Genomic DNA, 57,671 nt, shown 5'->3' with positions numbered 1-57,671 from the left:
GCAGAACCTATTTCAGGAATTACTGCAACCGGAACTAATCCAAGATCTGCATTACCTTTTATCAGCTCCTCGGCAATACGCGAAGGATGGTCAATAATAAGTTCCACCTCTTTTACCAATGGTGAATGCCGGATGCCGAAGAGAAAGGGTTTAGTATTTAAGTAGGAAACAGCAGCAACCTTAATTTTCGCCATTTAATGAAGATGATCTGTATTATTAAAAAGATCGATGGTAAAACGTCCCTCATCATAGTTTAGTTTATACAAAGAAAGATTCTGATGCGGAAACTCATCCATGCGATTCAAGCTCTCACCTAGTAAAGTAGAAAGGAACATGCGCATTGCTCTACCGTGAATACAAACAAGGGCTTTTTCAGGGGGTTGATTCACCATATAATTGATAAAATTCAATTGCCGGATTTGAACTTGTATTGGACTTTCTCCATTTTCGGCATGCTCATAAAATTTTCCTTCCTTCCATTTTAAAAGCAGGCTGTTATATAAATTTTTAAATTCCGAAGTCATTTTTTGACCTTCAAAAACACCCCAGCTTATTTCATCAAGATCCGAGTGTTTCTCAAAAGGAATTCCCAGTTGTATAAAAGGATTTACTGTTTCTATCGAGCGCTTTAATGAAGACACATAAATGATATCAAAGTTTTCATTTCTGTAACGATCAAAAAAGAGAGATGCCTGCTTTCGCCCGATTTCATTAAGCGGTGGATCTACGCCGCGACCCTGCACCACTCCAAGTTTATTTAAGTCTGTTTCTCCATGGCGGATAATAAAAAGCTGTTTTTTCAAATCAATTATATATACGTAATTATAGAGTGAATTGGAAGCAATTAATTTTGCATAAGAGGAAATTCATAAAGACCAGCTTTTTGCTCTTCAAATTTCACATCACTGTAATCCTGAATCACATTGTATAAAGTATCACGCTCTACCGGTTGACGGTTAACCTGTTTTATCAATTCCACAATATCTTTAGTTGTCATCACCGGATGTGCATCTTCTGCTCCTGCCATGGAATAAATTTTAGTGGAATCATCAATGGTTCCATCTACATCATCCACTCCGAAATTCAAAAGCAACTGTGTGGTGGACTTTCCGATCATGGGCCAATAGGCTTTGATGTGCGGAAAATTATCCAGGAAGATTCTTGACATAGCATAGCACCTCATATCCTCAACTACGGTTGATTCTGTTATACCGGCCATCTCATTATTTTTATTCCTGAATTTTAACGGTATAAATGTGTTAAACCCATGTGTTTTATCCTGTAATTCCCGCAGGCGATCCATATGGTCAATCCGATGAAGGTAATTTTCAACATGCCCGTATAGCATGGTTGCATTCGAATGCATGCCGAGCAAATGGGCTGCTTCGTGAATCCCGAGCCATTCCCCGGCGGTAGCTTTGTCTTTACAAATCAGGTTTCTTATTTCTTCATCAAAAATTTCTGCTCCACCTCCGGGAATAGAGTCCATTCCGCTGTCTTTTAAAATCTTTAACCCTTCCGAATAACTTACTCTTGCTTTGCGAAACATATATTCAAGCTCCACGGCGGTAAAGGCTTTTATATGAATATCAGGCCGTATCGCTTTGATTTTTTTTATCAGGGAGGCAAAGAAATTTAAACTCATTTTTGGATGCACGCCACCAACAATATGCACTTCGGTAACCGGAATGCCATGGTAACTTTTTACCCTGTCAAGTATCTGCTGCTCGGTAAGTTCCCACGCATCTTCTGCAGGCTGGAATGATCTGGAGTAGGAACAAAATTTACAATCAAAGACACATTTATTAGTGGGCTCAATATGAAAATTACGATTGAAGTAGGTTTTATCTCCGTGCTTTTTTTCACGGATAAAATTTGCAAGAGAACCTAACAGTCCCAGATCTGCTTTATACAATATAGCAGCTTCAGAGGTAGAGATTCTTCGCGAGCTTACTATTTTATCGATAATGGTTTTTAAATCATCTGATTGCAAAGAATCGCGCAACATTTGAATAACCTCTATATTATTCATTATTTAAATTTCTACTATAAACACAAAAAAAGAATTGTGGTTTATTATTGAACGGCGTGAATCATTACTTTTCCAATAGCATTATCAAAAACTTCCTTCCACTCTCTTATTTCTCCCCATTCCTGTTCATCAACCACCAGTAATGAGTCGAGTACTTCCCCCAGGGCACAAAATTCTACTTCCTCATTTATCATCTGGTTAATAAATAAATCTTCTTTCTCCGGAGAAACGGATACTACAATCCGGCTTTGGCTTTCACCGAACAGAAATGCATCTTTACGAATGAGCTGGTTGGTGGTAATGTCAAAGCCCAATTCATTTACCATGGCGGACTCCAGCAAGGTTACAAACAATCCGCCGTCTGAGACATCGTGAGCCGATTCAATTAACCGTTTCTCAATTAATTTTTTTACCGCCGACTGAACTTTATATTCTTCTTCAAGATGAAAATGAGGAACGGTGGAAAAGGAAATATTACAGATGTTCGTCAAATATTCGGAACACCCTATATCGTTGCGTGATTCACCCACCAGGTAAATTAAATCACCTGCTTTTTTAAAGTTAAGTGTCATCCGGTTAGAAATCTGTTCGAGAACCCCCAGCATTCCTATTACCGGGGTAGGAAATACCGGGCCATCATAAGACTGGTTGTAGAAGCTTACATTACCACCGGTTACGGGAGTTTGAAAAATATTACAGGCTTCACTTATTCCCTTGATGGAATTTATAAATTGCCAATAGACTTCAGGATTATATGGATTTCCGAAGTTCAGACAATTGGTAATGGCTACCGGAATTCCACCCGAACAAATAATGTTTCTGGCTGCTTCACTCACGGCAATTGCTGCTCCTGTAAATGGGTCAGCAAAAACGTATCGTGAATTACAATCTACCTTAACTGCAATTGCCTTATTGGTTTCTTTCACTCTTATTATAGCAGCATCGGACGGTGCATTGGTTGACATTGTATTGATTCCCACAGTTGAATCGTACTGTTGTGTAACCCATTTTTTAGAAGCCAAATTCGGTAAAGCAATTAGTTTCAAGGCAGTACTCCGTAAATCATCCGGTACCTCAATTTCATTTGGATTGAAGCTGTATATCTGTTTCAGATATTCGGGTTCCGTGTAATCTCTGTCATAAATTGGTGCCCCTCCACCGAGTACAAGTGATTCTGCAGGTACTTCCGCAACTAACTCGTCGTACATATAATATTCTAAACTGTTTCCGTTTGTTACTTCTCCAATTTGTATACAGTTTAAATCCCATTTTTCAAACACCTTTAAAATCTGGCTCTCCTTTCCTTTTTGAACTACCAGCAGCATTCTTTCCTGCGATTCTGATAATAAAATTTCAAACGGTTTCATATTCAATTGGCGGGCAGGAACTTTTTCCAGCCATACTTTCATTCCATGCTTTCCCTTGGCCGACATTTCAGAGGTAGAACAAATTATGCCAGCAGCGCCCATATCCTGCATACCGATAATCGCTCCGGTTTCAATTGCTTCAAGTGAAGCTTCCAGTAACAATTTTTCTTGGAACGGATCGCCAACCTGAACGCTTGGTAGATCTTCATGGGAACTGTCAGTGATATTTTGTGATGCAAAGCTGGCGCCATGAATACCATCTTTACCGGTGGCTGATCCCACAATAAATACAGGGTTTCCGGTGCCATAGGAAATCGCTGAAACAGTACTTCCAATTTTCACAATCCCAACGCTCATAGCATTCACAAGGGGATTGGTATTATAGCACTCATCAAAAAAAACTTCTCCGGCAACGGTTGGCACACCAAACGCATTTCCATAATCCCCAATTCCTTTTACAATACCGCGAAGAAGATGCTGTGTTTTCCCTTCGTGCAAAGTCCCGAAGCGTAATGAATTCAAGGCAGCTACAGGCCTGGCCCCCATAGTAAATATATCACGGTGAATTCCACCTACCCCTGTTGCTGCGCCCTGATAAGGCTCTATGGCGGAAGGATGATTGTGTGATTCTATTTTAAATGCACAAGCTAGGCCATCGCCTATATCAACCAGACCAGCATTTTCTTCTCCTGCTTTTGCCAATATCCGCAGTCCTTCACGCGGCAATGTTTTCAGCCACTTTATAGAATTTTTATAAGAACAATGTTCACTCCACATTACAGAAAAAATACTTAGCTCTGTAAAATTTGGGTCGCGACCCAGAATAGTTTTAATTTGTTCGTATTCTTCAGGAATCAAGCCCAGCTCTATTGCTGTTTCAGCTGTGATATCCGGTGCATTAACCATACTATAAGTCAGGATTTTATTACAAAGTTAGGCAGAGAACATTAAATCGAATTTGCAAGATGTAAACAACGGTTTCCGCTAAATGAAACTTTTTACTTTAGCGGCTTTATGTCGCCCTTATTCAATTAACTCACAGTTTTTTTATGTTACACAATCTATCCTATACCTCAACAGAGCGCTATTCTATTCCTTTAGAAAATTTTTTTCGGAATCCTGAAAAAACGCGCTTTCAAATTTCGCCAGATGGTGCTTATCTATCGTTTATGGCGCCGTGGAAAAACAGGTTAAACCTCTTTACACGCAAGGTGGAAAGTGGCGAAGAGTGGCAGGTAACCCATGAAACAGAGAGAAGTATAGCGGGATATTTTTGGGGCAATAACAACCGGCTTGTTTTTTTAAAAGATAATGGCGGCGACGAAAATTATCATTTGTATTCTGTATCTGTTTTGGGCAAAGAGGAACGTGAGCTTACGCCTTTTGAGGGCATCAGGGTAGAGATTATAGATGACCTGGAAGAGAATGAAGAAGAAGTAATTATTGGGATGAATAAAAGAAATCCAGAAATTTTTGATGCTTTTCGCTTAAACATACATACCGGAGAATACCATCTTGAAGCTGAAAATCCTGGTAATGTTACAGGTTGGATGACCGATCATAATGGTGAGATAAGAATAGCCCTTGCAACGGATGGTGTGAATCAGAGTATTCTTTACAGGGAAACCAATACCACTCCTTTCCGGATATTAATTACCACTCACTTCCGGGAAACACTGGAGCCGCTTTTTTTCACTTTCGATAATAAGGGTTTGTATGCGTTGTCAAACTTAGGTCGTGATAAAGCAGCAATTGTATTATTTGATCTTGATGAAGGAGTTGAAAAGAAAGTTTTATTCAGGCACGATGAAGTCGATCTGAGCGGGCTTACATATTCCAGGAAAAGAATGGTACTCACAAGCTATTCTTTTGTGGACTGGAAGCATTCTGAAATATTTCTTGATCACGCCATTGAAGCCATACATAAGCGAATTGAGAAAGACATTCCGGACGATGAAATAATGCTCACTTCTCAAAATAAGGAAGAGACACGTTTCCTTGTTCGTACCCACAGTGATCGGACTTTAGGAGCTTACTACCTGTATGATGTGCCTACTGATAAATTAGAATTGCTGGCTGAAGTAAGTCCGTGGCTGAGAAAGGATGAACTTTCAGTAATGCAGCCTGTTTCATTTACCTCAGGGGACCGCTTGACCATACATGGCTATCTGACTTTGCCTCTGGAATCCGAAGAAAATATTGATGCTGGCTATCATAAAAATTTGCCGGTAATTATTAATCCCCACGGTGGCCCGTGGGTAAGAGACCGGTGGGGGTTTAATCCTGAAGTGCAGTTTCTTGCTAATCGCGGTTATGCTGTTTTGCAGATAAACTATCGCGGGTCCACCGGATACGGAAGAAAATTTTGGGAAGCATCCTTTAAAGAATGGGGAAAGAAAATGCAGGATGATCTAACAGATGGTGTAAAGTGGATTATTGAACAGGGGATAGCCGATGCAAAACGTATAGCTATATATGGAGGAAGCTATGGTGGTTATGCAACGCTGGCCGGCTTAGCTTTTACACCGGATTTATATGCGTGTGGAATTGATTATGTAGGTGTATCCAATCTGTTTACGTTTATGAATACCATTCCTCCCTATTGGAAGCCGTATCTTGAAATGATGTATGAAATGGTAGGAAATCCTGTAACAGAGCAAGAGCTTCTTCATTCCTCATCTCCCGTTTTTCACGTAGAAAAAATTAAAGCGCCTTTGCTGGTAGCACAGGGTAAAAACGACCCACGGGTAAACATTAATGAATCTAATCAAATTGTAGAAGCTTTGCGGAAAAAAGGTGTGGAGGTAGAATATCTGGTGAAGGAAAATGAGGGTCACGGTTTTCATAATGAGGAAAACCGTTTTGACTTTTACAGAGCAATGGAGCAATTTCTATCCGAGCACCTTAAATAATCTTTGCTAAGAAAGTAATTGCAAATAGAATTACTGGAAACTTATCAGTAATAAGAAAAGAAAAACATCATTGCAGGCAGTTGCAAAACATTTTTTATGCTTCCTGGTTGCATATATTTAACTGGCTTCACTTTACTGCAATGACGCTTTTGAAACAGTTCTTCTGATACACCTATTAGCTGAGGTGCTTATTGATGAGCTTGGTCATCTCAAACATATTCACTGTTTTCTTTCCACCAAAAACTTTTTGTAATGCAGGATCCGCGTTGATATTCCTTCTTTCTTTAGGATCCTGCAGATTATTCTTTTTAATGTAAGCCCACACCCGCTTGGTAACTTCGGTACGAGGAAGAGGAGCGCTGCCTACAATAGGCTGAAGTCCCTCACTAATGTTCATAGCTTTCATAAAAGCTGCATTAGGCTGGCGTTTAGTTTGGGCATTCGGAGCTGCTTTTTTAGCTGCTTTTGGTGCAGCTTTCTTTGGCGCTGCTTTTGGCGCAGCTTTCTTTTTTGTTGCCACTGTTAGGATTTTTAGTTAATAAAAAATTTTTCAGAGTGAAAAGTTACTGTTCTCCCTCTGATTTTGTAATTCCTGAGAGTAAAAGTTATCAACAGTAGAACGCACACTTTCATAGGAGAAAATTAAAATAGAAACCAAATGGTAGTTCCCCAGTTTATATCCGGCTTCCAATGGCTGAAATTTCATTGCTCTATTTCACATTTACAGGCGAAATCCTGAATTCATCTACCATCTTATTAAACTCAGGAATCTTTTCTTCTAAAATCTTTTTCAACTTATTAAGCTGCACATCTACGCGTGATGAAATATCATTAAATGCTTCGTAAGATGATTTGGTTGGTCGTGTATCAGCGGAGCTTACTACACTCCCCACACCTGCAAGCTTATCGTTTAAGCGTATCGGAAAATTAAGTACATCCTGCGGTGAGGTAGCCCTGTAATCATATAATTCTCCTTTTATAGCATCCAGTGAATCTGTTAAAGGCTTTGTAACCTTTTTAAATTTTGATGCAATGGATGTATCTGAAATAACAGCCACGTAATCATTTATTTGTTTTTCTGCTTTGTTGATTCTATTGATACCTTCATGTGTCTCTGTTAATTTTGTATTTATTTTTTTCAGCAAATCGAATTGAGCCATATAATCAGAATCAGAAGTGGAGATTCGGGGATCTTTTAAAATAGCAAACGTTTGTTCAGCTATCACCGAATCGCCAATCAGCATCTTTGCTCTGTAATTCCCGGGAATGGCCTGGGGTCCTGTTACGCTTCCTGCCCACATAATATTTGTTCCCTCTACCTGCTTCGCATCCGGCCAACGCATATCCCATACAAAAGTATTCATGCCAGAATCCACAGGTAAAATTCCTGGCCTCTTCATTTTTTTATCTTCATAAAATTCTTTAGAAATTTTAATAGATTCTCCTTTTTTGTCTTTGGTATTCGAATAAGTAATCACCGTATCATTCTTATTGGTGAAGATCATTAACCTTAATTCTTTTTTTGGTTTATTTTTCAAATAATAATGCATAAGTATTCCGTTGGGCGCATTTTCTCCGGTCTGCATTTTTTGATCATAAAAATTTCCCCCCTGCATACGGTACGCGTCGCGCGGTTTAAAAAAATAGTGCGAAGAATTTTTAATTAATGTATTGCTTTTTCCTGCTTCATCAGCCATTTCATACAAAGGTGTTAAATCGTCAAGAATCCAGAATGCCCGTCCGTGGGTTGCAATTACCAGGTCCTTATCCCTTTTTTGTACCTGTATGTCGTGGATAGGAGACAGCGGCAAATTTAGTTGCAGGGATTGCCAATGGCTTCCGTCATCAAAAGAGACGTAGATGCCGGCCTCTGTTCCTGCATATAATAATCCTTTGTGGTTAGGGTCTTCCCGTATGCATCTTGTGTACGCCTGTGGAGGAATTCCATTTATAATAGGTTTCCATGTTTTTCCCAAATCATTGGTTTTAAAAAGATAAGGTTTGGTGTCATCGCTTTTATAGCGTGTAGCTGCTACATAACACGAAGCTGCGTCAAAATGAGAGGGTTCAATGATGGAGATTAATGCCCAATCAGGGAGATAAGAAATTGAGACATTATTCCAATTTTTTCCATCATCCTTTGAAACATATATTAATCCATCGTCACTTCCGGTCCAGAAAACTCCAGGCTGAACGTATGATTCTGCAAAAGCGAAAATATCTGCATATACCTCGGCTCCGGTGTTGTCTTTAGTAATAGGTCCTCCGCTGGCATGTATTGTCTTCGGATCGTGGCGTGTAAGATCAGGTGAAATAGTTTGCCATGTGAAACCTGCGTCGAAAGTCCGGTGCACATATTGAGAAGTGACAAACAATTCCTTTGGATTATGGGGTGAAAAAATAATCGGGTAAGTCCAGTTAAAGCGGTATTGCTTACTTTCTGCGCCACTGCCTATCCAGGCCTCCGGCCAGGGATTTATGGATTGATACTGATTTGTTTTTTTATTGTAAGTGCTTAATTGTCCATCATATTCACCGCCATACGTTATTTCTGAATTCAATGGGTCTGAAACAATGTAACCTGCTTCGCCCCCTGCAACAGGATACCATGAATTTGCATCGATTGTAAAATTATCTGTACGGCTGGCTATGCGGATGGAAGTATTATCCTGTTGAGCGCCATAAACATTATATGGAAAATCATTATCCAGTGTAACATGGTAAAATTGTGCAGTAGGGAAATCAAGGTCTGTAAATGTTTCTCCGCCATCGTAAGTTATTTCTCCGCCCCCATCATCACCCTGTATCCAGTTGTTACTGTTAAACGGATTCCACCACAGCTCATGGTTATCTCCATGGTTGTTGTGAACAGGCAAAAATGTTTTACCGCCATCTTTTGACTGCCAGGCCTGAACATTTAAAACAATTACTCTATCCTGGTTTTGAGGGTCTGCATAGATCTGGGAAAAATACCATGGACGCTGCCGTAAATTCTTATCGGTATTAATTTGAGACCAATGCTCTCCACCATCTTCACTCCGGTACAGACCTCCATTTTCATTCTCTATCATTGCATAGATACGGTTTGGATTAGAGGTGGAAATTGCCGTAGTAATTTTCCCGACGATGCCAACCGGCAAGCCCGGATTTTGTGAAATCATTTTCCAGTGGTCTCCACCATCATAAGATTTATATAATGCACTTCCTTTTCCACCACTACTGAGCGAATAGGGTGTGCGAAGCGCCTGCCACATCGAGGCATACATAATCATTGGATTGGCAGGATCAAATTTTACATCGTAGCAACCGGTGCTGTCATCTGCAAAAAGAATCTGTTGCCATGTTTTACCACCGTTCTGCGACCGGTATACACCCCGTTCGCTGTTTGAGCCGAAAATTTTACCCATGCACGAGGCATATAATACATCAGGATTTTGGGGATGAATGGCTATATTTTGTATGGCATATGATTTTTGCAATCCCACATGTTTCCATGTTTTGCCTGCATCCATTGACTTATAAATACCGTCACCGAAAGAAATGTTCCCCCTCATCTCAGCTTCGCCCATTCCTGCGTAAATGATATTTGGATCAGAAGGAGCCACAGCAATTGCACCGACGGAGGATGAGTGAAATGCAGAATCCGAAATACAAAGCCATGATTTTCCACCATCCGTGGTTTTCCAAACACCGCCACCGACTGCCCCGAAATAATAGACATTGGGTTGATTAATAACTCCGCAAACAGCTAATGATCTGCCTCCGCGCCACGGACCAATATTTCTCCACCGTAATCCCTGGAAAAAAAGTGAACTATAACTGCCTGAAGAATTATCATTTTTTATTTTCTGTTCCGAGGATGAAGCCTGATTAGAATGCTTAATTGATTTTTGCGCCAAAACGGGAGCGATATACATGCAAAATATAAAGACCATCAAGTAGCTACCTCTCATGTAGAATTGTTTTACGTAGTTAAAAAGCAAAAAGATTACCAATCACAATCATGTTATTCTGAATTAAGAATTATTGCAAATATGGATACGATATTCCTTCAGATCATTAATTTATACTTCTCATCAAAGATTATTAATTATTCTTCATAGCTCAGTTTACCATTTACAATTTTTGAAGGCGATGTAAACGGATGCACTTCTGCTTTTCCAAAAGCCATAATGTGTTTTACATCCCATCCTTCGACTTTTAAAAAATCAGAGATGAGAGAACGGTGGCATCGCCACCACACTGCTTCCGAGCACATAAATGCAGTTCTTTCCGAACTGGAAAGCTTTTCCAGTATATTAATGCCTGTTGTAAATTCTTCAGTCTGCATATGATCCGCATAACCTCTGAAAGCAGTGTTACGCCAGGCTGTATTTTTAGAATACTCAATGGCTTTTTTTCTGCCACCAAGTTGTTTTAAATGAAGGTACTTAATCTCATTATTGGCAAGAGATGTCTTCAAAATTTCCTTATTAAAATGGGGGTATCGCTTCGATCCGGGAAAATTCCGCACATCCGCCAATGCTTTAATCTGAAACGATTTTAAAATGTTCAGAAACTCTTCCAGCGTCCGTGTAGAGTGACCTATAGTATAAATTGTTTTTTCGTAAATAACTGGCGCCATTTTAGACAAATTATACCAGATATAAAGGTATTGGAGGAAAAGAGTAAATATTGCTTTTTTATCAGGCTGATACTTTAAAATTTATATATCACTTGCATTTGGCTTTTTATATAATTCTCTTACCTTTGTTGCCCGTTTAAAAACCACGGGTAATCTCACTTAAAAGGAGGACATAAATCTTGGCAGAAAACAAAACAGAAAATCAGGAAGCAGAATCCCATATCCAAATTAATGATGGCGTAGAAACCCAAACTGTTGATATGCCCTCAACAGAATCGCCGCAAACAGAAACACCTCAGTCAGAATCGCCTTCAATGAGTCAATCTTCTCACGATGATTTTGACTGGGATGTATCGAAACGCAATGTTAAAAAATACAGCAAAGAAGAACGTACTGAGCTGGAAAATATTTACGGCGGTACTTTTGTTACCATTAATAATAATGAAATTCTTAGCGGAAACGTGGTATCCATGACGCCAACCGATGTGGTTTTAAACATCGGTTTTAAATCTGATGGTCTGGTACCATTGTCCGAATTCAGAGATACGCCCGATCTCAGGGTTGGCGATAGGGTAGAAGTGATGGTTGTTGAGAAAGAAAATCTTAAAGGTCAACTTATATTATCCCGTAAAAGCGCAAAAATGGAACGCGCATGGGAACATATTGTATCGGCTTATAAAACAGGAGAAGTAGTGACCGGGCTGGTTACCAGTAAAACGAAAGGAGGGTTAATTGTAGATCTGTTTGGTTTGGAAACGTTTTTACCGGGTTCTCAAATAGATGTAAAACCCATTACGGATTATGATCAGTACGTAGGAAAGATGATGGAGTTTAAGGTGGTGAAGATCAATGAAGCAATTAAGAATGCAGTAGTTTCTCATAAAGCATTAATTGAAGGCGACCTCGAAAATCAAAGGCAGGAAATTATTTCGAAACTGGAGAAAGGTCAAATCCTTGAGGGCGCTATTAAAAACATCACAGATTTCGGTGCGTTCATTGATTTAGGCGGCCTTGATGGATTATTATATATCACGGATATTTCATGGGGACGTATCAATCACCCGAGTGAAGTACTGAAATTAAATCAGAAGCTAAATGTAGTGGTGCTCGATTATGATGATGAGAAGAAACGAATTTCACTTGGTTTAAAACAATTAACACCACAGCCATGGGAAGTCCTTGATCAGTCAATAACCGTAGGATCGAAAGTGAAGGGAAAGATCGTGAACATAGAAGATTATGGCGCTTTCCTCGAAATTCAACCCGGCGTAGAGGGATTGATTCACGTGTCTGAAATATCCTGGAGCAATACACCCATTAACTCCAAGGAATACTTTAAAGTAGGTGATGAATATGAAGCTATCGTAGTAACCATGGACCGTGCTGAACGTAAAATGTCACTTAGTTTAAAACAGCTGGGTAAAGATCCGTGGAGTGATATCGAACAGAAATACCCAATCGGAACCAGAACAAAAGGCATTGTAAAGAATGTAAGTAACTATGGTGTTTTTGTAGAAGTGGAAGATGGCATAACCGGATTTGTTCACATTAGTGATCTTTCGTGGGTTAAGAGAATCCATCACCCAAGTGAGGTAACAAAGATTGGAAATGAGATGGAAGTGGTAGTACAGGATATCAATAAGGATGACCGTAAACTATCTCTTAACCATAAGCAGGTAGAAGAGGATCCATGGGATACTTTTGAAACCGTGTTTCCTGCAGGTTCTGAGCATCAGGCAACCATCATTAAAAAGGACGACAAAGGTGCAATTGTTTTGATGCCTTATGGCCTTGAGGCCTTTGCTCCTATAAAGCACCTGCGAAAGGAAAACGGCAAAACGGCTGAATTGGATGAGAGCCTTCTCTTTAAAGTAATCGAATTTGATCGGGGCAATAAAAAAATAATCGTCTCGCATTCAAAAATTTGGGAAGACAGGCTGGAAAGAGAAAAAGAAGCACTTAAAGAAAAGAAACAAGTCGAGCGTAAAGATCAGCGGACCGAAGTAAAAAATATTAATCGAAAGGTTGAAAAAACTACTCTCGGAGATCTTGGAGTGCTGTCAGAACTGAAAAACAAAATTGAAAAAGGTAATGCCGATGCTAAAGCTGAAGCTGAGACAGACACAGAAAATGAGAGCTCAAATGCGGCTGAAGATGGCACTTCTGAGGAAGAAAAAACCGAAGAATAAATATCATTTTAATAGGAAAGCGTCTCTCAATTTTTGAGAGACGCTTCTTTTTTTAAACAAACTGAATGTACAGCTTCTTACTTTCTGCGCTCAGTGGTGTAGAGAACAAGATCTTCAAGAGATTTTTTAGAGGGGCTTTCGGGAAATGATGATAAAATTTGTAACGCATCGTTTTTGTATTCCTCCATTTTTCGGTTAGCATAGTCAATGCCACCGGATTGAGAAACAATTTTCATAACCTCCATCACTTTTTTGGAGTTATCATGATGGTTTTTTATAACGTTTATTACTTTCCTCTTTTCGGAGTAAGACGTATTATTTAACAGATATATAACCGGAAGCGTCATTTTCTTTTCCTTTAAGTCTATGCCTTTCGGTTTTCCTGTATCATCCGTACTAAAATCAAGCAGATCATCTTTTATCTGAAACGCAATGCCAATTTTTTCGCCAAACAATTTCATTTTAGCTACTTCTTCCGCAGGTGCTTTTGCAGACGCTGCTCCACAAGCACACGCAGATGAAATCAGGCTGGCCGTTTTCTGACGAATGATTTCGTAATAAATTTCTTCACTAATATTAAGACGCCTGGTCTTTTCAATCTGTAACAATTCTCCTTCACTCATTTCACGCACCGCGTCGGAAACTATTCCGAGCATATCAAAATCTTTATTTGAAACAGAAAGCAGTAACCCGCGGGATAAGAGGTAATCTCCAACAAGTACAGCAATCTTATTTTTCCATAAAGCATTAATTGAAAAGAATCCCCGTCGCTCATAGGAGTTGTCTACTACATCATCATGCACAAGGGTTGCAGTGTGAAGCAATTCTATTAGGGCAGCAGCACGAAATGTTACATCGGTAACTTCGCCCACTACTTTCGCTGAAAAAAAAACGAACATTGGCCTTACCTGCTTACCCTTGCTTTTTACAATATAGCGTGTAATCGCATCGAGCAACGGAGTATTACTTCTCATTGATTCCTGGAACCGTTGCTCGAAAAGGGCGAGCTCCGTCGCGATAGGCGCTTTTATTTCCTCTAAACGGCGACTCATATTAACGCGGTGAAAATAGCTTTAATTTTTTTGTGGCTTTTCCCTGTTTCATCCCTTACAATAAGCATTTTCTCTGCTTTTGAAAACTTTAGTATTTATTTAAACGGAGTGTATTAACAAACATTTACACTTGGTACACAGTAGAGTCAATCTCCGTAATTAGATTCGTTCTGTAAAGCATAATTGTTTTAAGAATGTTTGTTCAATTTAACAAGAAACGGGTTGCCTTTGAAAACGCCTTTTTTGCTTTGTTAAAAAGAATCAGCCTACCGTTAGCCAAAACGTCATTTTTTATTGTGTTTTTCTGGTTTGGATTGCTGAAAATTTTACAATTAAGTCCTGCCGAAAATGTGATGCACACTTTGTATGAGCATACGTTTTGGTTTATCCCCTGGAATGTTTTTGTTCTGTTATTTGGTGCATATGAAATGCTGATTGGAGTTATTTTTTTATTTCCCCAAAAGGAAAAATATGCACTCTATATGCTCGTCCCGCACATGATAACTACCTTTGGCCCACTGGTAATTCTTCCTGCTTTGGTATGGAAAGGATTTATGGTTCCTAACCTGATCGGGCAATACATCATTAAAAATTTGGTAATCATTGCCCTTGCTATTTTTATCGCTGCATATGTTGCAGAAAGTAAAGAAAAAAAGAACAGTACCCTGATATGATCGAAAAGCAGATTATCATTTAGCAAAACATCCATTGTAAAGTCTCTGATCAATTTTTCCTGCAATATGAATATTGTTGCAGGAAAGACTACGTATTATCAGGATTGTATTTTAATTAATTATTAATTTTTATATATTTTGGTAAGATATTACACTTAAATATTTTATTGTTATCCACAAGAAATTCCAAAAGCAATAATTTCAAATGTATTATTTATAAGATAGGCTTCACGAATTAATCTGATTCCTGCGCATGAGCATATGCGACTAATCAGACAACTTGTTAAGTTAATATATGAAGTATTTTTTAATACCTTTTTTTACATTTTTATCTCTGGCAGTATTTTCACAAACCATGGAAATAAAGGGAATTGTTCAGGACTCCTCAAATCGTCCGTTACCTTATGCTGTAGTTATGGCTATCAGACTGAGCGATTCCTTACTTATGTCTTTTACCAGAACTGATAATAATGGCTTTTTTAACCTTAATGACATTGCAATAGATACCTGCGAAATTACCGTTTCGCATCAGGGATTTGGAGATAAGACATTTTACGTTTTTGGAAGCAAAGAAAACAGTGTGTTTGATTTTGGAAAATTCAGCCTTCCCCCTAAAAGTATCACTCTGAAGGAAGTAGTAATCTATGCTTTTAAGGATCCGGTTTATTATAAAGGAGATACGCTGGTTTATACAGCAGACTCTTTTAAAGTGAAACCGAACGCAACTGTTGAGGATCTATTAAAGAAACTTCCGGGAATAAAAGTAGATGCAGCGGGCAAGATAACTTCGAATGGGACACAGATAGACCAGGTACTTGTTGATGGCGATGAATTTTTTGGTTCAGATCAAACAATAGCCACACGGAATTTGAATGCCGAGAATGTACAGTCCGTTCAGCTGTATGATAAAAAAAATGAGAATGCAGGCGCAGGTGAAAACAGTGAACCTTTAAAAATTATGGATCTTAAACTGAAGGAAGATTCGAAAAAAGGATACTTTGGAAAAGCGTCTGCAGCAAGTGATTTAACTAAATTTTACGAAGGCGAATTGCTTGCAAATAAATTTAAAGGCAGGCAAAAAGTATCTGCCTTTGCGCTGTTCAGCAATACACCAAATTCTAGTATCGGCTGGGGTGATGCTTTTAAATATGGATTAACAGGAGATATGAATACTTGGACCGGAGATAATGGCGAGACCTATTATTGGCAGAATAACGGCAGCTCGGGTATTCCGAAAGCTTTAAAGACAGGTCTTTTTTATTCCGGAAAGCTTGGAAAAAAAACAAAGCTGACAGCCAATTACACTTATAAGTCATTACAGGTTCAAAATGAAACTGCAACTACTTCTCAATATTTTCTAACAGATACCACCTATAAAACAAATAATTTAACGCAATCTTTCCAGAAGAGTGAACCTCAATCGTTGAATTTAACCATCATAGAATCCCTTGATTCTGTTACCGACCTTGAGTTGCAGACAAAATTATCTTACTCCCCGGTAAGTGCGAAAAACAAATCATTCACTGAATTTTTTACTGAATCAGATATGCTTACCAGAAGCACCTCTGTGGAGAGCAGCAATAAAACGGATGCAGTAAACCTTTCTGAGAATCTGAAATTTACACGCAGGTTTAAAAAACAAGATCGCCTGCTGGTATTGAATTATAGCTACACTTTAAGCAATAATAAATCAGAGGGCTTTTTGAAATCTTTTAATAATTATTACTATACAGCAGCTTCAGACAGCATAAATCAGAAGAGAACAAATTCCGGCAAGACTCAGGTTCATTATTTTTCGACTGTGTATACAGAGTCACTCAAAAAAAAAATCAAGCTTGAATTTTCTTATGACTTTAATTATAGTTTCAGTAGTCAGGATATCCATACGCTTGACTTTATAAATGGTGAATACAACGCCGAAAATTTTTTATTAACCAACAATTTTACTAATAAAAGATATATTAACCGGGCTGGAATAAAGTTTATTTATGAATCAAAAAAACAAAGGCTGAATCTTGGTGCAAGACTAAGAAATGTAGAATTGATCAGTGATGATTTAGTGAGGCAAAACCAAATAAAGCAATCAGTTAACAATATCTTACCGTACGGCTCTTATACCTATAATTTCAGCAATAACCGAAGATTAAATTTCCAGTACAATACTAATTCTGTTCAGCCAGCCATTAATCAGCTACAGCCTGTTCCTGACAATAGCGACCCTGATTATATAAATATCGGTAACCCTGATTTATTGCCAACTTACAGTCAGCAGATTAAAGCGTCATATACATCATATAAACCTATTAGCGGAAGCTATACACAGGGTAATCTGGAGTTTAAAACTATCCATAACGATATTAGTAATTCGGTACATTATGATTCAATAGGCAGAACTATTACACAGCCCATCAATGTTAACGGCAATTATTACATAAACGGCTGGATAAATATGGATATTCCATTATTTAGTGATGTTGTAAAAATCGGGCCGGATGTCAACTTCGATTTAAGTAAGGAAACAAATTTTATCAACGGCAAAAAAAATATTACAAAGAATACATCCGCCAGTGCAGGGTTAGATTTATCGTTTCACAAAGAAAAGGTTGACATTTCCATGGATGCAAATTTTGATTACACCGTTCCTTCGTCATCCTTAAATAGAGAAAGTAATCTGCCTTATTCTTCACAGAATTTATCCGCGTCACTTTATTTCGAACTTCCATATAAGCTGAAAATAGAAAGTAATGCGGATTACACTATTAATAATCGGAGAACCCAGGGGTATAACATTAATTATTTTATATGGAATGTTTCCTTAAGCGAAACATTTTTTAAAAAAGAAAATTTAATTGTTTCGATGTCTGTCAATGATCTATTAAATCAAAACATTGATACAAGAAGAACTATTCAGGATAATGTAATTATTGATACTAAATCGAATGTTGTAGGCAGGTATTATCTGCTTAAGGTATTATATAAGTTTACCAGTAACAAGACAAAGGAAGATGACGAAGATAACTAGCCATTTGGTGGTGCTTGTAATTTTCTGCTCATTTGGTATTAATACGCATGCACAGTTTTCAGCAGGCAAAATTGTATATGAAAGGAAAACAAATCTTTATAAAAAATTTAAGGATCAGGAAAATATAAAGGATTGGATTAAAGAACAGGATAAAAATAAAGTGGATGTATTTGAGCTATATTTTAATGACACTCTTTCAGTGTTCAAGCCTCAGGAGAATGGACTGAGAGAAAAGATGAGCTGGACCACAAGTAAAAATATTGTATACCAAAATTTTAAACGTAACGACAGACTGACTGTAAGAGACATTTGGGGCGAACAGATGTATGTAGAAGATTCACTCTATACCCGTAAATGGAAAATTACGGACAGTAAGAGAATTATTGCAGGCTTTTCATGCAGAAAAGCGATTTGGCAGGCAAATGATTCAACCCGCATTTATGCCTGGTACTCAGATGAAATAATAACCAGTACCGGACCTGAAAGTTTTTATGGCTTGCCTGGTGCTATACTTGGATTGGCTACGGAGGATGGAGGTGTTATTTATTTTGCAAAAACGATAGAATTTTCTGTGCCAGATATGTCTTCAATAGTTCCCAAAAAAGGGAAGAATAAAATTTATACAACAGCAGAATTACAAAACAAGCTGGAAAAGCAATTTGGCAAAGAAGATTGGGGAAAGGCCATGATTAATAATATGTTTGGGATTTGGTAAATGGGTTGTTCCAATAAATTTTATTCTTTTAATAAATGTCAGGACTGAGACTGCGCGATATAATTTATATTTCCTGTAACCTGTGAAGTGTATAGGAATAATTTCAGATACACATGGTTTTCTTGACTCTGCAGTTCTGGAAAATTTTTCTTTATGTGATGAGATCTGGCACGCCGGTGATTTCGGGAAAGGAGTATCAGAAGCTTTAGAGGCAAAAAAGATATTGAAAGGTGTCTCTGGAAATATTGACGGACACGATATCAGGTGGAAGTTTGCTCAAAGCTTACATTTCTTTTGTGAGGAAGTAAACGTTTTTATTACTCACATTGGAGGTTATCCTGGTCGTTATGAACCTAAGGTGAAACATCAGCTTGAATTGATACGGCCTGATCTGTTTATTTCAGGTCATTCCCATATATTAAAAATCATCCGTGATCCGAAAATTAATAACCTCCTTCATATAAATCCGGGAGCCGCCGGAAAGCTTGGATTTCATCAAATGAGAACCATTATAAGATTGAAGATTGATTATAAACGGATTTTCGATGTGGAAATAATTGAATTGGGAAAGAGAGTGGAATTATTAAATAAAAAGAATTAAAACCTGAATCGCAGTTCAACCGTAAAGTCACTTTTAGTAGGCTTATCAATTTCATCTAATCCGCTTCCAATAGGATTTAGGTTGGAATAAAAAGTCTGTGCTGCGCGTATCCATAAATCAATATCATGCGGGAAAGAATAGCGTACCATAAAATACATTCTGGTTCCACGGTAAAAGAATGCTGGTACGGAATAGGAGTAAAGCACATCACTTTCGTAAGTATAAATCCGTGCATCGTAATTGTCGACATCAAATATGCAAAAGCGCCCTGTTAGTTGAACAGGTGATCCAAGCCTTCGGTAGATTACATCCTGAAAGGCAAGGAAACCATGTGCGGTTGCCAACCCTTCCTGAGGGACAACTGACCATTCTGCCCTGCTTTTCAATGTAAGTGCAGCAGATGCTTTATAGGACAGATTTAACCGGAAATTCTGCTTGTGCACATCAATAAGATAATGAGTAGACTGGTCATCTAACGGGGAATTTTTTTGTCTCGTCACATCTTTCCAGCGGGCATATATTTCCAAGACCTTATTTGGGGCATACGTAAGCTGCGCAAAATAGGAGCTTCCGTGCGAAGGGGCATCTATCTGGTAATCAAGCCAGGATTTTGTATAGATGTCTGCGAAGGCATCCACTTTCCAACCTCGGAAAGGGCGAACTGAGATTCCGGTAAAAATTCCTTTTTCATTCGCCGGAGTGGACCCTTCTGCAAATGCATTTGCATACAGAGATTGAAAATTCTTTTGATAATTTCTGTAAAGTATCGAAACATCAACCCGCGGATCTACGCTTACTAATAATCCTGACAGAAAAGCTTTTCCGCCATTATCGCTCATGGCCGCTTCTCCAAACAGATTAAAATTGTGGTAAACCCAATCATAATGAACAGCACCATCTGCCAGCCGGTCGCCGTTAAAATCAAATTGGTTATATGGCTGATAAGTACGTTGGAGAGGAGTACTTAAAAATGTCTGAATTCCGGATGCACCAATGGTAAGTGAATGCATGTGTAAATCTACATTGCCCCCAAAAACGGTTTGATGCTCTGTATTCTTATCTGCAATTTCTGAAGCCGTTCTGTGAAAGCCATCCCCTCCAACTGATGTTACAAACACGTCTTCAGCAAGAGTATCCACCGTCCCTACATTTCCATCAATATATTTGAATGAGAAAAATGGAGTAAAGGTGATGTGCTGTGTGCCGATAACGGCTGCAACCCCTCTGAAAAAATTAAACTCATTTACAGAAGTATAGGCACGCAGTGTTCTGCCGCCGAGCTTTATATTAAGCACTTGTCCGCTCAGGCCAGCACCAAAACCAGAGGCTGTAATAAGCCCTTGCCCGAATTTTAAAGAGTAATCGCCAACCGCAACTGATTTTACTAATTTATAACCTGTATAAAAAACGTGATAAGAATAAAAATCAAATCCATACGGGTTGCTTGCTTTGAAAAACTGTTCTCCTGCATCTTTTTGTGCAGTGATGCCATAAGATAGCTTTCCGGCATAGCTATATCGGTACCTCAAATAGAGATCCCACGGACTTCCCAGGTATCTTGTTATTGATGATGAATCAGGCGGAGTATAACCTTTTGATTCTTCTAAAATCCTGTTTCCACGAACCAGGAGCGTGTAATCCCCATCGAATAGTAATTTACGAAGCGTAATTTTATTTTCAGAATTTGCTGCATTTACAGAAACCAGTGGCAGAATGCTTTTGATATCCTGGTTACTCAGGTAAGGAACTGCCTGCAATTCATAAATGGTCATAAAAGGGCCAAGGTGATCACGATAATTTATAAGTGCATTAATCTGGATATCGGTAAGCAGCCGGAGATCGGCGAGCTGCTGCAGCTCATCGCGTGATGCAGTATTTAAATCAATGGGATGTGCAATAAGACGCGTTTCAAGATCTACTAAATTCTCATAATCAAACTTGCGACTTTCATCCCGCTCTGTTGTTTGCTCTAAGAGGTCCTCCTTTTTTTGCTCGGATTCAGGTTGAGTAACCTGCGAATACAAATGGCCGGGTTGGAAAAATATAAGAAAATATAAAAGGAATTGAACAAGATAAATTGTTTTCAAAAAGGTATTTCTAAGTGCTTTGCCGGATCGGTTGATATTTAATACGGGTTTGGTTCCACCAGGGAAAAATAAATTTGTAAGCTGCTTCTTCATACTATTCTTCCTGATAACCTTATTTTAATGTTTTCCAAAAGTATAGCTTAAAGAAATCTGCGGAGTTACTCCAAGCACAGGGTGATAAGAGGATGCAAAATCAATCTTCAGTTGATCCAGATTAATTCCGAAACCGAAGGTATACTGAGAAGGCTTCGTTTCAATTCCTGCTCTTAAATACAAAACTTCTATTACCTGGTATTCAATACCTGCGCGGAAATGGACAGGAAAATCTATGTCCTTTGCAATCTCCGAAGCGATCAGCACTTTTGAATTAGGCGCATAGGATACACCGAGATTGAACGTGGTCGGAATTTTTTCATTGGCAAATCCTGAATTTATCCGTACCGGATTAAACACATGCGCTCCGGTAGTAAAATGATCTGAAACCTTTACTATTAGCCCTGCCTCAAAGGTAAAAGCTGAAGCATTCCCATATTCTGAAATGGAAGTGCCTAAATAATCAATCTGAATTCCACCTGAAATTTTACTGCCGAACAATCTTGAATAAGCAAGCCCTGCTTTCTTTTCATTATATCCGCTAAAGCCAAAATAACCTGCACTCAATCCGAATACTCCGGACTTAGTAGGCAAGGTTACCCCACCCGCGCTGAAGCTTAATTCACTTATTCCAAAGTTCCTTTGAGTAAAAAGCCCTGCAGAAAATCCTTGCAAAAAAGCCATTCCTGCCTGGTTGTTAAAAACGGAAAAAGCATCTGAAAGTGTCACAGAAGCATTGCCCATGGCCGCATTTCTCCCGCCAACGCTTAGCGGTTCACCAGACGCAAAAAGCTGAAAATTAAAATAACAAACGGAAATTATCAGAAGAAGGAGTTTCTTCATTCATAAGTATTGGATTTCAAATATAATAAAGCGGGAACAAATGGATATACTAAAGACGTCAAAAGCTTACGTTTCAAATGGCATCTATAATCACCATTGTTGATTCCCATGCAGGAATACTCGTTGCAAAAAAAAACCCACACAATAAACTGTCGTGTGGGTTTTTTGATATGGCTTAAATTCTTAGAAACCTGCTAATCCTGTAGTAAAATCTGGAATGCCTGAAATTTTGGCTATTAGGTTAAGCCTTCCACCTGCAGCAACTTTATATTCACCAATGGTATGACCTATTTGATTCACGACATACAAATAATGATTATTAGAGCTGAGACATATGTCAATAGGCGCGTCATCAGTTGTAGCAGCACGTGGCGCCTGTCTGCGTATAGTGCCATCGGGCATAACTTCATAAACAGAAATAGTATTATTGTTAGTATTTGATGTAAAGGCATATTGCCCGTTTCTCGTAATTACCACCCAGCAAGGAGCAGTTTGTCCATTTTTCAAAGGACCATTTATTGTTGATACAGTTCCTGAATTATCAATGGCGTAAGATGTGGCGGCCCCCTGATTATCTGCACCACCGAATGCGTCCGATACAATCATGTAGTTTTCACCTGAAAAATCAAAGCCAAAAGGAGTATCGCCCGTTGAAGGAGTAAATTTAGGATGACCCGCAACCCCATGGTCATCTATAATATATGAGGTTATCGTATTAGTTGCTTTTTCAGTAACATAAACCACTTTGCCATCAGGGCTAAATTTAATTTCTCCGGGCTCTGCATTAGGAGCGCTTAATGATAGATTGGAGCCATGGATATATGTTAATGAGCCATCTGTTCCAATCATAAACCCTGCGATGGTTGAAGTGCCACCGTTAACTGCATATAACCAGTTACCGTGCACTGTTAGGCTAACTGGCAGAAACCCCTCTGAATTTACAGTTTTAGCTGAAGAAAGACTGCCATCGGCATGTACCTGGAGTGAAGAAATGGTATTATCGCCTGCGTTAACTGCATAAAGCCATTGATGATTATCATCTAGTATCACAGCACCCTGAGTACCTAATCCTGTACCGCTTCCCATTCCTCCGGTTACCATTGATCCCATCGAACTTAATGTTCCATCAGAAAGCTGCTTATAAATTAAAATTTTGTTGGTGGGTTCATTACTCATAGTGTACATGTACCCTTCCTGTTGAGCTGTTACATCAGCTGACCGATCAGCATATGATGAATTGGTAGTTAAATCTTCATTTTTTGTACATGAAGATAATGCTAATGTTACAGCAACAATAACTGCGAAAGTTGAAAATTTGTTTTGTTTGTTCATGCGTAAGATTTTTTGAGAATATTAATTAATGCAGAATTTGGTAAAAATAATTTTAATAGATTATTAAATAATCACGGAACTGTAAATTTTTGAAAAATTTAACTTATTTCAAATGATTGTATGGTAATATCCTGATAACTGTTCCATTAAATGATAGGGGCTAAGATCCTCAGGTTTTTAAAACCATTCTGCGGGTATTAGTAAAAGATTCATCTAAGCTTACCGCCTCCTTCAATAGTTTTATTATAGCGTATTCATCAATTTCTTCAGCAGATTTATATATCTTATAAAATATGTGCTTATTGTTACCATGGGTAAGGTAATGATCTGAATCGCGAAGCTTATTACCATGCCAAAACCCTAATAATACTCCTTCTTTAATTCCTCCCCGGGGTATGAAGGAGGGCCAGATAATACAAATACCCTTGTTGCCATAAAAAAAGGGAACATTGTAAGAAATTTTTTCCCGGCAAGTATTCGGTAGGTTTTCAAGTATGATTTGCCTTAAAACATCTATAATAATTCTTTCAGTTTCAGGAAGAACTTCAAATAGTTCAATCAGTGATTTGATTTTAATTGAAGTATCAGAGCTCATCGCTGAATTTGATCAATACCTAAGCATTTAATATTATGCATACGAACAGGTTAGCTTTTATTCACCGGAATGCAATAGGCTATTCACAATAGAAAGAGGATACAATTTTGGTTGAAAAAAAGTAAAGTCAACAAATCAGTATTTCTGAAACTTTGTGCGAACAATTTCTCCATCAGGTAAAAGTAGAAATGCAATGTATGTACCCGGCAATAAATCAGCAGTAGATACCATAACTGCACCTTCACTATCTGTAATGTATGCTTTACTTTCAATTATAATTCTTCCTGTTAAATCAACTATATTAATAATCGCTTTTACCCCATTGCTGTTGCGAAAAGAAAAGGTAAGGATATCGCGAACAGGGTTCGGATAAACCATAAGTGAAAGTTCTTCAGCAGGTTTAGCGGCTGCTGATTGCTTCATTAATCCATCAGAAATGATTCCAAACATACCGTCAGGATGTTCAGTGCCTGAAGAGTGAAAAGCGTTTAGAGAAGGAAGGCTATCGCTGAAAGTGCTTAATGCAAATGTCAGATTTCCTGGGCCATCGAAATCAATATTTGGTCCATATCCATGCCCCGTCGTTTCATCCTTCGGGCCTCCGTAGTATGTAGCCCACAAGAGGTTGCCATTATAAGAAAATACAGCCAGGTATGCATCAGTGCCTCCGGCAATATCAGGCTGAATGGCATTGCTGGTGGCAATTTTAGTAGTGCTTCTTGTTAACCCGGATATACCGACGAGCCCATTGTGCCATTCCACGCCACGGGGTGTTTCATTCTCTTTACCACCGTAATAAGTTCCCCACATAAGTATTCCTGATGAGGAAAATTCTGCCAAAAAAACATCGTATACCTTACCCGAATCATTGGAACCTTTACTTTTATAGTATTGATAGGCACCTGGTGTGGCCATCAGAGAATCGCTGGTAGTAAACCCTGTAAAGTAAATGTGTTCGAATTGTCAACACAGCATTCCCTTCCACGTTCTGTTCCATTTTTACCATAATAGGTTCCCCAAATCCTTGATCCGCTGTTGGCAAACTTCACAAGAAACGCATCGTTAGCCCCACCGTGATTTACCTGAAAGGCACCCGGAGAAGAGATACCATTTTTGCTGGACGTAGTGCCACTAACAATCACGTTGCCGGCATCGTCGATGTCCATTCCATGAAACCGGTCATCAAGCGTTCCGCCATAATAAGTTGCCCATTGAATAGCCCCTGCAGAGTTAAATTTCGCAAGGAATGCATCACCTTCTCCGCCTCCATATATAGGTTGAAAGCTACCCGGAGTGGATATGTTTATACTGCTTATAGTTAATCCGCCTATAAAAATATTACCCAGGTCATCGGTAGCACAACATAATAACTGCTCTTTCCCGTCGCCACCAAAATAGGTTGCCCACATGCGGTTTCCGGAAGAATCGAATTTTACAAGCAGGGCATCGAAATTACCTGCAATAGTTGTTTGATAAGCATTTGTTGATGATACATCAGTGCTTTTAGTTTCTCCTCCAATATAAATGTTATCATCTTTATCTAATGTCATAGTAAAAGGATAATCACTGTCATTACCTCCGTAGTAAGTACACCAGACAAGCGTTCCGTTACTTCGGTATTTTGAAATAAAAAAATCATTTCCAAGTGATTTTACTGACTGATAGGCGCCATTAGTGGCAATTCCCTTTGAGTTGGTCGCACCACTGATTATGATATTACCATGATGATCTACTGCTATTTCCTCGATGTAATCACTATTGATGCCACCAGCATATTGAGCCCATTGTAATTGCTGGGCAAATCCATTGAGTGATAGAAATGTACAAAGAATAAAAACCAGGGGCCGGAAAGACAATATAGGTTTCATAGGGTTCAAATTTTCCAATATTGAAATTACCAATTAGTTATAATATATAGATGGTCAATTGTTTTACAGTGGTCAAAGATTTTAATAGTGTTCCAACAGAAACCAAAGGCAGGCAGATAATCAATACTTCTTTCGATCAATATATTACGAAACAGAAATGATTAGGAGTTGCATGTTATTGAATGTTGTCGCAATACATAGCACAAATAATATTGAAAATAGCCAAAATTTCATTCCTTAGGCCGACTTGTCTTATAAGGAAGTAGATTTACATTCATTCTGTCAATAGATCTCCTGAATTCACTTTTAAATTTCTGATGGCGGGATATTTGACACATGGCAGCGTTCGGTGGCTTTACACGATACCATTTGTATTTTAATTGCAGCATTCTATTACTTAATGCTGCAGATTATAAATTTTAAATTATTATAATGAATCAACAGAAATTAAGAATTCAATTGCAGGGTATGGAAGAAGATATTGAATTTATGCCCCTGATTACACTTGAAGAAGATGGAGACGGGAAGAAAGAAATTTTTGCAGATATAATTCCAATTCTGCCTTTGAGGAATACAGTTTTGTTTCCGGGTGTAGTAATACCAATTACTATAGGCAGGGATAAATCTATTAAAGCAGTAAGAGAAGCTTACAATGCAGATCGGTTTGTGGGTGTTTTGGCGCAAAAGGATGCCATGGTAGAAGAGCCGCAGTTTGGGGATTTATATTCTGTAGGCACAATGGCTAAGATTCTTAAAATGCTAAAAATGCCTGATGGAAGCACAACCGCTATTCTTCAGGGGAAAGTTCGGTTTATCACTAAAGAATGTGTTGCTACCGAGCCTTTCTTTAAATCATCTATAGACATGCTCACTGAGATTTCTGCCGGTGATGATAAACAATTTGAAGCGGTAATTCAGTCTTTACGGGAAATGGCGGGTCAGGTAATACATCTTTCACCCAATATTCCAACGGAAGCCAATATTATGCTTCGCAATATAGATTCTCCATCTTTTCTAATAAATTTTATTGCGAATAATCTTTCCATTGATATTAAAGATAAGCAGAAAATTCTGGAACAGAATGATCTGAAGGAACGTGCCCAGGCCGTATTGATGCACCTTGAGTCTGAGATACAGATGCTCGAATTAAAAAACAAAATCCAAAATAAGGTTCGCTCTGATATAGAAAAGCAGCAGAAGGATTATTTTCTGCAGCAACAGTTAAAAACGATACAGGAAGAATTAGGATCCACGGATTCCACCGAAAAGGAAATAAAGAATTTAAGGGATCGCGCTGGTAAAAAAAAATGGAGCAAACCTGTAGGCGATCATTTCGATAAGGAGCTTGCAAAATTGCAGCGCATGAATCCGGCCGCTGCTGAGCATTCCGTTATTCTTAACTACCTGGAGCTACTCCTGGATTTACCATGGGGCTTTCATACTAAAGATAAATTTGATTTGCGGCGGGCAAAGAAAATTTTGGACCAGGACCACTATGGTCTCGAAAAGGTGAAGGATCGTATCCTTGAATATCTTGCCGTTTTAAAGCTGAAGGGAGATATGAAATCTCCTATTTTATGTTTTGTTGGCGCGCCCGGTGTCGGTAAAACATCTCTTGGAAAATCTATTGCCAAGGCACTAAACAGAAAATATGTACGCATGTCCCTTGGCGGGCTTCACGATGAAGCTGAAATTCGTGGCCACCGGAAAACATACATTGGAGCCATGCCGGGAAGAATTATTCAATCTTTGAAAAAGGCACAGACTTCCAACCCTGTGTTTATGCTGGACGAAATAGATAAGGTTGGAACAGATTTTCGTGGCGATCCATCCTCCGCTTTATTGGAAGTGTTAGATCCTGAACAAAATATTGCCTTTTACGATCAGTACGTAGAACTGGATTACGATCTATCTAAGGTGTTGTTTATTGCTACGGCTAATTCCTTAAGCACTATTCAGCCGGCCCTTCGGGACCGCATGGAGGTAATAGAGATAAGCGGATACAGCGTAGAAGAAAAGATTGAGATAGCCGAGCGTCACCTTATTCCTAAGCAGAGGGAGGCGCACGGGCTTAAATCAAAGCATGTTCATCTTTCAAAAGATGTTCTTCAGCAAATTATTAGTGATTATACAAGGGAATCAGGTGTCCGTGAACTGGACCGTAAGCTTGCTTCAATAATGCGTTCCATTGCAAAAGATGTAGCGTTAAATGAACGCAGGAATGCTTCCCTCACCAGTGAAGATGTAAAACGTATTCTTGGCATTAAACGGTTTGATAATGAAATGTATGCTGAAGACAATCCTTCGGGTGTGGCAGTGGGTCTTGCCTGGACGTCCGTTGGAGGTGAGATTCTTTATGTAGAAACACTACTAAGCAAAGGAAAAGGAAATCTGAAGCTTACCGGTAATCTGGGAGATGTAATGAAGGAATCTGCATCAACAGCGTTAACATTCATTAAATCGCACGCAGACTATATTGGAACCACAGTAGAAACTTTTGAAGAAAGAGATATTCATATACACGTGCCGGAGGGTGCTATACCAAAAGACGGACCTTCTGCCGGAGTAACAATGCTCACCTCCATTGCCTCCGCATTCAGCGGAAGGAAAGTGAAGAAATATCTGGCAATGACCGGTGAAATAACGTTACGGGGAAAAGTGCTTCCGGTAGGTGGTATTAAAGAAAAAATTCTTGCTGCAAAACGCGCAGGCATGACTGAAATTCTTTTGTGTAAAATGAATGAAAAGGATGTTTTGGAAATTAACGCAGAATTTATAAAAGGGCTAACTTTTCGTTATGTTGATAATATGCTGGATGTGCTGGACATAGCTCTTCAAAAAAGTCCGGCTGAGCAAATAAATGCAGAGGCGGAAACATAATTTTTATTTGAACTTTTCAAACGCTGATGGATCGAAAGAAGAGTTTAGTAAAAGCCACAGTACTCGTGCATACCGGAAAAAAAGTGGAAACCCCAATGCAAGCAGAACGGCGTTTCCTGCAATTAGTACCGGTAGATTCCAATGAAAAATTAATCCTATAACAACTACGCTTATTGCTGAGAAGCCTACCGTTAGCACATAGGATACATACATAGCACCCCAGTAAAAGCCCGTTTCAGGAAAAAAGTTATAACCGCAAATGGGGCATCGGTTATTCATTTCACTAATGTTTCGCAAAGCATAAGGATTTTTATTTGCAAACAGGTTCCCGTGATTACACCTTGGACACTTTGCATGGATAAATGTATACCATGTACTAGGTTGTTTCTTCATGATTGTTTTCTAAGTAAACCATTCAAACAAATCAACAACTTTTAACTTTTCTTTTTCAGAAGTACCAAAGTCCTTGTGAATTTTTCCGTCTTTCATTAAAACCAATCTTGACCCCAGTCTGACGGCATATTGCATGTTATGCGTAACCAGCACAGCAGTTAATTTTAATTCTTTAATGACATCTTCCGCAATCTTAATGATTTTTTCAGATGAACCCGGATCAAGTGCGGCCGTTGGTTCATCCAGTAATAAGATTGCAGAATCATCCATAACGCTCATGAGCAGAGTAAGTGCCTGCCTTTGTCCCCCGCTGAGTTTTCCAACCAGTGTCTCCAATTTATTTTCAAGCCCCAGGCCTAAAATTTTTAACCGCTTCTGGACTTTCATCCTGAATTGTGATTGCATACCGGTCCTCAGTGTTTTTCGTTTTGTGCGTAATGCAGCAAGCCTGAAATTATCAAGGATTGAAAGATCAGGTGCCGTACCTGCCATAGGGTCCTGAAATACTCTTGAAATATATTTGCTGCGTTTAAAATTCTGCTGGTTGGTAACGTCAGTTGTACCGATTAAAATTTTACCGCGGTCGGGAGCATAAGCTCCTGCAATCAGATTTAATAAGGTAGATTTTCCGGAACCATTTGAGCCAATAATCACTAGAAACTCTTCATCAGGAATTTTTAATGAACAATCCTTGATGGCTAAAACTTCATTGGGAGAATTCTTATTGAAAGATTTAGTGAGGTTTAATACTTCCAGCATAGCGTAGCTTATATTATCTTGTCTCTTTCGATTTAATATTGGGGAAGCCGACAACAATTAATACAATAGCTGCGGTAATCAATCTAAGCCAGTTGGGATTTACGCCTACGGTAAGTGCTAAGGCAATAATACATCTAAACAAAACACAACCGAATATGACTCCGATCAATCGAACCGGTATAAATTGCAGCTTCAATAAATTAAGCAAAGATTCTCCCATCATTACTGCACCCAATCCAAAAATTACAATACCTATTCCCATATTAATGTCAGTGAATTGTTGATATTGACAGACTAGAAAACCACTGAGTGCAGTTAAAGCATTTGCTATCATCAACCCCGCAACTTTCATATTTTTTGTGTTTACTCCCAGGGAGCGAACCATAGATTCACTGTTTCCTGTTGCCCGCATTGCAAGGCCAAAATCCGTTCTTAAAAGCCATGAAACAATTAACCATAAGCCTATAGCAAAACATGCAATTACAGCAACCCAATTGTATTGATCATTTTCGAAAAATTTAAATTGATGTTGTATTGTATTTGAATTGATCAGTGGAATATTAGACCTTCCCATCACTGATAAATTTACTGAATAAAGGGAGGTCATTACCAGGATACCTGCAAGCAGTGGATTTATATTCAGGCGTGTATAGATTACCCCCGTGGCAAATCCCGCAAGTGACCCTGAAAAAATTACGGTAAGGAGAATAACCATCATGGAACTATTTTGAGAAAGAAGCGCAGCAGTTACTGAAGCACCCAATGTATAACTGCCATCTGTGGTAATATCAGGAATATTGAAAATGCGCAATGTTATATAAATGCCTAACCCCATTCCACAGTATGCAAGTCCTAATAAGATAGCTGATAAGTAAAAATCCATTATTGCATTTGCTGGAATGGAGGAAAGAAATTTAAATTAAATTTCTTGGCAGCGGAAGAGTTATAAATACGTCTGCGGACCTTTACCAGTTCTGGTTGAAGGCCATTCAAATTCCCCTGCTTCAGAAATATTGCCGCTTGCTCTCCTGCCTGGTAACCCCATTGATATAAATCTGCTCCATAAGCAGCCACAGCGCCACGTTTTACCAAACCAGCCTCAGAGGTAAAAATGGGAATATTTTTATCGTTGCAGGATTTAACAATGGTTTCGAATGAAGCGAAAATGGTATTATCAGGCATAGCAAAAAAAGCATCTATGTTTTTTTCTAACAGGGAGCTTATGACTAGTTGAGTTTCAGAAGAATTGTTTACTGGCTGGGAAATAAGCTGCAGCCCTGAAACAGCACACTGTTTTTTTATTTCATCAAGCGCTGATTGCGACTGAGGTTCCGCCTGGTTAAATACAGTACCAATGCTTTTTGCATTTGGCAGTATCTGCTTAATTAAGGCCACTGATGTGTCAATATAAGCCAGTGTTTCATATATGCCAAAAAGATTTGATGGTGCCTTTCCTGCAGCATCGGTCAGGTGCGCCATTGCCGGACTGGGAGCTACCATCATGCATACAGGAATATCTTTTGTTTTTTGTGATGCTGTAATGGTAGCCAAAGTAGTGTTTGCCGCTATAAGAGATGCTTTTTGTGAAATAAAATAATCTGCTGCCTGAGTAAGAGTAGGAATATCTCCCTGGGCATTTCTGTAAATTACTTTTACCGAGTTATTTTTTTCACTATAGCCATTTTTTTCAAGCGCATCAAAAAATCCTTGTTTAGCCTGGGCAATGGTTTCATCCTGAAAAGCGTCCAAAAAACCAATTACGGGAACATTTTCTTTTTCTTTTTCGTGGGTGGATGTACAAGAAGAAAGTATAACAACAATTGCAAATACGCTGTATAATTTTTTCATAAAGAGATTGAGTATCACAAACCTAAACTTTTGCATTTAACTTACAAATCCTCTGGCCAAGTGTTTTAAATAAAATATAAGGTTTACACATTATTACAATCATCTGCTTTAATTAGCATCAAATCGTAAACAGCAGACTATGTATAAATTGTTTTTTATCCTTCTTTTTCTTTGTGGTGTTTCCTTGAAAATTTCAGACCAGAACAATAATGAATCGAATCGGTTTGAAATGAAAATTTACTATTTGGTAATGCTTAAAACAGGACCGCTTCAGGATCGGAATTCTGCCACTGCAGCATTATTCAGGAAGGTCATTTAGCTCATTTAAGAAAGATGTACAACGAAGGCAAAATGGATCTGGCAGGACCTCTTGAAAATGATGGGAGATATACGTAGGATTTGCGTGTATTAATTCAGCATCACCAGAGAAGTAAAAAAGTTAGCTGAAGATGACCCTGCGGTAAGATCAGGGAGACTGCTGGTGGAGGTTTATCGCTGTATGCTCAAAAAGGTGCTATGCTTCGATAGCGTCGTTTTTATGTTCCCTGTAATAAGCGCAAACACTTTTCATTACACATTCATGATGCTGGGGATGGGTGGGCCGGCATGTTTCGCGGCCTAAAAAAGAGATCGCCATTCCTGCTTCTCCCCAGTCTTTTTGTGGCAATACTTCCATAATTTGCTTTTCAATTTTCTTCGGATCAGTGCCTGTAGCAATGCCAAGCCGGGGGGCAACCCTCACCACATGCAGATCTACCATTATACCTTCTGCCGGATCGCCTGCTTCGCGCATAATTACGTTTGCGGACTTCCTTCCAATACCTGGCAGAGCCGTCAAGGCTTCCATAGTTTGAGGAATGGCTTTATCACTCTTCAGCTGTTGAGCAATTTCCAGTAACCACTTTGTTTTATTATTGTAATTCCGAACTTTACCGATTAAAGGATAGAGCGAATCAGCACTGGCTTTTGAAAGAGCTTTCATATCGGGATAGGCATCAAAAATGGCAGGCGCAAGCTGATTTATATGCTTATCAGAATCTTGCGCAGACAGAACAACCATTACTAATAGCTGATAAATATTTTTATACTCCAGCGGATGTTTTTTTCCCTTATATTCTTTTAGAAGAGGTTTGATCGCTTCTGCCCAGTTTACTTTTGTAGACATTTTGTATGAAAAAATTTTCTGTCAGAAAACTACGAGAAATAATTAAGGAAGGAATGCTCAATAGTAATTTCTTTTGGAAGGCTGTTTATCTTTTAAAATCTTGGTATGAATAGAGAGCACCTGTGGAATGAGAAGCTGTATTTCGTCATTAGAAATAACAAAATCTGCAAGTTTTGTTTTTTGTTCCTCACCCCATTGCTGATTTATCCGTTTAGTAACATCAGCTGCAAGAATGTTATCACGGTGCATTATTCTTTTAATACGGATAACTTCAGGAGCCGTTATTACTATGATCTTATCAAGAATTACGTCCAGCTCCGACTCAAAGATGAGGGCAGCTTCCATTATAAGGTATGGAACGTTTAATTGCTCTTTTAGCCACAGCCTGAATTTCCGTAATACCGCTGGGTGAGCAATACTGTTTAAAAGCTTAAGCTTATCAGGATCATTAAAAACAATAGATGCTAATTTTTTTCGATTTAATATTACTCCATCGTAGATTTCACTTCCAAAAAATCGCCTTATTTGTTCTCTGATTTGAGGATCCGTTTGGAGAATATTCTTTGATTCGTAGTCAGCATAGAAAACCGGAATTTCCAATTGTTCGAAAATGTGGCAAACCGTTGATTTTCCTGAGCCAATGCCACCGGTAACGCCGACTGTCTGCATATCATCATTATTTCTGACTCACTGGCTGTGATTGGTTCTGGACAGCTTTTGTATATTCCATAGATATGCCTGAACGCTCCATCATAATTTTAGTGTTGGAATCTATCTCTACTTCAAGGGTCCCATCATTATTAATATTTCTTATCCTTCCGTGCATGCCTGCAACGGTTACGATTTTATCCCCTTTTTGAAGACTTTCAATAAAGCTTTTTTGGTCTTTAGCTTTTTTAGCCTGTGGCCGGATCATAAAAAAGTACATTACTCCAAAAAGAGCTGCCATAAAAATTATAGTGGAATAATTACTGGTTCCGGAACTGGAGCCACCCATCGGAGCCATAGCTAATATCACATTTAAGAAAATCATTCAGTTTATATTTATGATGAATTTTATTTTTCAAAGACTACACCTGAAATAGTAAGCGTGGTTGTATTAGGGTACGTATTAGCGGTTACCACGATATCTTTAGAAAATTGTCCAACCCGATTTTTACTGTCATAAACTACCCTTATTTTCTCACTGCTATCAGGAAATATCAATCTCTTAGGCCAATAGGGAGTCGTGCAGCCACAGGTAGCTTGTACATCGCTTATTAAAAGTGGCACATTCCCTGTATTTTTAAATTTAAAGTCATATTCCCCTTTACTTCCTTCAGTTAATTTTCCGAAATCATGACTTAGGTTTTCAAACGTTAATTCTGCAATTTTTTTATTTTCTTCAATTCCGGAAATAGTGGCTGGATTATGAATGAGATCGCCACTTAATGGTTCTTTACTATTCTCTGCAGTTTGTTTACAGGAAATAAATAAAAAGAATACAGTGATAAAAAAGAAGTTTTGCTCCACAATAAGATCAAATGCTGTGCAAAGATAAAAAGGAAAGAGGAGAAGGCAGGAAATCAATTAAAATTTCGGCACTCCTGAAATTGAACAAACACAAACACAAATAAGATTGACTATTGCATACGATGTTGCAATAGTCAATCTCCCAAAAACACCGGATTATTTTTTCTTAAACAGAGTTCCTCCTAATAATAAAACACCCAGGAAAAGCACTATGAATACAAAGAATAGCACTTTAGCGATAGATGCTGCTCCTTGTTCAACCCCGGTAAATCCAAAAATTCCGGCAACAATTGCAATTACGAGAAAAATAGCGGCCCATTTAAGCATAGTAGTAGGTTTATTCTGCTATATATAAAAATAGTGCCATCGAATACATGCCGGATCATATCCTTAATGAAAGCAGAAGATTAAATTTGGCCTTAGAGCGATAAGCAACTCTAATACAACTGAGAAATTAATTCCCCACTATTATTTTTTTGATATGAGTTCACTCAGCCCCGCTAAAGAAATCAGCAACTGACGGATCATCTCAGTTGCCTTTGAATCGGTAAGATTGCCGTTGGCATCAAACTTATCCTTTGCCTGACCAATCATTATTTCAGGGCGATTAACTGTCCAGGCGTTGAGAAATACCATTACCTGCCTTAAATGATATTGCATGCGGGCAGTACCAAATAAGCCTGTACTTGCTCCCATAATAGCAACCGCTTTACTATCAAATGGCTTATCAGGATGCCTGGAAAACATATCTATTGCGTTTTTCAATACTCCCGGTATTGAATAATTATATTCAGGTGAAACGATCAGTACGCCATCTGCTGATTTAATTTTTGCAACGAGCTCATTTACTAAAGGAGGAAAATCTTTTTTATAAAGATCTTCATTATAAAATGGCACCTCTTTAATGCTTATTTGCTCAACAATAATATTTGGCGGTGCTACCTTCTGCGCTGTCTTTAATGCCATAGTATTATAAGATTCTTCACGTAAGCTACCGGAGATAGCAATGATGTGATAATTTTTGTTCTCCTCCATTTCTAAATTTTAATGCTAAATTAAATTATAAAGTAAAGGTGTAATCAATTGACCAATACGATAGGAGATTTGAATTTAACTTCGATGCAATAACAGAAACAAGGAGAAGTACATGGTTCTTCATTTTAAAGGAGCATAAAATTATTAACATTGATTTATGGAAGGACCATCGCTGATAATTTTAAAAGAAGAAGTACAATCATTTATCGGAAAAAAAATCGAAAAAATTGGAGGCAACTCCAAAACGGATAAAGAGAGATTGATTAATCAAAAAATTCTGGATTTTAAAACCTGGGGCAAACATTTTATTATTTGTTTTAAAGATTTTTCAGTTCGTATTCATTTCCTGATGTTTGGCAGCTACCGGATAAATGAGAAAAAAGAAATGCCCGCTCGCCTATCTCTTCAATTCAAAAAAGGAGAGCTGAATTTTTATACCTGCTCTGTTTTAATTATAGATGAAGATATTAACGAGGTTTATGACTGGGAAGCAGATGTTCTGTCGGATGCATGGAATCCAAAAAAAGCCATTGCATCCTTAAAAAGATTAGAGGAAATTATGGTGTGCGATGTATTGCTTAACCAGGAAATTTTTGCCGGAGTTGGTAACATTATAAAAAATGAGGTTTTATTTAGAATAAAAATCCATCCTAAAAGCCTGGTAAAAAGCCTATCAAGTGCCAAATTAAAAGAGTTAGTAAAAGAAGCCCGTAACTACAGCTTCAATTTTTATAAATGGAAAAAAGTTTACCAATTGCGAAAGCACTGGCTGATCTATAAGAAAAAAAAATGCCCCCGATGTAATATTCCCGTGATCATGGAACACACCGGAAAAGTAAAAAGACTCAGTTTCTTTTGCAACAATTGTCAGGTTTTAAATAACTAATTATTAAAGATATCCTTAAGACCTTCTATCACCTCTGCAACTGCGGGACATATCATGGAGTTTAAATAGGTGATACCCAGCTTTTGAACGATATTTTTTTGTTGGGTGTGAGGATATTGCTGACAAGCATTGGGGCGATTTTCGTATACCGAGCAGTAGTTATCTTCTTTAGAAAAAGGGCATGGCATTGTTTTGAAAACATAATCGCTGTCTTCATCTGTTCGCAGGAATTTTTCCGTGAATTCGGAAGGCCGTATGTGAAAATGGTTTGCAAGCCGGTCAATATCGCGGTTTACCAAACGCGGACCGGTAGTTTTACAGCAGTTTGCACACTTAAGGCAATCAATATGTTCGAAGGCATGATCATGAAGGTTATTAGTGATCTCATCCAGGTTACGGGGAGGGCGGAGTTTTAATCTTTTCAAAAATTTTTTATTCTCCTTTTTTTTGCTTTTAGCTGCATTTATCAGTTTGAGATAATCAGGGTTCATTCTAAATTATTGCAGAGTAAATTGAAAATAAGCAGTATCTGAAAGATGGTAAAGTTAAACAGCTTACAATATCTGTCAGAATGATGGAACATCTTTATTTTTGAAAAAATTAGAAATCATGTTTCCGAAAATTGATCCTAAGCAAACTCAGGCCTGGAAAGCTTTAACTGATCACCATCAGGAGATTAAAAATATTCACATGCGGGATCTTTTTAAGGATGATCCCGATAGGTTCAGCCAGTTTTCCGTAAAGGTGAAAGATATTCTTTTCGATTATTCTAAAAATATTCTGAAATCCAAAACTTTATCACTTCTATTCAAATTGGCCAATGAATGTGAATTACAGTCTGGCATAAAAGCCATGTTTTCAGGTGAGCCTATCAATGCAACAGAGAAGCGCTCAGTTTTACATACAGCATTAAGAAATTTCTCTGGTAATCCGGTTTATTCTGAAGGAAAGGATGTAATGCCTGAGGTGAAAAAAGTTCTTGAACAAATGAAAGCATTTTGCCAAAAGATACATACGGGGAATTGGAAAGGGTTTACCGGTAAAAAGATAAAATACATTGTAAATATTGGAATAGGTGGAAGCGATCTGGGGCCGGTTATGGTAACGGAAGCGCTTCGGCCATATTGGTTGCAGGATATGAACGCATATTTTGTCTCAAATGTAGATGGAACCCACATCGCAGAGACATTAAAAAAAGTAACTCCGGATGAAACACTTTTTTTAATTGCATCTAAAACTTTCACAACTCAGGAAACCATGACCAATGCGCACACTGCACGTGCATGGTTTCTGAAATCTGCCAAAGCTGAAATACATATAGCAAAACATTTTGTTGCTCTTTCGACTAATGAAAACGAAGTGATAAAATTTGGAATTGATCCTCAGAATATGTTTCAGTTCTGGGATTGGGTTGGAGGAAGGTACAGCTTGTGGAGCGCGATTGGTTTATCCATCGCCCTTACGATCGGTTACGACAATTTTGAAGATCTTTTAAAAGGTGGGTACGAAACCGATATTCACTTTAGGGAAACCCCTTTAGGGAAAAACATACCCGTGATAATGGCGCTTGTTGGAATTTGGTACACAAATTTTTTCGGCTCTCAAACAGAAGCTATTCTTCCATATGATCAATACATGCATCGCTTTCCAGCCTATTTTCAACAAGGCAATATGGAGAGCAATGGAAAGTCAGTTGATCGCAATGGCAAAAAGGTAAATTATCAAACAGGCCCTATAATCTGGGGAGAACCAGGCACCAACGGGCAGCATGCTTTTTATCAGCTGATCCACCAGGGAACCTTATTAATTCCATGTGATTTTATTGCGCCCGCCATCAGCCACAATCCAATAGGTGACCATCATTTAAAATTGCTTTCTAATTTTTTTGCCCAGACTGAAGCACTGATGAATGGCAAAATGATAGATGATGTAAATAAGGAATTAGTTAACCTTCATATAACAGAACCGGAAACCATTGCACCCTATAAAGTTTTTGACGGGAACCGGCCAACCAATTCTATCTTGTTAAAGGAGATTACCCCATTTAACCTGGGCAGGCTGATTGCTTTTTATGAGCATAAGATTTTTGTGCAGGGTGTGATTTGGAATATTTACAGTTTCGATCAATGGGGCGTGGAGCTTGGTAAGCAGCTGGCCGGTAACATTTTAAAAGATCTGGAGGATGATTCAACTGTCACCTCTCATGATTCATCTTCCAATGGCCTGATTAATACCTATAAAAAACTGAGAGCCTGATGGATTATTACACCCGGTCCTCAGTTCAGTAAATAATTTTTGGTTACTATTTTCCCCAGAGTAATCCAACATTTATTCCTACAGATCCATTAAGATTGTTATCACTGTTGCCTGCAACATCTTTCGTAACATCAATGAATCCCTGTGAATAGGTAATATCCGTATTGAGCCAAATACCACTGGCAACCTTAAAGTTTAAACCAGCTCCAACGTGAAGTCCGGCATCAAAACTTTTGGTCTGATCCTTAACATCAAAGCCTTCTGACTTCGCTGAAAGAAGAAATCCCAGGGTAGGGCCAAGAAATATTTTGGGACGCATATTCTGCCCATATTCGCCCAAAAAATAAATTATCCGCAGTGGAATTTGGAGGTAACTGGTCTTAAAGCGGAATTTATCCCCATTATATTTAATTCCTGATCCCTGTTGGTTATAAAGCACATCGGCGCCAAAACCAATATGAGATTTGTCTGAATAAACAACAGAGCCTCCTATATCGAATCTTGGAAAGATAATTCGTTTGTCATCATCAGCCAGGCTTACGGTTACCCAGGAATGGTGGAGCCCTATTGTCGGTCCAATGGAAATGTATTGAGCAAATACACAATTAGTGAGTAACAAACAAAGTGCAGCAATGCAGAAAATGGATTTTGGGTTCATAAAAATTTTTATTGATTTTATGCGTCCCCCTTTTCAAACTTAATGCCATCACTGGAAGATTATTTCCTAAAATCTTTAAATTAGTATTAACATTTGCGACTTACCAGTTTAGATGCAAAGCGGAATCTTATTTTGCACTTTTCTTGTCTTCTGCTCTTTCATTAAACGGTTAAAAGCAAACTATTTCCTGCAGTGATAAAAGAGATAAAAATTACGGTTAGGCCGGAGCAGGCACAGGATAGCAAGGAATTGGAAAGAATTATTCTTGAAAAAGTAAAGGACCACTCAATTGTATATAAAGGATTCCGTATTCTCCGTCGATCTATTGATGCACGAAAACAAAATGTTTTAATACACCTCTGTTTAGAAATATTCTTCGGTGAAGACCCGGAAATTTCAGAAAACAATTTTGTACATTTTCAAAAAGCATCTTCGCGTTCCCCGGTAATTATTGTCGGAGCCGGTCCCGCCGGGTTATTTGCTGCTTTAAAACTTTTAGAGAATGGAGTTAGACCGATAATAATTGAGCGTGGAAAGAAAGGTAAAGACCGAAGGCGGGACATTGCATCGATTAGCAAACATCATGTTGTTAACCCGGATTCAAATTATTGCTTTGGAGAAGGAGGCGCTGGAACCTATTCTGATGGTAAGCTCTATACCAGGAGCACCAAGAAGGGAAATGTGAAAGAGATCCTGCAGCTGTTTGTACAGCATGGTGCCGGAGAAGAAATTCTTATTGATGCGCATCCGCACATTGGCACCAACAAGCTGCCCCGCATCATTGAAAACATCCGAGATACTATTTTGAACCATGGAGGCGAAATATGCTTTGAAACAAAACTTAAAGATTTTTTAATTCAAAATTCCCGGATAAAAGGGGTTATTACGGAATCCATTGCGAATGGAGGACTAAAGGAATTTGTAGGGGATCATTTGATTCTTGCAACCGGTCATTCTGCACGGGATATTTTTGAATTGCTAAGTAGAAAAAATATAACCATAGAACCGAAGCCTTTCGCCATGGGAGTGCGGGTGGAACATGCGCAGGAATTGATCGATGGAATTCAATACCATTGTCGCAGTAAAGAAGAGGTGCAAAAGCAAAGAAAGTTCCTACCCCCTTCCGCTTATAACCTGGTAACTCAGGTAACGGGTCGCGGCGTTTATTCTTTTTGCATGTGCCCGGGTGGAATCATAGCACCCTGTGCTACATCTGCAGAAGAAATAGTGGTGAACGGATGGTCGCCCTCGAAAAGAAATAACCCTTTTGCAAATTCAGGCATCGTGGTGGAAACGGCGGATCAGGATTTAAAAAAGTATAAAGCACACGGGCCGCTTGCCGGGATGTTTTACCAGCAATCTTTGGAAAAAACAGCCTGGGAAGCAGGCGGAAAAAGACAAACGGCACCGGCACAAAGATTAATGGATTTTGTTCAGGGAAAATTTTCTCAAACACTGCCGCAGACTTCTTATCAGCCGGGAATAAAATCAGTCCTGCTGCAGGAGATGCTTCCGGAAGCAATATCTACACGGTTACAAAAAGCTTTTCTGGAATTCGGGGAAAAAATGAGAGGATATCTGACTAATGAGGCGGTGATCCATGCTGTAGAATCACGGACCTCCTCACCGGTCAGAATACCGCGTGATAAAGAAACCTTTGAGCACATACTGGTAAAAGGGTTATATCCGGTAGGAGAGGGCGCAGGTTATGCGGGAGGGATTATTTCTGCAGCAATGGATGGGCAAAAGGCGGCGGAGAAGATTTCTGAAAAGATCAACCTTTTAAGGAAATAAAAAGTCGAGGATATAATTCTTACCTGGGTCATGTCTTCAACAATGATATGAGGGCAGCAAGGGACACAGATGCAAATACGGTATCTTGCTCCTTGCAGCTTCTCTCCCTTAAGCATACGTGCGCAGGGCAGAGGAAGCTGCAGAAACTGCTGTAGCGAAACCTTTAATACCGCAGCTTTCTCCGCTAACGCTATAGACTCAACGGAGTGAAGCTGCGGGGAGAAGAAGAATCGACTGGAACCATTAATTTTACAGAGCGATTAGTGAACGGTATATATTATTCCCTCTTAAAAGGAGATGAGGAAATGAGTATGGGTCAAAAAATTATCATTAATAAGTAAAATGGTCCGTACATATATTTTACTTTTGATTTGCTTTTATGTGTGGGTTGGGAATCTTCGTGCCCAGCCCACATATTTTGAGAAGAGTTATAACAGCCTTAATCAAATCGAAAATGGATTCTCAATTCTTCCCATGAGAGATGGTGGATATCTAATAGCGGCTGCCTCTTACGATCCTTACAATTTTCTTTCTCCTTCTATGTATATGATAAGAACTAATCTGAATGGAGATACTCTTTGGACAAAAAATATTCGTAAAGATGAAATAGGTTTGGAACCAATACAAATGAGAAAGGTATCAGATAACCGTATAATTATCGGGGGTAACACGGATTGCAATAATGGATTGTGCCATAATTTCTTTCTATGTCTTATGGATACATTAGCTGATACAATATGGATAAAAACATATATACCGACACCATACCACTATTCTATTTTTAGCGATGTAATAATATCAAACGACAAAGGTTTTCTTGCTGTCGGAGATGCAGCTGTTACCGATACTTGTTCCTTACTAATTGCTGATTATGGCACTAAGGCTGAAATATTAAAAACCGATCCTGATGGAAACTTAAACTGGCAAATCACCACTGGTGGAGATACGGCTACTTTTACTGGTGCAGTTTCAGCCATTCAAACTATTGATGGTAATTTCATGATTGCGGGTTATACCTCGGTTTACGATCAATTTGAAGTACATGATGCATATCTCGCAAGCATTAGTGAAAGTGGCATAGTACAATGGGAAAAAATATACGGCACATTTGGTGTTTATGATGGTTTACGTACAATTATTAATACATCAGATAACAATTTTTTAGCTGGTGGCTACAAGCAAGATTCCAACCACTTTTGGAAGCAGTGGATTATAGATGTAAATGGAAATGGAGATGAAAAATGGGATAAAACCTTTGGAATTGATTCCCAACAAAATGCAAGTCTTTGGAAAACTCAAATAACCTATGATAGTCAATTAGTGTATATAGGAGGTCAAAGCCATTTTGGGTTGAATATCGAAGGTACTATCATGAAAATTTCCGTAGCTGGAGATCTTCTTTGGTCTAATACCTATCGTTATCCAAATGATTCTTATGATGATTATTTTTACGATTTTACGCAAACGAAGGATAGCGGTTTTATAATTGTTGGTACATGCCATCCTTATACACAGGATGTTTGGCTACTAAAGTTAGATGAATATGGATGTCTTCTTCCCGGCTGCCAGTTAAGTACCGGTATTGCAGATATAGTAGATAATGATGTACCATTTCTTATTAATCCCAACCCCGCAAGCGATTACTTCATTGTTCAAAGAAGTCAAATATCTAAATCTTCTGTGAGTATAGCTATATATGATGCCCTCGGCAGATCTGTTCAAAGTAAAAGTTTCCCATCCGAAGAACATACCATCCGCTTCAACACCGGCAATTGGCTAGAAGGAATGTATTTGGTACAGATGAAGAAGGGTGATGAGCAGTGGATTAAAAAAATTATGATTGTTCACTAACTCTGGTTGAATTAAAATAGAAGCGCGCTATACTTCCGTCCCAGGGAAATTTCACTATCTTCAATATGGGTTGAAACCTTAAGCTCGCAAAAAATTGTCGATAACTATAAATTAAGGTTTTTGAATCATCTTCAATGAGCGATTTTCTTCCGCGAGTGATTAAAAGATTTTATCTCCCTGCAGCTTCACTCTAATAAAGCATATGAGTGAAAGCGAGGAAGCTGCAGAAACTGGTGTAGCGAAACCTTTAATACTGCATCTTCCTCCACTAACGCTATAGGCTCAACGGAGTGAAGCTGCGGGGAGAAGAAGTCGAGGATATAATTCTTACCTGAGTCATATTTTCATTAATGATATGAGGGCAGCAAGGGACATAGATGCAAATACGGTATCTTGCTCCTTGCAGCTTCTCTCCCTTAAGCATACGTGTGCAGGGCAGAGGAAGCTGCAGAAACTGCTGTAGGGAAACCTTTAATGCCGCAGCTTCCCCCGCTTTCGCTATAGGCTCAACGGAGTGAAGCTGCGGGGAGAAAAAATTATGGTAGTTCACTAAGATAGGTTGAATTAAAATAGAAGCGCAGTATACTTCCGCCCCAGGGAAATTTCACTATCTTCTATATGGGTTGAAACCTTAAGCTCGCAAAAAATTGTCGATAACTATAAATTAAGGTTTTTGAATCATCTTCAATGAGCGATTTTCTTCCGCGACTGATTAAAAGATTTTTTTCTCTTATTACCACTTTTCCCACGTTTGCCAGGATTCCATGCGGGGGCAGCTCCCAGATCTTTTGGTAAGGCTATTTTAGGAATCACTCTTTCAATCAGTGCTTCTATCTGAGCAAACCGGAACTGATCTTGTTCATTTACGAAGGTGAGCGCTACGCCGGTGGATTCTGCCCGTGCTGTGCGACCAACACGATGTACATAATCTTCAGCATCGTGAGGTACATCATAATTGATCACCAATCCTATATTATCAATATCAATTCCACGCGAAAGTATATCAGTGGCTACCAGTATCATCGTAGAACGGTTTCGAAAGTCCAGCAATACCCGCTCACGCTCTTCCTGGGAAAGATCACTGTGAATGGCTTTGGCAGGCAACTTCAATTCTTTCAGTTCCCGTTCAAGGGTCTTAACTCCCGTTTTAGTAGATGCAAAAATGAGAACGCTTACCAATTTCTTTTCGGCACTATTAATCTTTTTAGGATCAAGAAGATTTTTTATCAGCGGTATCTTTTGTTCGTTATGCAGCAGATAAGCTCCTTGTAAAATTCCCTCTGCAGGCTTGCTCATTGCTATATTTACTTCTACCGGATTTTTCATAACACGCCGGGCAAGCTCACGCATTTTAGGCGGCATGGTGGCGCTGAAAAGCAGTGTTTGCCTTTTGGAAGGAAGATAGGTCATGATACGAATGATGTCATCATAAAATCCCATATCGAGCATCTTGTCAGCTTCATCGAGAATCAGGCAATCCAGCTGATCGAATTTTGCATTTCCCATATTCAGATGGCTCAATAACCTGCCAGGAGTAGCAATCACCACCGACGTTCCTTCGCGCATCGCTTTTTTTTCCCGTTCAAAAACATCTCCATCACTGCCTCCATAAACTGCAATGGAACTTGCATGCGTGAAATAAGCAAATCCCTGGAAGGCCTGGTCTATTTGCTGCGCCAGCTCGCGAGTAGGAGCAATAATTAATGTGGAAGTGTGGGGAATTGAATTATGAGATATATTATTAAGTATCGGTAGTAAATAGGCAGCTGTTTTACCTGTTCCTGTCTGGGCAGTTGCAATTACGTCTTCTAGTTTAAGAATGGAAGGAATTACCTGTTCCTGTATAGGCGTGGGTTTATTGAAACCCATCGCATCAAGACCCTCAAGCAATGGAGGGCATAAACCAAAATCAGAAAATGTCAAAATGGAAATATTACAAATGCGAAAATAAATAAAAGAGGCAACCAATTTGCAACCAAATAATGCGTAAGACTCTGAAATCTAAACAAATTTAATTTTTCACGGCATTGTATTATTCTGCGAAAGTGATTTCTTTTGGAACTTATAAATTTTCTGCAACAGGCACCTCTTAATATGACTTAAATCGATTCAATAAAGACTTATCCCGGGTAATTTAAATATGCTCTAAAAAATTTACTTTTCACCATATGTTCAGTCAGCTTAAAGCGTTATCTGATAATGGTTACTGATTTCCAGCTATAGCTTATATTTTGACTTACCGCTCTCTCGAAAATCTAGATGATTTATCGCTTGTTTCAAAATATAAGCAAACCGGCGATAATCACCTGGTGGGTATACTATTCACACGCTACACACACCTGGTGTATGGTGTTTGTCTGAAATATTTGAACAGTGAAGAGGATAGCAAAGATGTAACAATCGAAATTTTTGAAAAGCTTCTTAAAGATTTAAAAATTCATGACATAGAGAATTTCAAAGCCTGGTTATACAGTGTCGCTAAAAATCATTGTCTTATGAAATTCAGGAGTGATAAACGGCGCATAGAGCTTCGACCTGACCTTCATGAAGATCTGGTGAACCTTATGGAATGGAACGCGGAGCTGCATCTGGAAGATAAAGTAAATGAAACCAGGCTAAGTGAATTAGATAAAGCTATACGTGCTCTGAATGCCGATCAGCGGATTTGTATAGAGCTTTTTTACATTCAGGAAAAAAGTTATGAGCAGATCACAGAAGAAACCGGCTTTACGTTTAAGCAGGTAAAGAGCTTTATCCAAAATGGGAAACGAAATTTAAAGATCAGCTTAAATAAGCAATCATGAAGGGGAAAATCAATAAGATGTTTTCGTCATCAGTACCCGAAATTACCGAAGAGCTTTTTTTTCGGTATGCAGAAGGAAGTGTATCCATTATTGAAAAAAGATCTGTTGAAGAGCGGCTTGCCGATGATCCCTTTTTATCCGATGCCCTGGAAGGGTTAATGGCTAACAGGGATTTTTCAAAACAGAGAGTCATACTTAAAGAAATCAGGCAAAAAGTTCAACCAAGAGCTGGTGAAAGAATGTTTAAAATACTGCCGTTCTGGAGCATTGTTCAAATTGCTTCATCCATGGTACTTATTATTATTATGGCATGGTTCATTGGTTATTTGATAAAAAAGCAGAATGAAAAAATTTTCAGTGAACAATTTAAGCCATACTCTGCGCCCTTCGAAATAGTTATTCCCCCTTCAGGTAATAGTTCAGAAAGACCATTAAGTCCAGTGAAAGACGAAAAAGACGTTAGATTATCGCCGAAAGCTTCAATACAAGTACAGAATGCAGGTTCAGATATAAAAGCGCTTTTAGATGAAGCACTTACCTTTTATAAGAGCGGTAAATATGCACAGGCTATTCCTCTTTTTGAATCTGTTCTTAAAGCTGACCGTGCAAATGAAACCGCTGCTTTTTATTGCGGAATAAGCTATCTGACAACAGCAAATGCAGATAGTGCTTTGCAGAAACTAGTGCAAATTGATTCAAAGGTCAATAGTGTTTTTTATGAACAAACACTCTGGTATGAAGCGCTTGCATATAATTATAAAAACGAGAAGGTTACTTCAATGGAAAAATTAAAAAAAATAATCGGTCTTAATGGAAATTTTAAACTTCAGGCTGAAAATTTATTAAATCAGTTGAAATGATTATCCAGGCTCAGCCTTAATGCATGGTAGCTAAAATTGTTTGCGGGTACTTTTAAGAATAAAATATATTGGAATACCTGCCAGAACGATAACAAGACCCCATCCCGCGGTGCTGGTTTTATAGATAAGAAGAATAGAACAAATTAATGTCACCAACACAAGATAAATACCAGGCAATACAGGAAAGCCGAATGCTTTATAAGGACGTTCAGCATTTGGCATTTTCTTCCGAAGGATAAAAATACCTGCAATGGATAGCAGGTAAAACAGCAGTACGGCGAAGACCACATAATCCAGAAGCTGGTTGTAAGTTCCGCTTAAACAAAGCAGCGATGCCCAAACTGCCTGGAAGATCAACGCCACTGCAGGTACACCTTTTGAATTCAGACGTGACATGCTTTTAAAGAATAGCTTGTCATCCGCCATTTTAAAGTACACACGGGCACCGGAAAGAATACACCCATTCAGGCAGCTGAAGGTAGATATCATAATTAAACCCGCAATAATCAATACAGCCGTGTGGCCGCTCATCACGTCCGCAGCCACAACGCCTACGCGGTCATTGGTTGCGAACTGAATTCCCCTTGCAAAGTCAACTAATCCGTCCGGCTTACCTTCCAGAGGAATGTTTGTGAGATAAACCACATTTACAAGCATGTATATTAAGGTAACCATCATGGTGCCAATCGCCATGCTTACGGGAATGGTCTTTTTTGCATTTACCACTTCTTCCCCCGCGAAAGTGATATTATTCCACGCATCCATCGCAAACATACTTCCTACCATTGCTGAACCTATTGCCACTATTAACGCCCAACCCGATAAAGCTTCCCGGTTCATTAATATGCCATTGTCAACAATCGTTCTCTTTGCATCCCATGCCTGAGCGCCGAAATTTGAGCTTGTTGCCGCGGCATCATGTATAAATATTCCAATAGCAATTAAGGCAAACAATGCCAGAATTTTGGTACTGCCAAAAAATGTTTGAATAATCTTTCCATTTTTTACACCGCGAATATTAATGTAGGAAAGAAGAATGATTATGCAGATTGCCAGCAACTCCTGTGTATTTATCTTCAGAATACCTAAGTCTGCAACTATATTTTGCGGACTGAAAAAGGGAATAAATACGCCTGTGAATTTAGCAAAAGCCACTCCCACTGCAGCTATTGTCCCGGTTTGTATAACCAGGAATAACGTCCATCCATATAAAAAAGCAATAAGCGGATTATATGCTTCCCGAAGAAAAATATATTGTCCGCCTGCTTTGGGCATCATGCTGGTTAACTCACCATAGCTCAGCGCTGCAATTATCGTAAGCAATCCTGAAAGAGCCCACACCAGTAATAAATAACCAGAGGAGCCCACATTCCGGGCAATATCTGCGCTTACAATAAAAATACCGGAGCCGATCATGGTTCCTGCTACCAGCATTACCCCATCAAGCAGCCGGATCTCTTTTCTGAATCCACTTTGCTGGTCTTCCATAAAAAAAAGGTTGTGTTTAAATGTATGTATCCTGGTTTAATTTACAAACGTACATCGCTATTCAGGATTTTTTTAAATTCACTTCCTGAATATGTCAACAGAAACTTTAGAACGGGTTAAAACTTCTGATACAGATACTACCGGGGCGGGAAGGGTAATACTATTTAATGATGACTGGCACACCTTTGATGAAGTAATAAAACAGCTTATTCGTGCTATTAAGTGTTCAATTAAGCAAGCCGAAAAATTTGCGTGGACGGTGCATGAAACAGGGAAATGTAATGTTTACGAAGGTCCTATGGAGGAGTGCCTGAGTGTAAGCGCCATTCTGGAAGAAATAAATCTTAAGACCGAAATTGAGTTTGCAGATTGAATAAAGAAAGTTTCTCCATTCCTGGATTAAACCTTCTTATCTCATTAATGTCATTGTAATTATCAACCAATATCAATTCTGTATAAAGGTTTTTTTTACATGAATTAAAAACAGAAGCACCATTTCCTCCTTTATCCAGAGTGACTATAATTGAACTATTATTACAGCATATTGTTTCTTTCACTTTTGCAAAGCCAGCTTTATTAACTGGTAAAGCCATTCAACAGATCAATGTTTGATTTAACCTGTACCGTGATGTTGCATCTGTTCATTTCAGTACAGGAATTATATTTGTAAGACTAAAATTTCAATTCATGAAAATCAGATTTTTACTCTTTTTTCTTTCCTTAGTTATTCCCAGTTTTTGTGCTATGGCCCAAATGCAATTTGTTTCACCATTTCCAGGCTCAAAGATGCAGAATCCGGACAGGAATGTTATTATAAGACCTGGTGAATTACTTAATACCAAAGCATTATCACCGCGGTATTTTTCAATTACCGGATCCCTTAGCGGTAATCACGCCTTTATGATGACATTAGCGACAGATGGTAAAACTATAAACCTCAAACCCAGCGATCCATTTACTTTTGGAGAAACAGTATATGTTAACGTAAAGCCTGGGATTCAAAAGTTAAATGGAGAATTATATTCCGGTTTCTCTTATGTTTTTTCTATCCATAGGCAGTATACCGATCAGGAAGAGCAACTGATTTCTGCTGCTTTATTAAAGGCGCAATATGAAACTAATAATGTGGTCAGTTTTTCGGAAAATCAGTCAGTAAACAGCAGAAGCAACCCTTCCGATTACTCAATCTGGACCAATAAAAATCCTGCGCCTGGTCAAGTCTTTTTAAGCAATAACAGAGGGCTCGCTGAACAAAAAATGTGGATTATAAAAAGCAACGGTGATTCAGTTTATGAACGTACCTCACCAACAACAGGATCTGGCTGGACTATAAATCATAATGGGTATTTAACTGCCTATGATGACAGTGATACAAACAGTTTTTTGATGTATGATTCCAACTACCTTAGAATAGATACGTTTGTAGCTGTGAATGGATACAGCACAGATCTTCATGAATTACAGATTTTTCCCGACGGTCACTATTTTTTAATTGGTTTTGATGTTGAAATTATGGACCTGACTACCTATGGTGGTCAGCCTAATGCTCAGGTAACCTGGAATGTAATTCAGGAATTCGATAAGGCGGACAATCTGCTGTTTGAGTGGAATAGCGCTGATTATATTGATATTACTGAGGCGCCTCACGAAAACCTGACCAATGGGCAAATTGAGCCTGTGCACATGAATTCCATTGAAGTGGATACCGATGGTAATCTCATAGTATCCAGTCGTCACCTGGATCAGGTGAATAAGATTGATATCAATACAGGTGACTTTATCTGGAGATGGGGCGGTGTTAAAAATCAATTCACATTTACAAATGACCCTGCACAATTTAACTATCAGCATGATGCACGCCGGATAGCGAATGGGAATATTACTTTATACGATAATAATAACTACGGTACACCAAATACCAGCTACGCAAAGGAGTATCAGTTAGATGAGGTGCATAAAAAAGCGAAGCTGGTATGGTCTTATGCTCATCCGCTGATTAATGGTAAAGATTTGGCAAGCACTGCCACAGGTAGTGTTCAGCGCCTTGATAATGGCAACACGCTTATCGATTGGGGATTTATACCTCTTACCGGTGAGTTTCCAAATATCACTGAAGTAGACGCGAGTAACGTTATACAATGGGAATTGCAATACGAAAACTCAGATGGCATTTATCGCTCTTCAAGATATTCATGGGATCCATGCGCCAGACCCAGTAATTCTTCTCTTAAAGCAACCCATATTACAAGCACTTCTGCTAAATTAAACTGGAATGCTTCGACAGGAGCCGTTAAATACTACCTGCAATACCGTAAGCACGGAACGGTAAACTGGCACGGAGTGAAAGTTTCCTCCTCTGCCACATCTTATACATTAATGAACTTAACACCGGGCAAAAAATTTGATTGGAACATTCAAACATGGTGTAATAAGAAAGGTACCGAACAGTCTAATTATACAGCTATTAATACCTTTACAACGGATGCTGCTAAACTGGAAGATGGTTCGCTTAATAGTAAGGCAACTTTAGAAATCTATCCAAATCCGGTAACTTCCGCCATTACACTGCATTGGATTGCTAATAATAAAAATCAAAAGCAAAGTAAGATTCAGATACTTAATCTGATGGCGCAAATTATTATTGAAAAAACAATAATGCCTAATGATGGAACGAATGAATATAAACTTAATGTAGAATTATTAAATAAAGGCTCCTATTTAATTCGCATAGTTTCTGAAAGCGAACATATGGAAACAAAATTTATGAAAGAGTGACTTGTTGTGATTCATTTAATTAGCAGATACCTATAATCAGGAAGAATGATCGGATAATTTTAGGATAACAATTCCTTCAGAGGTAATTGAACTGAATTCGTGGTATGTTTTATACCCTGAATTCAGTTTTTACTTTTATGTTATCTTATATCTTTGCTTACATCCATAATTAGCATGCATGAATATCCTCTACTTTACAATTTTTTCTATGGCAACTCTTTTCCCTGTGATCAGCAATCGTCAAGCGGTTTTAAAACAAGAAGAATCATTGCCTTTTTCAAATACCAAAGACTTCCCTGTTTTTACGGAGCAATTTGCAGACCTGCGCGTATTGCGATACCAGGTTCCAGGCTTTGACCAGCTATCGTTAAAACAAAAAACCCTTTGCTATTATTTATATGAAGCGGCACTTTCCGGCCGTGATATCTTTTATGATCAGCTGTATAAAGATAATTTAATGGTGCGCAAGACTCTGGAAGCCATTATCAATTCCGGAAAAGCCGATACTACTTCAGGTGATTGGACAAAGTTTATGATTTATACCAAGCGGGTCTGGTTTTCCAATGGAATCCATCATCACTATTCCAGCAATAAATTTATTCCCGAATGCAGCGAAGTGTGGTTTAAAGAACAGCTGAAAAAATGTGATAAATCATTGTTACCTGTAATAATAGGACAGTCTGCAGACGATTTTATAAAAAATATTGTTTCAATAATTTTTGATCCTAAGGTAGCTCCTAAAAGAACCAACCTCGATCCAAACAGTGATTTTGTACAGACGAGTGCTGTCAACTTTTATGAAGATGTAACTCAGAAAGAAGCTTCAGATTTTTATTCGAAGATGGCGGCAAATAAATCGCCGGAGCCGCCTTCATTCGGATTAAATACCAAGTTGCTGAAGGAAAGTAACGAGTTCCAGGAGAAGCAATGGAAAGAAGGTGGCATGTATTCACCAGCTATTGAAAAAATTATTTACTGGCTGAAAAAGGCTGAGCCATTTGCAGAAAGTGAACATCAGAAAAAGGTGATCGATCTCTTGATTCAGTTTTATCAATCCGGTGACTTGAAGAAGTTTGATGAGTACAGTATTGAATGGGCAAAAGATACTTCAGTTGTTGACTTTGTAAACGGATTTATTGAAGTCTATCACGATCCCCTGGGTTATAAAGGCAGCTGGGAATCATATGTTTCTATTAAAGATTTGGAAGCAACCAAGCGGATTAAAGCTATAGGTGATCAGGCTCAATGGTTTGAAGATCATTCATCTATAATGCCTCAGCATAAAAAGAAAAATGTAAAAGGTATTTCAGCAAAAGTCATTAATGTGCTGGTGGAAGGAGGTGATCTTGCACCCGTAACAGCTATCGGAATCAACCTTCCGAATGCAGAATGGATACGGGAAGAGTATGGCTCAAAATCGGTAAGCATCGATAATATAACAAAGGCTTATTCAGAAGATGGAAAGGCGAGCGGTGTGCTGGAAGAATTTTATTATAGTGATACCATTAAGGACCGGCTCACCAAATACGGCGCGCTCGCAGATAACCTTCATACCGACATGCATGAAGTTATAGGACATGGTTCGGGACAAATTAATTCGGGTGTTGGCTCTTTCAATGAGACCCTTAAAAATTATTCGAATACATTGGAAGAAGCCAGGGCCGATCTGGTGGCACTATATTATATCATGGATCCAAAGCTTATTGAAATAGGTGTGATGCCATCTCTTGAAGTAGGAAAAGCAGAGTACGACCGCCAGATTAATAATGGATTGATGATCCAGTTAACCCGCTTGCCGGAGCACGAGAACCAAGTTGAGGAAGCGCATATGCGCAACCGGCAGATGATTGCGCAATGGGTCTACCAGTACGGCCAACCGGAAAACGTGATCTCAAAGGTGATGAAGAATGGAAAAACATATTTTGTCATAAACGATTACAGTAAGCTCCGCGACCTGTATGGCCAGTTGCTTCGCGAAGTGCAGCGCATTAAATCAGAAGGCGATTACAATGCCGGCAGCGCATTAGTTGAAAACTATGGCGTGAAGGTAGATCCTGCTTTACATAAAGAGGTTCTTGACCGGTATACCAAATTAGGAATAGCACCTTACCGGGGATTCATACAGCCTAAATTAGTTCCTGTAATGAATGGTAACTCTGTTAGCGATGTTAAGATCGAGTACCCGATGAATTTCACACAGCAGATGCTCGAGTATGGAAAAGAGTATTCTTTTCTGCCGGTAGTGAATTAAAAGTTTTTGAGCTGCACGTAGTCGTCGGTCAAGGGACCGACAACGGCTGCAAAATTCCTCTCGCCATTTCTTAGCTTTGTCTTCTGCTCATGGATACAATCACAAAAGAAAAACTATTCGGTTCACTCGATATAAGTAAGATTGATCGTAATCCGGACTTCAAGGAAGATAGCGTAAGAGAAGAAATTATTCTTCCAATTTTAAAAGAACTAGGCTACAGCCATTCTAGCATTATTCGCAGTAAATCACTTCAACATCCTTTTGTAAAAATTGGTAGTACAAAAAAACCAGTTACCATCATTCCTGACTATGCAATGAAGATTGATGAAAGTTACGCTTGGGTTCTTGATGCAAAATCCCCAGACGAAAAAGTAAACGAATCAGGAAATCTTGAACAAGTTTTCAGTTATGCTATTCATCCTGAAATCCGAAGTAACTACTTTGCTGTTTGCAATGGAAAACAATTTATTGCCTATCGTCCTAATACTGAAAAGCCGGTTCTCTTTTTTTCACTTGATGAAATAGAATACCATTGGGATGAAATGAAAAAATTTCTTTCTCTCAATAGTTTTCAGGCAGGAAAGAAATTCGTGTATGAGCCAGAAGTAAACTATACAGCCCGAGATGGTTTTGACTATAAGAATCGCCCACTTCCCGATGAAATTCCAGTGAAGAAAAGAGCAGCTAAAAGGCATTTTGGAATTCATGGATATTTTACGAAGCAAACATGGAATGTTGTTGGAGAGTACATCAGGAATTTTTCAAAGCCCGGTGATCTTGTTCTTGACCCATTTGCGGGAAGTGGTGTAACAGGAATTGAAGCATTAATGAACAATCGTAGAGCAATAAATATCGATCTTAATCCCTTAGCAGTTTTTATTGTAAATTCTTTAATTGAGCCAGTAAACTATGAAAAGCTATCAACAGCTTTTGAGCGGGTGAGGAATAAGTATGTGAAAGAAGAACCGAACACCAAAAAAGAAATTGAAAGTGCATTAAGAAGACATGAATATCCAAAAGGTATTCGTTTGCCAAAGGGATCAGATGTTTCAGTAGTTGAAGATTTGTTTTCAGATAAACAAATTGCACAGCTCGCAGTTTTACAGTCTATTATTAATGAAGAGAAATCAATAGAGATCAGAAATTCTTTACTACTTATGTTTTCTGGGCTCGTGACTAAAGTGAACCTAACGTACCACACCGGAAAAGTTGCAACAAAAGACGGACAAGGAAACGCGAGTGCATTTCAGTATTATAGAATCGAATTGCTCCTGATCCCAAAGACGTTGATGTGATGAAGTATTTCTCCCTTCGATTTAAGAAAATTTGCGACGCAAAGAAAGAAATGCAATTTTTCATCAATGAACGAACTATTCGCAATATACAAGTACTTAAGGGTACAGCTGCAAATCTCGATTGGATTCAGAATGAAAATGTGGATTACATATATACTGATCCACCATATTGCAAAAAAATTCCCTACCTCGACTTATCAATCATGTGGAACGCTTGGCTTGATTTGAAGGTCACCGAAAAAGATTATTCTGATGAAGCAATTGAAGGAGGGAGCATCAGAAAACAAAAGACAGCTACAATCAATTAATTGCTGAAAGCATCCGTGAAATGTATCGTGTTCTAAAATTTGATCGTTGGATGTCCTTTGTGTTTGCTCACAAAGACCCGGAGTTCTGGCACTTAATTATTGAGACAGCTCAGGATTGCGGTTTTGAATATGTAGGTGCAGTTGCACAAAAAAATGGACAAACAAGTTTTAAGAAAAGACAGAATCCATTCACAGTTTTATCAGGTCAACTCATAATTAACTTTCGAAAAGTTCGCAATCCAAAAGCAATTATGAGAGCGCATCTTGGCATGGACGTCGAACAAATCATAATGCAAACATCAGAAGGAATAATCGCAAAATATCATGGTGCAACATTGGAGCAATCAATGATGAATTAATCATTAAGGGATTGGAGTTAGGTTTTCTTGACCTCATGAAAAAAGAGTACAGTGACTTAACTCCAATTCTATTTGAGAACTTCGACTACGCTGAAGCGACGGAAAAATTCACGATAAAGAAAAACGCAAAATTCAGAACTCATATTGATCTCAACCTACGAGTACGCTATTATGTGCTGAGCTATCTAACACGAATGGAACATCAAGGCAAGAATGCATCATTCGATGATATCGTTCTTCATATTATCCCATTGCTTCGTAATGGTATAACTCCAGAAAAGCAAACGATCTTGAATGTTTTGGAATCTATTGGTGAACATGTTGGCAATGGACATTGGAGATTAAAAAAGCTTGGCCAAACACAATTGTTTAATTAAAAAAAGAAAAAATCAATAGACTCAAAAATTTATGTACTCAAACACCACTAAAGAGCAATATGATGCAATTACCAGAAATGTAGCAGAGTTGAAAGATAAACTAAATAGTTCATTTCCTACATGGGTTTGGCATGTTGCAAGTATTGTGCAAATTGAAAACAACGGTTATACCGGGAGCTATATCGAATGGCATTCTCCGGAAGGAATAATTCAAAGTGACGATTTCGATCTAAGAAACACAGTGGACCTAGAAGAAAAAATGATTGAAGGAATTGAATCATGCATTCAGAAGGCGATAAAAACGGAAAATAAAAATAAATTACAAGAAGCGCTTGACAAATACGAGACCAGGAACGGTGATGAAACGTTTCTTAATATGTAGCAGCGCATATTTGAAAAATTCATTCCCTTTCCAACATTTATCAGAACGCAAACAATACTTGCATCCGTTGAGATCTTTTTGTCAAGATAATTGGAACAAAATTTTTAATTTGTTATTTAAGTCTCCTAGATCTGTTTGCGTTAAGATGCCTAAAAGTCCCCTGGCTAATGTGCGGTCTAACGTTGCAATTTTACTTGTTCGTATGAGTGATTGTTTTCTAAGTCCATTACTGCTGCTTGGCGTAAGCAAAACGTCTGTCGGTTCTTGCCACCCAATCTGTGTTGTAATAAAGCAAACAGTAAGGTCGAGACTGGTGTCGAAAAGAACGGCAGCTGGTCGCATCTTGCTGCCACTTAGGTCAGTAAATGGGAAAGTAATAAGTACAATGTCACCTTTAGCCACTATACACTTCTTTTAGGTCCTCTATAGAATAAAGGTCTTCTTCATTATTTAGGAAGTCAAAAGCCTGGCTATTTCCAGCCATTTTTTGTATGCCTTGAGTTAATTGATGTTCATCATAACGCTTACTCACAAAATCAGCAAAATCTAAGATTTCTTCCGCCTTTTCTTTCGGTAACTGGCTAATCGCTTTTACCGTCCGTTCAATGATTGCTTGTTTTGTCATGTCCTAAGTTTTAACGCCCAAATTTAAGAAATTTGTCAGCACGTAATGGTTCATCGCCAGTGCCTGTAAAAGATTAGGTATAGCAGAAGTTTTTATTTAGGACTTTATGTACAAAAATTATTATCACCCGCAAATATTTCATAACACCAAACTTTTAGAGTTGTTCTCCAGCATCTAACGCTAAGCTCAAGCGAGACAGGGCAAGGGTAAAAAAACATAAGTTGATACAAAGGTTCCTCATGAAGCACTGCTCTAACTATTATTTGGTATTGAGTGCTGCAGTTCAGAATTTTGCCGGCATCACGTTCTATGATAAAGCCCTTTTTGATTTTTTCTATCCTTACCATTTTATTTTATGGTTCTGTAAAAGCCCAGTCAGCTTCCTTTCATCGTGATACTTTAAAGACTGGCGTTATAACCGGAAAAGTAGTGGATGCAAAAACCGGCTTGCCGCTGGAACTTGCCACTTTATTTCTTCAGCATATCCGCGACTCCTCATTAGTAACCGGCAGCAGCACCAATGATAAAGGTAATTTTATGATGGATCACCTTTCACCAGGAGTATACCGGATCAAGATAACCTATATAGGATACCAGAATAAATTCATCGATACCATACGCCTTTCTTCAGACAGACCGCAGGTTATTTTAAAGCTGATCAAGCTGGAGCCTGTAACAAACACTTTGGCAGAAGTACAGGTAACAGCGGGTGACATTTACCGAAACGGCATTGAGAAGAAAACATATGATGTGGGTAAGGATATTTCATCTTCCACCGGCACCGCCGCGGAAGTGCTTCAAAACATTCCATCGGTTACAGTGGATGTAGATGGAAAAGTGAGCCTGCGTGGCAATGAAAATGTGAACATCATGGTTGATGGAAAGCCTTCTAGCCTTACATTAACTGGTGATCAATCCATTCTGCAGCAACTGCCTGCAAGTGCTATTGAGAGCATTGAAGTGATGACGAATCCAAATGCAAAATATGACCCCGAAGGAACTGCAGGAATTATCAATATTGTTTTGAAAAAAAATAAGCTGATGGGATTCAGCGGCCTGGTTTCTTTAAATGCAGGAACAGGAGATAAATATAATGGAACAGTC

At 38.6% G+C, this 57,671-nt stretch carries 49 protein-coding genes and 1 pseudogene (2 of these 50 cut by a window edge); 19 read left to right on the top strand and 31 right to left on the bottom strand.

Annotation, left to right across the window (positions count from 1 at the left end):
* The 4 genes in view from H0W62_05630 to purL are tightly spaced (at most 44 nt apart) and all read right to left on the bottom strand, a layout consistent with a single transcriptional unit that may run on beyond the window.
* Positions 1-194, bottom strand: the start of a protein-coding gene (locus tag H0W62_05630; GenBank protein MBA3648020.1) for a menaquinone biosynthesis protein. Its footprint begins 568 nt before the window's first position; the window shows 194 of its 762 coding nt (coding positions 1-194); it begins with the start codon at positions 192-194; its stop codon lies beyond the left edge, outside the window.
* Positions 195-803: a histidine phosphatase family protein gene (locus H0W62_05625; protein ID MBA3648019.1), complete on the bottom strand. Its 609-nt coding sequence runs from the start codon at positions 801-803 to the stop codon at positions 195-197.
* 41 nt (positions 804-844) lie between these two features.
* Positions 845-2,032 carry a CofH family radical SAM protein gene (locus H0W62_05620; protein ID MBA3648018.1) on the bottom strand — a complete coding sequence of 396 codons (1,188 nt, stop codon included), beginning with the start codon at positions 2,030-2,032 and terminating at the stop codon, positions 845-847.
* A 44-nt stretch (positions 2,033-2,076) separates the two neighbouring features.
* The gene (gene purL, locus H0W62_05615; protein MBA3648017.1) at positions 2,077-4,305 is read right to left on the bottom strand and encodes a phosphoribosylformylglycinamidine synthase subunit PurL; all 2,229 of its coding nucleotides are present in this window, start codon (positions 4,303-4,305) and stop codon (positions 2,077-2,079) included.
* 143 nt (positions 4,306-4,448) lie between these two features.
* Here purL and H0W62_05610 point away from each other — a divergent pair, with 143 nt between their 5' ends.
* Positions 4,449-6,311, top strand: a complete 1,863-nt coding sequence (locus H0W62_05610; GenBank protein MBA3648016.1) for a S9 family peptidase — start codon at positions 4,449-4,451, stop codon at positions 6,309-6,311.
* Between the two features lie 175 nt (positions 6,312-6,486).
* Here the strand turns inward: H0W62_05610 and H0W62_05605 are convergent, their stop codons facing one another.
* The 3 genes from H0W62_05605 to H0W62_05595 all read right to left on the bottom strand — a co-directional run bounded on the left by H0W62_05605 (position 6,487) and on the right by H0W62_05595 (position 10,935).
* A complete protein-coding gene (locus tag H0W62_05605) occupies positions 6,487-6,831 on the bottom strand; it encodes a hypothetical protein (GenBank protein ID MBA3648015.1) in 345 nt (114 codons plus the stop codon).
* Positions 6,832-7,021: 190 nt separating this feature from the next.
* Complete coding sequence (locus tag H0W62_05600; GenBank protein ID MBA3648014.1) at positions 7,022-10,264, bottom strand: glycosyl hydrolase; 3,243 nt, start codon at positions 10,262-10,264, stop codon at positions 7,022-7,024.
* 137 nt (positions 10,265-10,401) lie between these two features.
* On the bottom strand, positions 10,402-10,935 hold the full coding sequence (locus tag H0W62_05595; GenBank protein ID MBA3648013.1) for a DUF488 domain-containing protein: 534 nt from the start codon (positions 10,933-10,935) through the stop codon (positions 10,402-10,404).
* A gap of 260 nt (positions 10,936-11,195) precedes the next feature.
* Here H0W62_05595 and rpsA point away from each other — a divergent pair, with 260 nt between their 5' ends.
* Complete coding sequence (gene rpsA / locus H0W62_05590; protein MBA3648012.1) at positions 11,196-13,124, top strand: 30S ribosomal protein S1; 1,929 nt, start codon at positions 11,196-11,198, stop codon at positions 13,122-13,124.
* 77 nt (positions 13,125-13,201) lie between these two features.
* On the opposite strand, the gene H0W62_05585 is transcribed toward rpsA, so the two are convergent.
* Entirely contained in the window at positions 13,202-14,176 is a 975-nt protein-coding gene (locus tag H0W62_05585) for a polyprenyl synthetase family protein (protein ID MBA3648011.1), read from the bottom strand.
* Between the two features lie 194 nt (positions 14,177-14,370).
* Here H0W62_05585 and H0W62_05580 point away from each other — a divergent pair, with 194 nt between their 5' ends.
* The 4 genes from H0W62_05580 (at position 14,371) to H0W62_05565 (ending at position 19,188) form a co-directional block, all read left to right on the top strand.
* Positions 14,371-14,850 (top strand): hypothetical protein, encoded by a 480-nt coding sequence (locus H0W62_05580; protein ID MBA3648010.1) that lies wholly within the window; start codon positions 14,371-14,373, stop codon positions 14,848-14,850.
* 295 nt (positions 14,851-15,145) lie between these two features.
* Complete coding sequence (locus H0W62_05575) at positions 15,146-17,872, top strand: TonB-dependent receptor (GenBank protein MBA3648009.1); 2,727 nt, start codon at positions 15,146-15,148, stop codon at positions 17,870-17,872.
* Entirely contained in the window at positions 17,856-18,587 is a 732-nt protein-coding gene (locus H0W62_05570) for a GLPGLI family protein (GenBank protein MBA3648008.1), read from the top strand. Before H0W62_05575 ends, H0W62_05570 begins: the two co-directional genes overlap by 17 nt.
* 82 nt (positions 18,588-18,669) lie before the next feature.
* A complete protein-coding gene (locus tag H0W62_05565; GenBank protein MBA3648007.1) occupies positions 18,670-19,188 on the top strand; it encodes a metallophosphoesterase family protein in 519 nt (172 codons plus the stop codon).
* On the opposite strand, the gene H0W62_05560 is transcribed toward H0W62_05565, so the two are convergent.
* From H0W62_05560 to H0W62_05535, 6 genes are all read right to left on the bottom strand, one after another.
* Positions 19,185-21,368: a helix-hairpin-helix domain-containing protein gene (locus H0W62_05560; protein ID MBA3648006.1), complete on the bottom strand. Its 2,184-nt coding sequence runs from the start codon at positions 21,366-21,368 to the stop codon at positions 19,185-19,187. The two genes, H0W62_05565 and H0W62_05560, sit on opposite strands and share 4 nt — an antisense overlap.
* A 24-nt stretch (positions 21,369-21,392) precedes the next feature.
* Positions 21,393-22,211, bottom strand: a complete 819-nt coding sequence (locus H0W62_05555; protein ID MBA3648005.1) for a hypothetical protein — start codon at positions 22,209-22,211, stop codon at positions 21,393-21,395.
* A gap of 183 nt (positions 22,212-22,394) precedes the next feature.
* Positions 22,395-23,543, bottom strand: a complete 1,149-nt coding sequence (locus H0W62_05550; protein MBA3648004.1) for a beta-propeller fold lactonase family protein — start codon at positions 23,541-23,543, stop codon at positions 22,395-22,397.
* A gap of 169 nt (positions 23,544-23,712) precedes the next feature.
* Positions 23,713-24,138 (bottom strand): DUF1801 domain-containing protein, encoded by a 426-nt coding sequence (locus H0W62_05545; GenBank protein MBA3648003.1) that lies wholly within the window; start codon positions 24,136-24,138, stop codon positions 23,713-23,715.
* A gap of 135 nt (positions 24,139-24,273) precedes the next feature.
* A complete protein-coding gene (locus H0W62_05540) occupies positions 24,274-25,053 on the bottom strand; it encodes a T9SS type A sorting domain-containing protein (GenBank protein ID MBA3648002.1) in 780 nt (259 codons plus the stop codon).
* Positions 25,053-26,006 carry an SBBP repeat-containing protein gene (locus tag H0W62_05535; GenBank protein ID MBA3648001.1) on the bottom strand — a complete coding sequence of 318 codons (954 nt, stop codon included), beginning with the start codon at positions 26,004-26,006 and terminating at the stop codon, positions 25,053-25,055. The genes H0W62_05540 and H0W62_05535 overlap by 1 nt, the downstream gene beginning before the upstream one ends.
* A 432-nt stretch (positions 26,007-26,438) precedes the next feature.
* On the opposite strand from H0W62_05535, the gene lon reads away from it, so the two are divergent.
* Positions 26,439-28,886 (top strand): endopeptidase La, encoded by a 2,448-nt coding sequence (gene lon / locus H0W62_05530; protein ID MBA3648000.1) that lies wholly within the window; start codon positions 26,439-26,441, stop codon positions 28,884-28,886.
* Positions 28,887-28,889: 3 nt separating this feature from the next.
* Here the strand turns inward: lon and H0W62_05525 are convergent, their stop codons facing one another.
* The 10 genes from H0W62_05525 to H0W62_05480 all read right to left on the bottom strand — a co-directional run bounded on the left by H0W62_05525 (position 28,890) and on the right by H0W62_05480 (position 35,598).
* Positions 28,890-29,279, bottom strand: coding sequence for a DUF983 domain-containing protein (locus H0W62_05525; protein ID MBA3647999.1), 390 nt, complete (start codon positions 29,277-29,279; stop codon positions 28,890-28,892).
* Positions 29,280-29,288: 9 nt separating this feature from the next.
* Positions 29,289-30,038, bottom strand: a complete 750-nt coding sequence (locus H0W62_05520) for an ATP-binding cassette domain-containing protein (protein ID MBA3647998.1) — start codon at positions 30,036-30,038, stop codon at positions 29,289-29,291.
* A gap of 13 nt (positions 30,039-30,051) precedes the next feature.
* Positions 30,052-30,921 (bottom strand): ABC transporter permease, encoded by an 870-nt coding sequence (locus H0W62_05515; protein ID MBA3647997.1) that lies wholly within the window; start codon positions 30,919-30,921, stop codon positions 30,052-30,054.
* Positions 30,921-31,886 (bottom strand): ABC transporter substrate-binding protein, encoded by a 966-nt coding sequence (locus H0W62_05510; protein MBA3647996.1) that lies wholly within the window; start codon positions 31,884-31,886, stop codon positions 30,921-30,923. The genes H0W62_05515 and H0W62_05510 overlap by 1 nt, the downstream gene beginning before the upstream one ends.
* Positions 31,887-32,400: 514 nt before the next feature.
* Entirely contained in the window at positions 32,401-33,051 is a 651-nt protein-coding gene (locus tag H0W62_05505) for an endonuclease III (protein ID MBA3647995.1), read from the bottom strand.
* 57 nt (positions 33,052-33,108) lie between these two features.
* The gene (locus H0W62_05500; protein MBA3647994.1) at positions 33,109-33,720 is read right to left on the bottom strand and encodes a dephospho-CoA kinase; all 612 of its coding nucleotides are present in this window, start codon (positions 33,718-33,720) and stop codon (positions 33,109-33,111) included.
* 7 nt (positions 33,721-33,727) lie between these two features.
* Positions 33,728-34,057, bottom strand: coding sequence for a preprotein translocase subunit YajC (gene yajC, locus H0W62_05495; GenBank protein MBA3647993.1), 330 nt, complete (start codon positions 34,055-34,057; stop codon positions 33,728-33,730).
* Between the two features lie 50 nt (positions 34,058-34,107).
* On the bottom strand, positions 34,108-34,620 hold the full coding sequence (locus tag H0W62_05490; protein MBA3647992.1) for a DUF1573 domain-containing protein: 513 nt from the start codon (positions 34,618-34,620) through the stop codon (positions 34,108-34,110).
* Positions 34,621-34,719: 99 nt separating this feature from the next.
* Entirely contained in the window at positions 34,720-34,890 is a 171-nt protein-coding gene (locus tag H0W62_05485; GenBank protein ID MBA3647991.1) for a DUF1328 domain-containing protein, read from the bottom strand.
* A gap of 141 nt (positions 34,891-35,031) precedes the next feature.
* On the bottom strand, positions 35,032-35,598 hold the full coding sequence (locus H0W62_05480) for an NAD(P)H-dependent oxidoreductase (GenBank protein MBA3647990.1): 567 nt from the start codon (positions 35,596-35,598) through the stop codon (positions 35,032-35,034).
* A 157-nt stretch (positions 35,599-35,755) separates the two neighbouring features.
* Between H0W62_05480 and H0W62_05475 the strand changes: the two genes are divergently transcribed.
* Complete coding sequence (locus tag H0W62_05475) at positions 35,756-36,484, top strand: endonuclease (protein MBA3647989.1); 729 nt, start codon at positions 35,756-35,758, stop codon at positions 36,482-36,484.
* On the opposite strand, the gene H0W62_05470 is transcribed toward H0W62_05475, so the two are convergent.
* Positions 36,481-36,975 carry a YkgJ family cysteine cluster protein gene (locus tag H0W62_05470; protein ID MBA3647988.1) on the bottom strand — a complete coding sequence of 165 codons (495 nt, stop codon included), beginning with the start codon at positions 36,973-36,975 and terminating at the stop codon, positions 36,481-36,483. The genes H0W62_05475 and H0W62_05470 overlap by 4 nt on opposite strands.
* Before the next feature lie 118 nt (positions 36,976-37,093).
* On the opposite strand from H0W62_05470, the gene pgi reads away from it, so the two are divergent.
* On the top strand, positions 37,094-38,740 hold the full coding sequence (pgi, locus tag H0W62_05465) for a glucose-6-phosphate isomerase (protein ID MBA3647987.1): 1,647 nt from the start codon (positions 37,094-37,096) through the stop codon (positions 38,738-38,740).
* 46 nt (positions 38,741-38,786) lie between these two features.
* On the opposite strand, the gene H0W62_05460 is transcribed toward pgi, so the two are convergent.
* Entirely contained in the window at positions 38,787-39,398 is a 612-nt protein-coding gene (locus H0W62_05460) for a PorT family protein (protein MBA3647986.1), read from the bottom strand.
* Positions 39,399-39,590: 192 nt separating this feature from the next.
* On the opposite strand from H0W62_05460, the gene H0W62_05455 reads away from it, so the two are divergent.
* Both H0W62_05455 and H0W62_05450 read left to right on the top strand, forming a co-directional pair.
* Positions 39,591-41,192: an FAD-dependent monooxygenase gene (locus H0W62_05455; GenBank protein ID MBA3647985.1), complete on the top strand. Its 1,602-nt coding sequence runs from the start codon at positions 39,591-39,593 to the stop codon at positions 41,190-41,192.
* Between the two features lie 474 nt (positions 41,193-41,666).
* Positions 41,667-43,043 (top strand): T9SS type A sorting domain-containing protein, encoded by a 1,377-nt coding sequence (locus H0W62_05450; protein ID MBA3647984.1) that lies wholly within the window; start codon positions 41,667-41,669, stop codon positions 43,041-43,043.
* A gap of 274 nt (positions 43,044-43,317) precedes the next feature.
* On the opposite strand, the gene H0W62_05445 is transcribed toward H0W62_05450, so the two are convergent.
* Together H0W62_05445 and H0W62_05440 are read right to left on the bottom strand one after the other, a co-directional pair.
* Complete coding sequence (locus H0W62_05445) at positions 43,318-43,593, bottom strand: hypothetical protein (GenBank protein ID MBA3647983.1); 276 nt, start codon at positions 43,591-43,593, stop codon at positions 43,318-43,320.
* A gap of 134 nt (positions 43,594-43,727) precedes the next feature.
* Positions 43,728-44,912 carry a DEAD/DEAH box helicase gene (locus H0W62_05440; GenBank protein MBA3647982.1) on the bottom strand — a complete coding sequence of 395 codons (1,185 nt, stop codon included), beginning with the start codon at positions 44,910-44,912 and terminating at the stop codon, positions 43,728-43,730.
* A gap of 362 nt (positions 44,913-45,274) precedes the next feature.
* Between H0W62_05440 and H0W62_05435 the strand changes: the two genes are divergently transcribed.
* Together H0W62_05435 and H0W62_05430 are read left to right on the top strand one after the other, a co-directional pair.
* Positions 45,275-45,847, top strand: coding sequence for a sigma-70 family RNA polymerase sigma factor (locus tag H0W62_05435; GenBank protein MBA3647981.1), 573 nt, complete (start codon positions 45,275-45,277; stop codon positions 45,845-45,847).
* The gene (locus H0W62_05430; protein ID MBA3647980.1) at positions 45,844-46,707 is read left to right on the top strand and encodes a hypothetical protein; all 864 of its coding nucleotides are present in this window, start codon (positions 45,844-45,846) and stop codon (positions 46,705-46,707) included. The genes H0W62_05435 and H0W62_05430 overlap by 4 nt, the downstream gene beginning before the upstream one ends.
* 30 nt (positions 46,708-46,737) lie before the next feature.
* Here the strand turns inward: H0W62_05430 and H0W62_05425 are convergent, their stop codons facing one another.
* Positions 46,738-48,195, bottom strand: coding sequence for an amino acid permease (locus H0W62_05425; GenBank protein ID MBA3647979.1), 1,458 nt, complete (start codon positions 48,193-48,195; stop codon positions 46,738-46,740).
* A gap of 91 nt (positions 48,196-48,286) precedes the next feature.
* Here H0W62_05425 and H0W62_05420 point away from each other — a divergent pair, with 91 nt between their 5' ends.
* The 5 genes and pseudogenes from H0W62_05420 to H0W62_05400 all read left to right on the top strand — a co-directional run bounded on the left by H0W62_05420 (position 48,287) and on the right by H0W62_05400 (position 55,942).
* Positions 48,287-48,568, top strand: coding sequence for an ATP-dependent Clp protease adaptor ClpS (locus tag H0W62_05420; protein ID MBA3647978.1), 282 nt, complete (start codon positions 48,287-48,289; stop codon positions 48,566-48,568).
* A gap of 314 nt (positions 48,569-48,882) precedes the next feature.
* Positions 48,883-50,970 carry an aryl-sulfate sulfotransferase gene (locus H0W62_05415; protein ID MBA3647977.1) on the top strand — a complete coding sequence of 696 codons (2,088 nt, stop codon included), beginning with the start codon at positions 48,883-48,885 and terminating at the stop codon, positions 50,968-50,970.
* Positions 50,971-51,178: 208 nt separating this feature from the next.
* On the top strand, positions 51,179-53,221 hold the full coding sequence (locus tag H0W62_05410) for a dihydrofolate reductase (GenBank protein MBA3647976.1): 2,043 nt from the start codon (positions 51,179-51,181) through the stop codon (positions 53,219-53,221).
* A gap of 89 nt (positions 53,222-53,310) precedes the next feature.
* Positions 53,311-55,560, top strand: a pseudogene (locus H0W62_05405) (type I restriction enzyme HsdR N-terminal domain-containing protein).
* Positions 55,561-55,591: 31 nt separating this feature from the next.
* Positions 55,592-55,942, top strand: coding sequence for a hypothetical protein (locus tag H0W62_05400; GenBank protein MBA3647975.1), 351 nt, complete (start codon positions 55,592-55,594; stop codon positions 55,940-55,942).
* Positions 55,943-56,023: 81 nt separating this feature from the next.
* On the opposite strand, the gene H0W62_05395 is transcribed toward H0W62_05400, so the two are convergent.
* Complete coding sequence (locus H0W62_05395; protein ID MBA3647974.1) at positions 56,024-56,344, bottom strand: type II toxin-antitoxin system PemK/MazF family toxin; 321 nt, start codon at positions 56,342-56,344, stop codon at positions 56,024-56,026.
* A complete protein-coding gene (locus tag H0W62_05390; GenBank protein MBA3647973.1) occupies positions 56,337-56,567 on the bottom strand; it encodes a hypothetical protein in 231 nt (76 codons plus the stop codon). Before H0W62_05390 ends, H0W62_05395 begins: the two co-directional genes overlap by 8 nt.
* A gap of 309 nt (positions 56,568-56,876) precedes the next feature.
* Between H0W62_05390 and H0W62_05385 the strand changes: the two genes are divergently transcribed.
* Positions 56,877-57,671, top strand: partial view of a TonB-dependent receptor gene (locus tag H0W62_05385; GenBank protein MBA3647972.1) — the beginning only. Its footprint extends 1,683 nt past the window's final position; only the first 795 of its 2,478 coding nucleotides appear in the window; the start codon lies at positions 56,877-56,879; its stop codon lies beyond the right edge, outside the window.

Source organism: Chitinophagales bacterium, from assembly GCA_013816805.1.
In the GTDB taxonomy this organism is placed as follows: Bacteria; Bacteroidota; Bacteroidia; order Chitinophagales; family UBA10324; genus MGR-bin340.
Note: the sequence above shows the minus strand (reverse complement) of the source record. Positions and strands in the feature narration are given on the sequence as shown.

Excerpts from the sequence above, each read along its gene's own strand:
- H0W62_05485 (MBA3647991.1), bottom strand. The coding sequence starts at position 34,890 with ATGCTTAAATGGGCCGCTATTTTTCTCGTAATTGCAATTGTTGCCGGA.
- H0W62_05540 (MBA3648002.1), bottom strand. The coding sequence starts at position 25,053 with ATGGCCACACCAGGTGCCTATCAATACTATAAAAGTAAAGGTTCCAAT.
- H0W62_05480 (MBA3647990.1), bottom strand. The coding sequence starts at position 35,598 with ATGGAGGAGAACAAAAATTATCACATCATTGCTATCTCCGGTAGCTTA.
- H0W62_05505 (MBA3647995.1), bottom strand. The coding sequence starts at position 33,051 with ATGTCTACAAAAGTAAACTGGGCAGAAGCGATCAAACCTCTTCTAAAA.
- H0W62_05595 (MBA3648013.1), bottom strand. The coding sequence starts at position 10,935 with ATGGCGCCAGTTATTTACGAAAAAACAATTTATACTATAGGTCACTCT.
- H0W62_05515 (MBA3647997.1), bottom strand. The coding sequence starts at position 30,921 with ATGGATTTTTACTTATCAGCTATCTTATTAGGACTTGCATACTGTGGA.
- H0W62_05575 (MBA3648009.1), top strand. The coding sequence starts at position 15,146 with ATGAAGTATTTTTTAATACCTTTTTTTACATTTTTATCTCTGGCAGTA.
- H0W62_05390 (MBA3647973.1), bottom strand. The coding sequence starts at position 56,567 with ATGACAAAACAAGCAATCATTGAACGGACGGTAAAAGCGATTAGCCAG.
- H0W62_05555 (MBA3648005.1), bottom strand. The coding sequence starts at position 22,211 with ATGAAGAAACTCCTTCTTCTGATAATTTCCGTTTGTTATTTTAATTTT.
- H0W62_05550 (MBA3648004.1), bottom strand. The coding sequence starts at position 23,543 with ATGAACAAACAAAACAAATTTTCAACTTTCGCAGTTATTGTTGCTGTA.
- H0W62_05415 (MBA3647977.1), top strand. The coding sequence starts at position 48,883 with ATGAAAATCAGATTTTTACTCTTTTTTCTTTCCTTAGTTATTCCCAGT.
- H0W62_05440 (MBA3647982.1), bottom strand. The coding sequence starts at position 44,912 with ATGGGTTTCAATAAACCCACGCCTATACAGGAACAGGTAATTCCTTCC.
- H0W62_05500 (MBA3647994.1), bottom strand. The coding sequence starts at position 33,720 with ATGCAGACAGTCGGCGTTACCGGTGGCATTGGCTCAGGAAAATCAACG.
- H0W62_05620 (MBA3648018.1), bottom strand. The coding sequence starts at position 2,032 with ATGAATAATATAGAGGTTATTCAAATGTTGCGCGATTCTTTGCAATCA.
- H0W62_05450 (MBA3647984.1), top strand. The coding sequence starts at position 41,667 with ATGAGAGATGGTGGATATCTAATAGCGGCTGCCTCTTACGATCCTTAC.
- H0W62_05560 (MBA3648006.1), bottom strand. The coding sequence starts at position 21,368 with ATGAAGAAGCAGCTTACAAATTTATTTTTCCCTGGTGGAACCAAACCC.
- rpsA (MBA3648012.1), top strand. The coding sequence starts at position 11,196 with ATGCCCTCAACAGAATCGCCGCAAACAGAAACACCTCAGTCAGAATCG.
- lon (MBA3648000.1), top strand. The coding sequence starts at position 26,439 with ATGAATCAACAGAAATTAAGAATTCAATTGCAGGGTATGGAAGAAGAT.
- H0W62_05420 (MBA3647978.1), top strand. The coding sequence starts at position 48,287 with ATGTCAACAGAAACTTTAGAACGGGTTAAAACTTCTGATACAGATACT.
- H0W62_05610 (MBA3648016.1), top strand. The coding sequence starts at position 4,449 with ATGTTACACAATCTATCCTATACCTCAACAGAGCGCTATTCTATTCCT.
- H0W62_05410 (MBA3647976.1), top strand. The coding sequence starts at position 51,179 with ATGGCAACTCTTTTCCCTGTGATCAGCAATCGTCAAGCGGTTTTAAAA.
- H0W62_05425 (MBA3647979.1), bottom strand. The coding sequence starts at position 48,195 with ATGGAAGACCAGCAAAGTGGATTCAGAAAAGAGATCCGGCTGCTTGAT.
- H0W62_05580 (MBA3648010.1), top strand. The coding sequence starts at position 14,371 with ATGTTTGTTCAATTTAACAAGAAACGGGTTGCCTTTGAAAACGCCTTT.
- H0W62_05510 (MBA3647996.1), bottom strand. The coding sequence starts at position 31,886 with ATGAAAAAATTATACAGCGTATTTGCAATTGTTGTTATACTTTCTTCT.
- H0W62_05545 (MBA3648003.1), bottom strand. The coding sequence starts at position 24,138 with ATGAGCTCTGATACTTCAATTAAAATCAAATCACTGATTGAACTATTT.
- H0W62_05460 (MBA3647986.1), bottom strand. The coding sequence starts at position 39,398 with ATGAACCCAAAATCCATTTTCTGCATTGCTGCACTTTGTTTGTTACTC.
- H0W62_05520 (MBA3647998.1), bottom strand. The coding sequence starts at position 30,038 with ATGCTGGAAGTATTAAACCTCACTAAATCTTTCAATAAGAATTCTCCC.
- H0W62_05570 (MBA3648008.1), top strand. The coding sequence starts at position 17,856 with ATGACGAAGATAACTAGCCATTTGGTGGTGCTTGTAATTTTCTGCTCA.
- H0W62_05430 (MBA3647980.1), top strand. The coding sequence starts at position 45,844 with ATGAAGGGGAAAATCAATAAGATGTTTTCGTCATCAGTACCCGAAATT.
- H0W62_05535 (MBA3648001.1), bottom strand. The coding sequence starts at position 26,006 with ATGAAACCTATATTGTCTTTCCGGCCCCTGGTTTTTATTCTTTGTACA.
- yajC (MBA3647993.1), bottom strand. The coding sequence starts at position 34,057 with ATGGCTCCGATGGGTGGCTCCAGTTCCGGAACCAGTAATTATTCCACT.
- H0W62_05400 (MBA3647975.1), top strand. The coding sequence starts at position 55,592 with ATGTACTCAAACACCACTAAAGAGCAATATGATGCAATTACCAGAAAT.
- H0W62_05600 (MBA3648014.1), bottom strand. The coding sequence starts at position 10,264 with ATGAGAGGTAGCTACTTGATGGTCTTTATATTTTGCATGTATATCGCT.
- pgi (MBA3647987.1), top strand. The coding sequence starts at position 37,094 with ATGTTTCCGAAAATTGATCCTAAGCAAACTCAGGCCTGGAAAGCTTTA.
- purL (MBA3648017.1), bottom strand. The coding sequence starts at position 4,305 with ATGGTTAATGCACCGGATATCACAGCTGAAACAGCAATAGAGCTGGGC.
- H0W62_05475 (MBA3647989.1), top strand. The coding sequence starts at position 35,756 with ATGGAAGGACCATCGCTGATAATTTTAAAAGAAGAAGTACAATCATTT.
- H0W62_05470 (MBA3647988.1), bottom strand. The coding sequence starts at position 36,975 with ATGAACCCTGATTATCTCAAACTGATAAATGCAGCTAAAAGCAAAAAA.
- H0W62_05525 (MBA3647999.1), bottom strand. The coding sequence starts at position 29,279 with ATGAAGAAACAACCTAGTACATGGTATACATTTATCCATGCAAAGTGT.
- H0W62_05585 (MBA3648011.1), bottom strand. The coding sequence starts at position 14,176 with ATGAGTCGCCGTTTAGAGGAAATAAAAGCGCCTATCGCGACGGAGCTC.